Source organism: Coleofasciculus sp. E1-EBD-02, assembly GCF_040218245.1.
Lineage (GTDB): Bacteria > Cyanobacteriota > Cyanobacteriia > Cyanobacteriales > Coleofasciculaceae > Coleofasciculus.
Map to the genome: position 1 here is coordinate 1 of NZ_JAVJQN010000099.1, position 41,710 is coordinate 41,710.

Consider the following 41,710-nt stretch of genomic DNA (forward strand, 5'->3'; position numbering starts at 1 on the left):
CAAAGACATCGGTTCAGGACTCAACTTCAAAAGGAAAGGATTGCGTTCCCTACTGGACAGACTTCTTAGAGGGGATAAGCTCACAATTGTTGTTGCCTGTAAAGACCGATTGTGCCGATTTGGATTCGAGCTTATACAGTATCTGGTCGAGCAAAACGGTGGAAGCATCGTGGTTCTCGACCAGACTGTATACTGTCCGCAACACCTCGGCTTCGCTCGGTGTTGATCAGAGCTTACCCAGGATTTACTCTCCATTGTCCATGTCTTCTCTTGCCGAATGCAGGACTGGAGAAAGTACGGTAAGAAAATCAAAGAAGATCCGAATCTACCTAAATCCTGAGCAGAGAAACCTGGTCAAAAGATGGATGGGAGTATCAAGGTTTGTTTTTAACAGAACTGTTGAATATTTGCAGGAACCCGATACCAAGGCTAACTGGAGAGCCATCAAGGGAGAATTGTTAAACTCCTTGCCAGAGTGGTGTTCAAGCATTCCTTATCAAATTAAGTCAATAGCTATCAAGGATGCTTGTACAGCCGTAAGAGAAGCCAAGAAGAAATATAAGAAAACGGGGCAAGTCCAAAAAGTCAAGTTTCGTTCCCGTAAAGACAGAATTCAGTCAAGTTATATTCCTAAGTCAGCCGTAACCAAATTAGGAATATACCACACAATATTGGGTAAGATACGCTACACAGAACAGTTACCCGACAATATTGGGGATTGCCGATTAGTGTTCCATCATGGTCAACACTACATCTGCATTCCCCATGACGTGCCACGAATCAAGTCCGAGAACCAAGGGCGGGTCGTGGCGCTAGACCCTGGCGTTCGGTCGTTCCTGACTCTGTTCACTGAAGATAGTTTTGGCTGGATAGGGACGGGAGATATTGGACGCATCCAACGACTCTGTTACTACCTCGATGATTTAATTTCCCGTATAACTAAAGCCAAAGCCAAACAACGTCGGAGATTAAAAAAGGCGGCTGACCGATTAAGATTGAGGATTCGCCATTTAATTGATGAGATGCATCACAAGGTTGCTCGATTCTTAGTCGATAACTTTGATATCATTTTGCTTCCGACGTTTGACGTGTCTCAAATGGTGGTTAAGTCCACAAGAAAGCTCAGGTCTAAATCAGTTAGACAAATGCTGTCCTGGGCGCATTACCGCTTTGAGATGTTTCTGAAGCACAAAGCGTTTGAGACTGGCAAAGTCGTACTTGATTGTAACGAAGCCTACACCAGCAAAACCGTAAGCTGGACAGGTGAAATTATTTCTAATCTTGGTGGGAAAAAAGTCATTGTTGGTAGCGATGGATTTCGGATGGACAGGGACATTAATGGCGCTCGTGGGATTTTCCTACGAGCTTTGGGAGATATCCCCTCTCTGAGAGCTTGTCTTTTAGAGTGCATTGTTAGCAAATGTTAGCAAAATCATATCGGAAAATAGGTAATCTTCTACCAGAGAGGGAGTAATCTTATGGCGACAGCTATACAGCGCTTCGCGCTCTTATGGAGTACAGTATTAGCCCGCTATCCCTCAAACTGCTAGATTGATGTTGTACCTCATAGCAGAGGAAAGCGCTGTATCATCCTATTCACTATGATCCAACTGAAACGGAAGGGTAAGGCGACGCGCTTCGTTGTGCTGTTCACCCTTGCCATTCTGACGAGTATCGGCTTGTGCTGGAGCAAAGCGGGGATTAGGACTATCCCTGTTTTGTCAATTATGGGTTCCCAACCCGCCAGCGCCCAATTAATACGATCGCAGGATACTTGGCGTCAAGTTTATGAACAGTTGCCCGATTTTCCCAAAGAAAACCAGTATGTCACCAATGAAACGGGCGAAGTCAATTTAGAGAGTACATTGGTAAGTCGTCTGATTCGTTATCACCTGTATGAGAAAAGACGTCTTCCTAATTATCGGTTTGATTGGAAGTTGACACTGGCTGACTATCTTGGGGCGAATGAGTATATCAATGAATCTGAGTATCCTGGTAGTAACACATTAACGGAAAATCCGATGGCAGGCGATCGCGCGGTGATAGAAAAGCTGACTCGCCAGCAGCGAGAGGATTTGATTGACGTTTTGGTTAGTATTTATAATCCCAATTATGCTGATTCCCAAATGTCAACACCCAGCCCGCAGCCGTCGCCGCCTTCTACTCCGACTCGCCCATCTAACCCAGGATTACCTCAACCTGGGGATGCTGATTTACTAAAAATCAATTTTTGACATTACCGTTTAGCACCTGTTGAGCCGTTAGCGCCAGGTTGGGGAATAGAGAAGACTGAATGCGATCGCTCTCTCTATATTCTGTCGGGTCATACCATCCTTCGACCAAAGTGAGGCGGATAACTTTAGCCTCTAGAGGGTCAACGATTCTGTATTATTTGAGTAGTTGATGGGATGGGAATACCTATTTCTTCACGAATTGCTAAAGAGTGCTGATGGTATTCTTTTGCCCTTTGGTACTCTCCCAGGGAATCGTAAGCATTGCCCAAACCCATCAGAGAACTAGCTATCCCACTGCGATCATCAATTTCCTTGGCAATAGTCAGAGATTGCTGATGGTATTCAATTGCCCGTTGGTACTCCCCTTGGGAATTGTACACATTACCCAATTTATTTAGAGCATGAGCTATCCCACTGTGAGCGCCAATTTCCAGTGCAATCGTTAGAGACTGCTGATAGTAATCGATTGCCTTTTGGTATTCTTCCATGGAAACGTAAACATTGCCCAAATTATCTAGGGAGTTCCCTTCCCGATAGCGATCGCCAATTTCCAGTGCAATCGTTAGAGACTGCTGAAGGTAATCGATTGCCTTTTTGTACTCTCCCATGGAAGCGTAAACATTGCCCAAATTACCTAGGGAATTTCCTGAGCCTATGCGATCGCTAATTTTCCTTGCAATTGCCAGAGACTGTTGATAGTAATCGATTGCTTTTTGGTACTCTCCTAGGAAATCGTAAACCCTGCCCAAATTATTTAGAGAAGTTTTATAATAGGTGATCGCACGTTCTAAATTATCTGTTATGTCTCCCTGAATTCCGTCAGTGTAGGCATTACGAAAATTATTTTTAGCCATTGCCCAATCTCTGGAAAATTCTTCAATGGTAAGGACTTGCAAAGCAGCTTGAAAGGATGCGATGGCTAATTCTATATTTTTTGCCCTTTCTCCCCGGATGCGGTCAAGGTAGGCATTGCCCAGATTATTTTGCGTCATTGCCCAATCGATGGGAAAGGCTTTACGGGTGTAGACTTCTAGGGCAGCTTGATAGGATGCGATCGCACTTTCTATATTCTCTGCCTTTTCTCCCTCAGTTCTGTCACTGTAGACATTACCCAGATTGTTTTGAATTCCTGCCCACTCGCGAGGAAAAGCCTCACGGGTGTAGACTTGTAGGGCGGTTTGATAATAGGCGATCGCACGTTCTAAATTATCTGTTCTGTCTCCCTGAATTCTGTCAGTGTAGGCATTACCCAAATTATTTTGAGTCATTGCCCAATCTCTGGGAAATTCTTCAATGGTAAGGACTTGCAAAGCAGCTTGATAGGATGCGATCGCACGTTCTAAATTATCTGTTCTGTCTCCCCGAATTCTGTCACTGTAGGCATTACCCAGATTATTTTGAGTCATTGCCCAATTCCTGGGAAACGCCGCACGGGTGTAGACTTCTAAAGCAGCTTGATAAGAGGCGATCGCACGTTCTAAATTATCTGCCCTTTCTCCTTGAATTCTGTCACCGTAGGCAGTACCCAGGTTATTTTGAATTACTGCCCATTGGTTGGGAAACGCTGCACGGGTGTAGACTTCCAACGCCGCTTGAAAATGGGCGATCATACGTTCTAAATTATCTGCCTTTTCTCCCCGAAGTCTGTATAAGTAGGCATGACCCAAATTATTTTGAATCATTGCCCTATCCCTAAGAAATGCCTCACGAGTGTAGACTTCTAAGGCAGCTTGATAAGAGGCGATCGCTACTTCGAGATTCTCTGCCCTATCCCCACGAATTCTATTCATATAGGCATTTGCCAGATTATTTTGAGTCCTTGCCCAATCTCTGGGAAACCCTTCAATAGTAAAGACTTGCAGCGATGCTTGAAAATAGGCGATCGCCGTTTCTAGATTATCTGCCTTTTCTCCCTGGATTCTGTATAAGTAGGCATGACCCAAATTATTTTGAATCATTGCCCAATCTCTGGGAAACGCCTCACGGGTGTAGCCTTGCAAGGCTGCTTCATAAGAGGCAATCTCATTTTCTAAATTATTTATCCATTTTTCAATATATGTTTTTCTGCTATGATTTTGCAATTCTTCTTTGTCAGATTGAGTTATTTTTTTTACCTTCTCTTTTTGTTTAACACCAATATAATCAACTATATTTTTTCGAGTAACTATAGTAGTAATCTTTATATCATTCAGACATAGAACCTTGAGTGGAAAACCCCAACCATTAACTAGCGTTACCTTAATTTCCCCTTCCATTTCCTCCTGCGTCGCCGTCAGCAAAAACTGAGCCGCACCATAACTTCCTCCAAATCGGTGCAACACCACTGCTGGTTCTCCCACAGGTTTACTACTAAATAAAGGCGAAGTCTCTAACATACAATAAATAGGATATTCCTCATCCTCATAAAGCCACTCACTATCCCCAGACGGTTGTAAGTCAATTGTCATCAAGTACGTTTTACCCACCTGCGCCTCACGCGGGTAGCTAATCACTGGCTGAATCGATAGGGGTAGCTGTTGAGTGTCAGACACCATTCTGTCCTCCTGGAGGGGTAAGTCGGAGTACGGTCATGGGATTACCGTAGTAGACATACATAAAAGTATAAATAAAAGATTCCCACTGTTCCTTAGTTGGCTGATCAGGGAAATTTTTAATCATTTTAAACCGTAATTCTCGCAGCAACGCCGCTACTGATAGATTAGGCGATCGCAAAGATGCTTCAATCAGTTCACGGGCAAACTTAGCCGCATAAGCGTCACCCACAGCACCTAACGTACCAATCACACCTCGCGCCCCTTTTGCCAAAAAAAGCTCAATAAAACCTACGCAATAGCCACGAGGAATAAAGGTATGCGCTTCTTGGCGACCTGAATGACAAGCGTTAATAAAGACAATACTGCGAGAACCTTTGAACAGATTGAGCGAACACTGGCGTAAAGCCAGTAGTTTTAACTGTTGCTCTTTCTTATCGCGTGAACCAATAGCAATTTCATGTAGCTTTTGACTAAAAGTGCCGTGTGAAGAGATGTAGACAAGACCACAACTGGAATCATTCTGTTGCAAATGGGTCTGGAACTCTTTGATCTTATGCGTACTGCTACGGTATATAACTGCCTGTAATTTTTCCAAAATACTCAATTCTGATCCCACAGCATTGAGTTCTGTATCGAGTACATAGGCTATCGCACTACCACGGCATTCATCTCCATGAAAATTCAATACTAAATCCTCATCATCGTCATTTATAACTCTTCGCCAACGTACTGTTGTAATCATAGCTCCCAGATATTGATGCGGTAGCTTGTAGGGCGATAGTTCTACCATCTCCCAAGGAATTTCAAAGTCCGTGTGATCGGCGATCACCAAGCATAACTGCTCACTAAACTTTTGCCTCAATCCCTTCAACCAACTGCGAATCTCCCGATTCACATGGGAAAAAAGGCTTATCGTATTCCGAATATCTTCAGGAAAAACCTCTTCTCTAACTAAATTACCTAAAGACAAATCAGGCGGTTTATTTGGTTTGGTTGGCGGTAGTTCAGTCACCGCATTACCACCCCACACCGAATATTCATCTTCCCCATTCGAGTAGACGTGCAAAATAGCCACCTCTGGCGGTAGCTTCATTGTCATGTAAAGTTTGTTGGGTGGGAAAAGTTTTTCGTCAGTTTCTGTTTCTACATCCTCTGGTAAAGCGGGTGTGGTTGGTGTTGGCGCTGCTGCTTGTGTAGCTTCAAAGGGTAGCTGTTTGGTTCGCCCCAAACTTGTGGGTGAAGTGATTGCCCGTTGGGTGAGTGAACGCTTAAACTTATCAACCATCATTCCACCTCCATTTCCTGCAAAGGTGGAATCGAAACCACGGCGGCTCCCATAACATTTGCGAGTTCTAACGGCAAATCCTGATACTGTTTCGGCTGGGGATTGAGCAGAACTACTTTCACATTATCCAATCCCCGAATCCGTTCAGCAACCTGTAACGCATCTTCTACCCCTTTTCGTCCCACAGGTGGCGTAATCTCACCCAAACGACTGGCGGTGAGTGGCACATTCCCGCGCCCATCACTAATCACCACCAGCACCGCCTGCTGCACGGTACTGCGTCCATGTTGTAAAGCATGGCGTAACGTCTGCAAGGCTAAATCTAAACCATGAGCCAGAGGCGTCGCCTTTCCCCATCCTGCCTCAATTCCGGCACTAATGCGAGGAACTAAAATACTCTGCGCCATTATCTTCTGTGCGCGTAACTCATGGTGGGCATTCTCGGCTCCCACCTGAATCAAGCAAACACTCGCCCGTTCTACATACGCCCAACTCAGGTAGGGTAATAATTCATCCTGCCATTGGCAATCCCGTAAACAAGTGTGGTCAAGGAGTAACATGAGCATTTGCTCAGCTACAGGCGCTCGGCGGTAACTATGTAAATCTGTGGGTGATACGATTAACCCCTGATGACCATTCCCGGTAGACTGGTGGCGAATCCGCTGAAACTTTGCCGCTTCCAGTAATGTCCTCACCAAGGCTAAATCCTGTAACGTCTTTGCCTTCTCTACGCCAATAATTGCCCCATACGCCTTAGCCCTTGACCGGAAACGACGACTCGGTAACTGGAGTGAAGCGGCTTCCCGTTCAACTGGAGCCTCATCTTCTGGGTAAGGATTGACAGGAGCGGTATTAAAGAGTAAGCGTGTGGGCGGTAAGGGTTCGGCTTCATCCGACTCATACACCGATTCCCTCACTGTTGCAGGTTCAGACGGGTTTGAGTCAGAGGGTGTTGTGGTTGATTTGTCTTCCCCAGTTTCAGGCTGATCAAATTGTGGTGTGACAGGTTCAGCACTTTCCGTTGATACGTCTTCAGTCTTTTGAGGAATCGGTTTTAACCCCATCAGGTGAGCCGCTGCATCAACATCTTTTGCCCTCATTTCGGCTACACCCTCTAACCGTGCATTCGCCAGAGCGAGTCGCCCTAAAGCAATCTCCCGACGCGGACTAAACATTTCCAGGATTGACGTGTAATCCAGTATCCGGGCGGTGGCTTCGGCTGTAATCGTGGGATGCAGGCGGAGCGAGTTTTGCAGAGGTTGGCGCAGCCGCTCCAAACTAAAATCCGGCTCCCCTGTCCACCCCTCTCGTTCTCCCCTAACAGGGGAGAGGAGTAAGGAAGAGTTTTTATTGGTGGAGGGGCTGGGGGAGAGGTCAATCCATTCCAGAATCTCCGCCACTCTATCCCTCGTCTTTTCCACCTGTCCACTCAGCCGCAGGGCAAAACGGTCTAGCAAATGAGGCGAAACCATGCCCACTTGATCACTAGCACACCCTGCCAACCAACAGAGATTCGGTTGCCAAAATTCCTGCTGTCCGTGACGTTCCAGATGTGCCACATCTGCCCCCATCAGCGTTACACAAGCCCGTGCGCTTGCTAAACTCAACTTGGTCAAGTCCGGAATAATCACCAACCGCAGTTCTGACTGATTCTGTCCGGCGGTTAATAAACCCGGTTTCCAGTCAAAAGACTGTTCCCCCGAATCCCCCGATAATCCCAAACGTCCCCACAAGTCATCCTCCGCTTCCCACGTCGCCAACGTCACCGAGATAACCGGATGTCCCGTGACAATCGCCACCATCTGAGTCAGGATTTCAGCCGTCAGCCCTAAGACTTCAGGAGTCGTATCAAACAGCAGAATACTCCGCAGCCCTGGACTAATCGCCGCACAAGCGAGCGATCGCGTGAAGGAGTCCGTTAACGTAAGTTGATAGGATGGGGCAGAATCAGTCACCGCTCAAAATCTCTTGCACAAGCTGATTATCTGGCTCACGCCACGGCATTTGGTTACTTTGGAGGACTTCGGGACGACGATGTTGGAGTGCCAGCCGTGCCACTGTTGCTACATGATCAATCGTCACTTGTTTTTCACCCTTTAACGCCGCATAAGCACGAGCCGCCAATGCAATCATATAGTCCCCCCGATTCCCTTCTGCCCGAAAACCCGCCGCTAACCGCACACAGTTTTTAGCAACATCCACGGGAACTTCCACCTGATAAAAAGTCTGCCGTGCTTTCTCCAGTATCTTCCGGCGTTCTTGGTCTTTTTCCAGGGCATTATTAATATAGGTGGAGGATTCACCCGCTTTAATCTGAGATACCGCCTGATCAAATTCCAAAACAGTCTGCAAAATCTCAGTCCGTTTCGCTTCCTCTGTTTCAGCCGTGACACTAACCATCAACCCAAAACGGTCAATTAATTGGGGGCGCAATCCTCCTTCTTCGGGGTTCATCGTGCCAACTAAGGTAAACGAAACAGGCTTTTGCTGACTTTGCCCTTCTCGCTGCACCACCAGCACCCCAGTTGAAGTGACATCCAGAATAATATTGACAATATGGTCATCGAGCAAATTGACCTCATCAATATAAAGTAGTCCCCCATTCGCGTCTTCCAACAATCCAGCCTGGGGAACAGGCTTACTCTTCATCAACTCATCAATTTTCCAACCGCCCACCACTCGGTCTTCTGTGGCGTTAATTGGCAAAGTAACCGGGAGACACCCATACATCATTTGAGCAAACGCCCGGACTGCGGTAGATTTTCCCGTCCCGCGATGTCCACTCAGCAACACCCCACCAATGCGAGGGGCAATATACGCCAGTTCCAGCGCCAATTTAATCTGATGCTGACCGACAATCAGCGTGTAGGGCAATATCTGAATGGCTGATTTCTCAATCACGACGGTTTTTGGGGCGTTTCCTTCAATGTCCATTTCATTGTCACCTGCATCTGGGCTTCTCCGCCAAATTTCGTCAGTACCGCCCCCACTTCAGAATTCAATTTTATCGCCAGTTGTACTTCAAATTCATTGGGTTTGACCGCATCGCGCATTTGGTTGACACTGCGAACGACCTGTAAAGCGCATTTACGAGATAAAGCCAGACCATCTCCAAAAACGTTGTCTACAGCCTTTAGGGACTTTCTAGCAAGGCTTTCTCGTGTATCCTGATAGGGGCTTTCATCGTCAAGAGTGTCAGGGATTTCATCAACTTCAATGTAGATGTCAACTTGCTCCCCATCAACCTCACTCGTGCTTTTGATAATCGGCATGGTTATTATTTATTAGATTATAATCTCTTATATTTTGTAGCAAATTTTTGTTATTTTTAGCAATTTCATGCCTAAATTTAAGGAATTATATCGCCTTTTTTGTGTGAAATAATTAGAAAACGGTGCGTTACGCTACCCTACCCTACCCTACTCTTCGGGAACGCTGCGCGAACGGGAACGCTGCGCGAACGTTAACGCACCCTACCGTGACACAGCTAAATTTGTGGATTAGATTTGACCATTGAATCGGGCGCAAGTCTTTGCGCCCCTACGGTTTTGCGGCTAATGCTTAATTCATCAAATAAGGTGGGTCACGCCACTACCGTGACACAGCTAAAATGGTGGAAAAAATATTTTAAATCGGGCGCAAGCCTTGCGCCCCTACCGTTTCTTTTGCGTAATTCTAATCCATCCAATTAGGTGTGCCAAGTCATGACACCCTTTTTTGTTGGTTAATGCAAAAAGTGACGCATACCTGTAAGCACCATCACCAAACCCAATTCATTCGCCGCCTGAATCGAATCCTTATCGCGTAAACTTCCCCCAGGTTGTACGATCGCGTTTATTCCAGCATCAGCCGCCGTCCGTACTGAGTCATCAAAGGGGAAGAATCCATCACTGGCGAGAATACCCCCTTTCGCTTTTTCCCCAGCTTGTTCTAAGGCAATTTTCACCGCACCCACGCGATTCATTTGACCCGCACCAATTCCCAACGTGGTGCGATCGCCTGTGACGACAATGGCATTAGATTTAACGTGTTTACACACCTTCCAGGCAAATAATAATTCCTCTAATTGATCAGGTGTCGGTTGCTTTTCAGTCACAATTTGCCAGTCGTCGGGGCTATCTACCGCATCATCTGAGGCTTGTACCAGCAACCCGCCAGCAATAACCTTTACAGTTTGCTTGGGACCTTTTTGCAACTCAGGTAGCAGTAAAACTCTTAACTTCGATTTTTTCGCCAGAATCTCTTTGGCGTCGGGTTCGCACTCTGGCGCGACGACACATTCTAAGAAGGTTTGGGTTAACGCCCCGGCTGTCGATAGGTCAATCGGATGGTTCAAGGCGACAATACCGCCAAAGGCAGAAACGGGATCAGCATGTAAGGCTTTTTCGTAAGCTTCAAACAGCGTACCTGCCAACGCCACACCACAGGGATTGGTATGCTTAAGCACAGCAGCGGCGGGTAAATCCGTAAATTCAGTAATAATCCGCCGTGCGGCTTCTAAATCCACCAGGTTATTGTAACTGAGTTCTTTTCCTTGTACTTTAGTTGCAGCCGTCCAGCCTGTGGGAGTGGTTCCAGTTTGATACCAGGTTGCTGATTGATGAGGATTTTCCCCATAACGTAGGGATTGCAGTTGCTTTCCAGAGAGGACAAAATCCTGGGGAAGGGATGGGGCTTCCTGGGCTGCGTCGAGGGGTTCCTGGGTTCCGCCGAGGTAGGAAACGATCGCGCGATCGTAATCGCCTGTATGAGAAAATGCCTGTGTTGCACAAGATTGGCGGAATTCTAGAGACGGGTGATGCTCATGCTGGCGTAATTGTTCTAGATAGGTGTCATACTGACTGGGGTTACACAAAACGGTTAGATGGGCGTAATTCTTCGCTGACGCCCGTAGCATCGCCGGTCCACCAATATCGATATTCTCGATCGCCTCTGATAATGTCACATCGGGTTTCGCGATCGTCTCCTCAAAGGGATACAAGTTCACCACCACCAAATCAATGGGTAGAATCTGATGGGCTACCATTTGTTCCACATCCTCCGCCACATCGCGCCGTCCCAGAATACCACCATGAATCCGGGGATGCAGGGTTTTCACTCTACCCCCTAAAATTTCAGGAAATTCTGTATAATCAGATACTTTAGTTACAGGCAAGTCCGCCTCTTGCAGGGCTTTGGCGGTTCCCCCACTACTCATTAAGGCAAAGTCAAATTCTGTAACTAACTGACGGGCAAACTCAACCAGTCCAGTTTTATCCGATACACTCAGCAGGGCTAAACGTGCCATAACTCTTCTCAATCACAATCTTCTTTAGGATATCTGGGATTTGAGATGTTTCGTCATTGGTCATTGGTCATTGGTCATTGGTCATTGGTCATTGGTCATTGGTCATTGGTCATTGGTCATTGGTCATTGGTCATTGGTCATTGGTCATTGGTCATTGGTCATTGGTCATTGGTCATTCGTCATTCGTCATTTGTCATTCGTCATTTGCTCCCCCAGCTCCCCCAGCTCCCTCTGCTCCCCCAGCTCCCCCAGCTCCCTCTGCTCCCCCAGCTCCCCCAGCTCCCCCAGCTCCCCCAGCTCCCTCTGCTCACCCAGCTCCCCCAGCTCCCCCAGCTCCCCCAGCTCCCTCTGCTCCCCCAGCTCCCCCAGCTCCCCCAGCTCCCCCAGCTCCCCCAGCTCCCCCATCTTCCCCATCTTCCCCATCCCCCATCAAAAATCCCGTCCTCGCCAATTAGGGGGACGGGATTATTTTTGGGAAACTCAAAATTACGATGAAGCAATAGCGAGTTTTCCGGCTACAACTAATCCTTATAAGTCGGATTTTTGGATAGCTTGTGGTGGCAATTCTGTTGGGAGGATGTCACCAAATAACAATACCAACAATTTCTCTCCTCAATCTATATCCACCAGTCGGTTTAAGGCATCGGATGGAAAAGAAGATCCGGGAAAAAGCGGTTAAACTCAATCAAAATTCCGGCGGTAATGGTTAGCCAAACAGCAATTAACACCGGGGCTAAGGACAGATACTTGAGAAAATACTGCATCACACTTCTCCTGAACGTAATAGGTAAGGTAAGTCAATCAATTTGCCAATCTCTAGATTAGCGAGGGGATACGGGAACCTCATCCGCCTTGGCATATAATTTGCCAGAGAGGGCTTCTTGCACGGCGGCTAGGGGCCAAGCAAAACCAAAGAGCATTTTATTAATTGCCAAAGGCAGGTCGATGATAATTTCTTTTTCTTCGGGATTCTTTTCGCTTTGAATCGCTTGTAAATAGGCGCGACCAACCCAACCAATCCAGCCAGCCATGTACAAAAAGAGAATGCTAGGAATGAGAAAGTCGCCAGCTCGACTGAAGCGACCATCCGCAATCAAGTGGGGCAGTCCGTCATCACCGCAGAGGGCTTCGGAATAACGCTCAAAGCGTTTTTGCCCGGAATTGGGGTCATCGGTGGTTGCACGGGCGTTCTGCGCCCGTTGCTGAAACGCGGGTGATTCACTACAGGGTGTGAGTTGGTCAAAATCAGCCAAGGCTGGGGTGACAAAGCTAAACCAGAGGGTCACGGCGAAAAGTAGAGCCAACAATCGTCGCATAGAATTGTTTCCTTTTGTTACGAAATCAAAAGTTTTATGTACAAAACACAGAAACGATTTGTACACTCCAGCAATATTACTCTGAGAGGTTGAACCGAGTAAAGTTTATTTAATTAAAATGTAAATTGATTGTTTCAGGTGATGGGCGGATGGCTTGTGTTTTAGCCATAGAAACCAGTTGTGACGAAACCGCCGTGGCGGTGGTGCAGGATCGCATCTGTTGTAGTAATGTCGTGGCATCTCAGATTCCGGTGCATCAGCCTTATGGGGGGATTGTGCCGGAAGTGGCGTCGCGATCGCATCTGGAAATGATTAATAGGGCGATCGCGCAAGCCTTAACCGAAGCGAATCTGGGTTGGGAGGCGATTGATGGCATCGCGGCGACTTGTGCGCCCGGTTTGGTGGGTTCCCTGTTGATGGGGTTAACGGCGGCGAAAACCCTGGCGATGGTTCATGATAAGCCGTTTCTGGGAGTGCATCACTTAGAAGGGCATATTTATGCCACCTATCTGATTGAACCCGAACTCGAACCGCCGTTTTTATGTTTGCTGGTGTCTGGGGGTCATACCAGTTTAATTTATGTTAAGGATTGTGGCGTCTATGAAATGCTGGGTTCAACTCGTGATGATGCCGCAGGTGAGGCTTTTGATAAAGTAGCCCGATTGTTACACCTGGGTTATCCTGGAGGTCCGGCGATTGATCGGTTAGCCAAGGAAGGAAATCCTCACGCTTTTAAGTTACCGGAAGGAAGGGTATCTCGTCCCAGTGGCGGGTATCATCCTTATGATTCCAGTTTTAGTGGCTTGAAGACGGCTGTCTTACGGTTAGTGCAACAATTAGAACAAAAAGGGGATGAATTACCCGTTCCGGATATTGCGGCGTCGTTCCAGGAAACCGTGGCGCGATCGCTCACCAAACGGGCGGTGAATTGTGCGATCGATTATGGGTTAACCACAATTGCTGTCGGGGGTGGCGTGGCGGCAAATAGTGGCTTGAGACAGCACCTACAAGCGGCGGCGTCATCTCACAATTTGCGCGTTCTTTTCCCACCGATTAAATATTGTACCGATAACGCCGCCATGATTGGTTGTGCGGCGGCGGATCATCTGAATCGGGGACATACCTCTCCTTTAACCATTGGTGTGCAGTCACGGCTACCGATTACCAAGGTGATGGAATTGTATCCACAGTCAACAGGCGATTAGGACAAAGGAAGGTGCTGAAACCTTGACCAGTCAATGTTTCCGTTATTTTGTTCTGGGGGGAACTTCAGTTTAACTAACTGCGAAACCGTCGTACTGGCGAAGGAAAGGTGAATGGTAGGCTAGGACAATATCTGTTTTAGGAATGCCGGATTCAATAAGTTCATTAGCTACGCCGACTTCTGTACCATCATACTGAATCCAAAGTTTCTCTCCTTTAATATCAATATGAATCAGGGCGCCGTATACACGTTTTTTTTGAAGCCATCCAGTGCGTAAAACTTGATAATGATCTCGATCTTGATCGAACAAAACATCCATCTCGATTTCACCATAGGCAGGTTTGATTTGGCTATGGGCAATTAGGATGTCTTGAACAATCTGTCGATATTGGCTCACTTTATCCATTGCACAATCTTCGACTTTCTGTTCTTCAGTTATATTAAGAGTTGACGGATTTGATCTGCCAGGGTTTGGCTAGCGCTATCCGCTGTTACCAATTCGATTTGTTCAGCACTGCTAGCACCTAATCCTAGTTCTACGGCTCGTTGAATTTGCTCTAACTGCCAAATTGAACCACTAGAAACGGCGTCAGTTGTGCCAAGCGATCGCAAGATGGCAATGGCGACAGCATCAACCGCCACGCGATCGGTTCCCGCTAGCATTACCTCAGCTTTTACCTTCTTCCCAGAGGCGGGTCCACCATTGACAAAAGCGTCTACCCCATCTAATAGAATCAGCGCGGGTTTGTAGGCTTGGTTAATTTCAGCAATCATGACTCGTTGGTGAGGGGAAGAATGTAAATCCTGCATATAATTAAACGAATCCCCCGGCACATATTTGGCAACCATTCCCACGGAATTCTTCAGCGACAGGGTAAAATGACCGCCAAAACGATGAGTTTTCAAGCAACAGGTATTAATAATCGCCCCAGCATCTAAAATCGGACGAGCAAAGGCAAAGCCTTTTTGCCAGTGGGTTCCCTCGGCGGCAATATACTGCCATTGATCGGCATCCATCTCATCAAAAACAATCGTTTCCAAGCCATAGCGATCTGCCAATTGAAACACCTGTTTTTGTTCCATAGCTTGACGAGTATCTGCCATCCCAGAGCGATCGCCTATCGTAATTCCTTGGCTTCCAGCAGTCTGTAACTCTTGCACCAGCGCCTCTAGGAGTTGCTTATCTGTTGCGGCTGGGGCGGGATCTCCGGTGTTATAGTTGGGCTTAAGGAATATAGTGCGATCGGAAAGTCCTTCAGGTTGTAACAAATCCAGTGCTTTCTGAGTTCCTGCTACTCGGTCATCAGTACGCACCAGAACCACTTTACTCACATTACCGGATGGAGACTGAGCGATGGGGGCGGGTGTGGTGGTGGGAACGGTTGCATCAACGGCTGCATCAGGTGTTGACGAGGTGGAATTCCCGGTTTTGCAAGCTGAAGGTAGAATTGAGGTTCCCGCAGCGAGTGCGGCTAAACGCAGAACACGGCGTCGTTTGTATTTGCGAGTGGAGTGATTGGGTTGCATGGTGGCTTAAGTTTAAAAACAACAGTTCTGAATTAAATTGGCTCAGAGCTAAAACCTGTTGATATCTTGTACCATTTTAAATCAGTCCGCACATTCGCCAAGAACTCAAGTTCTTGGCTAACAGCTTAAGTCCACTAAAGTGGACTGAAACTTGTGTATCAGGTCTACCTAAACTATTATTAGTATCGTCTATTTTGCCATTTTTATACTTTACTTATTTCATCGATTTTTTACCCTCTGCTTTGCCTTCGCCACAATGTAATTATTCAACCGTACATGATATTTTACAGTCGTCTTTAGACGACTTTCGCTTTTAGTCTTGGGTTTTAATCCAAGGCAATTGGTGCGATCCTATACCCAATTTAAATGCGTGATAGCTTACCAGATTTGGCTTGCAGGATCAGTTTCAAAATGGTCTTGTACGAAATAGTTTCATTGTAATACTCGCATAATGATTTCCACAGGTTTGGATGTGGATTTGCCTGTGGGTGTTTAATCTGGACTTGCCGAAATGCAGCCAGCAAACTCAGATTTTCTTCTTCTTTTAAGGTAGCTACAGCAAATAAACTGGAACGACTGATTCCTGCACCACAGACAATTAGCACAGTTTTACTCTTGGCTTTTTCCTGGCGAACAAACTCAACACCTGCTTTTAGCTGTTCAAAAGCCAGCGGTTGACCATCTTCAATGGGAATATAATGGGATATAATGTTAGGCTGTTGTACCTCTTCAGCTAGGTGTAACATTGCACCAATTTGGTGATGCTGGAGCAAGTCATAATCTAGACTTTCTCTATAGTTGCCTATGTATAACCACGGTCTAATACAATACATTTTTTCTTTTAATTTAAACGATAGGTCTATTTTAATCTACCTATTGTAGATGTACAACATTGCCCATTGGCATCAATTTAAGTCATAAACCCCTCACCCCCAGCCCCTCTCCCACTCAGGGGAGAGGGGAGCAAGAAAGGTGTTACAGCAGATTGCAGGTAAATGAATTATACCTACATAGTGATACTAATTGATTAGGGAAAAATACTATAACTCACGAACTTACAACGAGGCTGTATATTTCAAATATAGCCAGCTACATCTTTTATCATTAATCGTTCCGGTTCCCCTTCTCCTGTGCAACAAAAGCGAAGCATCCTCTGTCCTCCCCCGTGCAAAAAACGCGAAGCATCCTCTGTCCTCCCCCCTCTTGTAGGGGGGAACGAGGGGGGTGAGAGAAGGGGTTAGGGGATGAGGGTGAAATACTTGCCAGCATTAGTTCTCACCTTAAATGAACACGGATGGACATTGTCGTGCCCTGACAGGTAGCGCCGTTGCCGCAAATTTACGTAAATTCTCAATCTAATGGTACGAAAAATCAGATCACAAATCGGGTTCAATACCTGCGGCTCGCAATTGTTCGGCTAATCGCTCTGCTTTTTTACGTTCCTGTTCGAGTTGTTCTTCTGCAACAATCGCCCGGTTTTGAGCAGCTTGTAACTGTCGCTGTACCTCTAGATAATCAGCAAACAGTTGACCGTCAGGGCGGTAAATCACTAATGTTTCTTCAGTGAGTTCAAAGCGAATTCCCAACCGAGGGGAAACCCAACCATTCATCTGCTCAATGACATCGAGCCACGATTCTGAGCGACTCCATCCCATTAAGCGGTTTTTATGGGGATCGTAGAGATAGTATTCTTCGACTCCATAGCGATCGTAAAATAACAACTTCCGGTTCATTTCCTTTCGCCTGTTTCCTGGAGAAAGAATTTCAAACACAACCTGGGGCGCAATATCATTTTCTTGCCACTGCTGATAAGATCCTCTATATCCTTTCGGTACGCCAAACACGACCATCACATCTGGAGCTTGGCGTAATTTGTTATTCCCTTCCTCTGGATACCAAAGTAAGTCTCCCGCCACAAAAACAGTATTATCTGAGGCAAATAGCCAAGCCAAGTTATAATAAATGACGGTAATCCAGCGGAATTGAATTGTATTATCTGCCATCGGTTTTCCGTCACTATCGGGATAAATGATTTCGTGATCGGTTTGGTATACCAGTTGTGTTGTCATAGTTGCTGTTAAATCAACTGTACTACTGTTTCTTTGATGGTTATTTTTCCATTATATTTTGTCTTACCTTCACCCCAATCTTAAAAAACCGACCCTTATTAGCTGGGGATGAGAAAGTTGTTCCCAAATGTGCCATCAGATTCGGGTAATTGAGTATGGTCAGGTAGGGTTTTGGTAAAGGTTGGTGGGTTAGCTGTGGAAGTCATCGGAACCTGGGGATAACAGCTCTAACTGTATCTTAGTCTTAATAGCTGAGTTTCTCACTAGAATATTGAACCTAGAAGCGATCCTAATCCAAGTCCTAACCAAGATGTTCCTAGTAAAATTAGAAAGGTGTGAAACTTGCTGAAGGATTCTCGTAACTTCTCCCTAGCCCAATCCCCAGCCCCAGCCATAGTCACAGTCATAGTCACAGCCCCAGCCAAACCCACATCCACACCCCCAACCGCCACACCCACACCCACAGCCCCAACCCAAGCCACAGCCCAAGCCGCAGCCCCAGCCACACCCCCAACCGCCACAGCCCCAGCCACAGTCACAGCCACAGCCGCAGCCGCAGCCCCAGCCATAGCCATAATCCAAGGTTCAGGCTCAACCTCAGCCTCAACCATAACCAAGAAAAAGCCTATCACTAGGTAGTATCCTGCTATTACCGTCAGCCTAACCCACGGAATAGTTTTGGCTTTTCGAGTGTTTGCTGTTCTAAAAGGTTGCCTAGAAGTCTGATTAGCTGAAGGATGAAAAAACTCTTGCTCGTGAACTGGAGGCGGAGTTAAAACTGTTGGAATTTCCAGCAACTTCAACCAAGCCGGCATTGACTGGGGACGCTTTTTTGGTTCTAATTCCATCCCTTTGAGAATTGCCCGATTCACCTGCTTACTAATCCCTGGAACAATTCGCCGAGGTTCAATCAAGGGTTCCTTATAAAGCTTGCGATCCAAACCCTTAGTAGGACGTTGACCTGTCAGTGTATAATACAGCGTTGCCGCTAAACAATAAACATCGACATTTGGCTCCCGACTTCCCCGGTGTACCTGCTCATAAGGCGCAAATCCCTCATTACCAACTGCTCCTGTTGAAGTGTATGTCGAGGGAACCAATTCCTTAGCAATACCAAAATCAATTAAAACCGCTTTGCCATTTTGCCGTAATATAATATTTCCTGGATGAGCATCTCGATGAGTCAATCCGGCTTGATGCACTACAGTTAAAGCTTCCCCAATTTGGCGAATATATCTCACCGCTTCCGCTTCAGGTATCGCTCCCCTGCGCCTGACTAACTCAAACAAATTTTCCCCCTCGACAAAATTCATCACCAAGCAGGAAATTATCCCTTCTTGAAACAAGTCATGCACTCCGACAATAGAGGGATGCGGATCTCTGGATAGTCGGGCTAATATCTGTGCTTCTTCTATAAATCGAGCCACATACTTGTGATAATCTGGCTCGTATTGAAGATACTCATTAGGCGTTTTAATGACAACATAATGATTGAGGGATACGTGCCGCGCCTTATAAGTGATTCCGAAACCACCTTGTCCCAGAACTTCTTGAATCACATATTTACCGCCTTGTAATTGTTGCCCTGTTGCCCAAACCATAGCTATTTTGAAATAATTCTAGAATTGTCTATGGCGAAATCGTCGATGATGGAGTAGGAGACGTGGGTGACTGAGGCTTTAATCGATCCATCCAGTCTGACAAGGGTCCAAAGAATGCCACAATTACACCTAGCATCGTTACAATCAACCCCGCGATCGCAAGTTTTTGCTCTAAGGTTAATCCTCTCTTCGCAGGCGGTGGTGTGGGTGCAGGGGGAGAGGCTTCACTGATCAACCCCAGAGAATCTAACCATTCTCGCATCGACTGGGGGCGCTGCTTCGGTTCTAACCCCATACCCTGGAGAATCAGCCGATTTGTGCGATCGCTAATCTGATCGTTATACTTTTTTGGTGGTTCTAACTGCTCACGGTCTAGCTTACGCTTAATCGCACTCACAGGTTTGTGTCCGGTTAACAGTTCATACAATGTCGCCGCTAAGGAATAAACATCTGTATATTCTCCCGGTTTCTCAGCCAGTCGGGAATACAGTTCCATTGGCGCAAACCCGTCTGAGGCTTCTTTTGTCCGTACTGAAGTTACCTCGCAGTCAAACTCCAGCGCTAAATCAAAATCAATTAAAACAGCTTCCGCTTTTCCATCACGAACATGGACAATAATATTGCCCGGTTTCACATCCCGATGAATCAAACCATCCCGATGCACCTCAATCAGCGCCTCACCAATTTGCTGAATATAATTGAGGGCTTCGGCTTCTGGGAGCATTTTCTGGGCGCGGTAGGCTAAACTCACCCCATCCACATAATCCATGACAATGCACCACCGTTTCCCCTGTTTAAAAAGTTCTCGGACTTTGACAATATGAGGATGATTACAACCTCTGAGTTTTACCGCTTCCTGACAAAACTTAGTTTCTAGTCGATTTTGTTCTTGTGGGGTGAGGGAATTGAGGAGTGCATCATTTAAGGTTTTGATTACCCAGCGACAATCGTCTCCATCCTTTACCAGATAGGTAATCCCCAAACGCCCTTGTCCCAGTTGTCTCTCTAAGATGTACTTACCGTTATAAAGCGCATCCCCTGTCGCCCAAACCATGGTGTGCCATTCTCAAAACTTAGGTTAATTTTGACACAGTATATCGGAGACTGTAGGGGCGCACCGACGTGCAACTTAAGCTCAATCCCTCACCCACGCCAGCCCTCACCCCCAGCCCCTCTCCATCCCCCCTAACCCCCCTTTGAAAGGGGGGAATTGGGAGAGGGGAGCAAGAGGGGAGCAAGAGGGGAGCAAGAGAATCCGGTTCCCCTTCTCCCGTGCAACAAAAGCGAAGCATCCTCTGTCCTCCCCCCTCTTGTCGTGTGAGCATCTTGCTCACAATCTAAAACACCACTGAAACCCGAAAACATAAAGGTGTCGAGAACGATTAAAGGTTCAGTGCAAGATTTCAGTCAGCTATTCAGTGATATTAGAAATGATTACGATTTGCTTGATTCTACTCCTCTAAAATCTCAACCAAATCCTCAATCATCACATCAAACGTGCGAGCTAACTTATAGAGGGCAGTATAATCGACCATTGACATTCCAGGACGACGGGCATAACTTCTCACCGTACTGTAAATTACACCAGAACGGTCGGACACTTCCTTCAACGTCCATCCCTTCTCTTGTGCAAGTTCTCGAATCTTTAGCCTAACTAACCCCATCCTTGACAAATGATGCAGTTGCATCGTTTAATGAGAGAACCTGAAAAAGCGATCGCTCTTTCTGTCTCGCAAACTTAAGAGCGATCGCACCAATGCCCCATTAAATGGGAAGTATCTTCTATGTTATCAACACATACCACAAAAACGCCCACCTTTGAAGCATCAAAACTAAATTACAAATCCTCCACCCGTCACCCCCTGGCACGATTTGTCACTGTAGAGACAGTTTCCTTGCTGTTTAACCGCTCTCCCGACGAGATTTATCGCATCGAATGCTGGCAAAATATTGTTTATGTTCACGGTAAAGGGTTGAGCCGATTCGTCAGCTACGCAGACTTTCCACCCATCCTGGAAGCCGAACCTCCCACCCCTCAAGATATGGTGCGTTGGCGCAAGCGCTGGAAATCTCCAATTGCCCCAGAATTTTGGACAACATTCTATAGATATCAGTTCAACCGAGCAACGAGTGAATCGCAGTTGCTAGCGTGGGGACAATTCGTTGGCATTGTCAAAGGGTTGCTATCAACAGCCGCCTTGCAACACCTGCGCCAAGTCTACCAGCTAGAACAATATTGGTGGCGTCACTTTTGACGGCTGAATCTGGCTCAACTTAAGGAGAACAAAACTATGATAGATCAACGTGCGATCGCGTCAACCTTAACCCTTCCCCCCCTGGAAAATGGCGATAAACTCACCCGCATTGAATTTGAGCGCCGCTACCATGCTATGCCCCAGGTAAAAAAAGCGGAATTAATCGAAGGAATCGTTTATATGGCATCACCGTTACGCCTCAGAAAACATGGAGAACCCCATGCTCGAAGCATGACATGGTTGGGTAATTACTGGGCAGCAACTCCCGGAGTCGGATTAGCAGACAATACAACGGTACGCCTGGATACTGATAACGAACCCCAACCCGATGCGTTATTAAGAATTGAGAGAGGAGGACAATCCTACATCAGCGATGACGATTATGTCGAAGGTGCGCCAGAATTGATTGTAGAAATTGCCGCCAGTACCGCCTCCATCGATTTACATGACAAACTTAATGTTTACCGCCGTAATCAGGTACAAGAGTATTTAGTGTGGCGAGTGTACGATCAGCAATTCGATTGGTTTAGGTTACAAGAGGGTGACTATATCCAGCTAGAACCCAATGAAAATGGTATTATTTGTAGTGAAATCTTTCCTGGCTTGTGGTTAAAACAATCTGCCTTACTCGCTGGAGATTTAGCCAAGGTATTGGAGATTGTCCAACAAGGCATAGCCACAACAGAACATCAGATGTTTGTTAAGTCCTTATCGAGGGAGTAATCATGGGACGAAAAGCGAAACTAAAACAACTTCGACGCCAAAGCCAAGCACAAAAACAGTCGTCAACGTCAACACAACCGGACGACTTTGAGTCAACCCAATTCGTGCAACAACTTCAAGGTGAAGGCTATAAGCTTGATCAAGCGCAGCATTCTCCAGACGTGCCATTGCCAAAGCCGTTAAAAAAACCCAATCCCCAGTTATAACTATTTACAGCCAAACTGTAGGGTGCGTTAGCAAAGCGTAACGCACCAATCAATCCTTAACATAGCCGTACCAAGACTATTTACAGCCAAACTGTAGGGTGCGTTAGCAAAGCGTAACGCACCAATCAATACTTAACATAGTAGTACCAAGACAGGTTAAAATCTCAAGAGGACTTACAGAGGAAGCTGTGCTGTTTCCAACCAATCAAAAATTCGGTCTAATTGCTCTAATGAAATGAGTCCATATTGCCACAACGTCATTGGTAATAAATTAGGACTCTCTTCCTGATGGCGTAAGGCTAAAGAAATAGCTGACGATGGAATCGCCAAATCCTCTCGTAAAAAGTGAATAAACTTGTCAAGTGCTGCGGATTTCATGGTTCTGGGTATGGGATACTGGAGATGGTTAGTAGTAAGGTACACTTAACGGGGATCAAAAAACCTCACCCATTAGAGTTATTCTAGTGCCGCATGATAGTACCGTAGTATGGGCATTACTCACTAACCTTAAGTCAGTACCATTGCCTTAACTTCCATACAACCGTTCACCCGTTCCCGGCAGAAGTGTCAGCATTCTCGGATTAATACGCTCTCCCACAGTGACTTCAATATCACCATCCCATTCCTCAATCGAGAGAACCTGATTATTGGCTCCTTCATAATCAAAATAGCGACAACGTTCTGCTGTGCGGTGCAACGTTGTTCCTGTGCGCGTCATGTCCGCCACACCAGATTCTACACAGCGATAGATGTTACCGTCAAAGGTTAGCTGCTTAGGCGGTTCTCCACTCATCTCTAACTGCTGCGTTGGCTCTAACAATGCCACTTCTACTCGGTCATCTTCATCTACAGAAAGCCAACAAATACGCTCTCCATCTTGCAGTAAATACTCGTACCAAGCATAGTCGCCAACATTGTAAGTCAGTTTTCCCTCCACTACCCAATCTGTCCCCATGTACTGGACAATATCACCAACTTCCAGAGTAAAAACGGTACGTTCTTCTAGGGGTAAACGCCCACGTTCACCTAGTCCTGATAACTGTCCCCGTTGCTGAAGGACTAGCAAAACAACAGCCGTAGCAATAATTACAATAATTCCAATCCAAACAAATACCATTAGCTAACTTATGACTGACTACTTATGGAGAAGGGCGGGTTTTGTTGAACAGTTATTTCATCAATAGCTGACTGTAGTTCCTAAACCCGCCCCTACACGACAAAGGGCAGGTTTTGTTGAACCGTTATCGGTTAGCTAGGGCGGGTTTTGTGGAACAGTTATTTCACCAATAGCTGACTGTAGTTCCTAAACCCGCCCCTACAATTGTGGCTGAACCCGCCCCTACAATTGACTAATGATTAATAGGCTGTCCAACGAGGGTCAGATTGATACCGCACAATCACGGGATGAGAGAGGCGATTTACCTCCACATTGCCTAATTGGACATCCCCAGGCAACTCAAATAAATGATGCAAAATCGGCTCAGTCAGATAGCGCGTTGACACCGATAAGGTCAGCCTATCTGCTTGAATCGATTGCCGCGACGCCAAGACAAAACCCCAAGGTCCGAAGCTGGGAACGTTCGCCACATAAGGATGAGTTGATAATCCCACATCCGATAGGGTTGCCACAATACAGCTTAGAACATCTGGGGCAAAAAAAGGACTCGAGGCTTGGGTGACAAAAACGCCATTCTCTGCCAGTCGCGGTAACAAACGCTGGTAAAACCCTTCTGCATACAGCTTGGCAAGCACTTCTCGGTCAGGGTCAGGAAAATCGGCGATAATTACATCAAAGGTGTCATTTAAGGCGGGTGCTGTAACAAAAGCATCGGCGTTAATCACCTGAACACGCGAATCAGTTAATGCTCCCCCATTTAACCGCACCAACTGAGGATGAGACTGGGCTAACTTGACTACTTCGGCATCTAACTCAATCAGCACCACTTGTTCCACGTCTTGCCACTTCAGCACTTCCCGCACCGCCATCCCATCTCCTGCACCCATGACTAGCACATGACGCCTGTTCTGACTGGCACTCATCGCCGGATGTACCAAGGCTTCATGGTAGCGGTATTCATCCAGGGTAGATAGTTGCAAATCCCCATCCAAGAACAATCGCAAATCTTGTCCCCGGCGCGTCAAGACAATCCGTTGATAGGGGGATTGAATCCGGGTAATCACAGGAGCTTGATACAAGGTATTTTCCAGCCGATTACTGATGGGAATTGCGGCGGGTGCGGATAATGTCAGAATAACGCCTAAACTTAAGCCCAGATATCCCCAACGGCGCAGCCGAGGAAACTGCTGTCCAATAGCAAACACCATAAAGGCGGGTAATGCGCCCAGCACAAAAGCGGCGGGAAATAAGCCAATTAACGGTAATAGCAATACGGGAAACAGCAACGAACCCAACAACGCCCCGACATAATCCAGCGCCAAAACCCCAGCCAGCGCCTCCCGCACGCCCTCCTCCAATTCCAGCACTCGCGTCAGTAGGGGAACTTCTAAACCCGCTAAAATGCCCAGTAATATAGTGACCAGGAATAATCCCAACCAGAGGAAACCATTGACGACAAATAGGGCAAATAGTCCTAAGGGTAATAATGCCGTCAGGGGAGCCATTAGCAGTTCAACTTGAAGAAATGCCACCAGAAGTTGGCGTTGTTGGAGCCAAGGAGGGGACTTTGGCGCGATAAATTGACTTAAGTAAGAGCCAATTCCCATGGCTGCCAAAAAGCCGCCGATAGCTACTCCAAAAGACAGCGCTTGATTGCCCACTAAATAGCTAGCCAGGGTTCCTAGCAACAGTTCAACCGCCAGCCCACAGCTAGAGGAAACCGCCGCCGCCGCCAAAAGTAGCCGACGTTGCAGCCGATTTAATGATGAAACCGGGGGTTGAGTGACGGGTTCAACATTGGAGTTGTCTGTTGAGACTCCCTGATGTGCCATGAATTTTTAGTTATGAGCAGTTATCAGTTATCAGTTATCAGGAGATGGGGGAGATGAGGGAGATGGGGGAGAGATTTCCCAATAAACGAATGACGAATGACAAATGACGAATGACGAATGACGAATGACGAATGACAAATGACAAATGACAAATGACGAATGACAAATGACGAATCCCTATTTTCCTGCACTCGGACCGCCGCCACGAAATCCGCCATAAGACGACCGATTGGGTAAAAGAATCCAGGTTCCTCCCCGATATTGACCCGATAATCCTGTTCCATGTCGGGGCCAATAGTTGTCCTGTTTATCGGCTCGTAGGACAAGGGCAGAACGCTGGGTATATCCGGCTGTAATTGTCAAGAGGGCAATTATAAGCGCAGCCCCGGCAAAAATTTTAGTTAACATGGGTTAAACTCCTAGGATGAACAGAGTTTTGAGTTCTCTACTCAGACAATGAACGAGTGCTTGATTAGGGGTGTTTATCTTGGGGATAATCCGATAAAGGAGATGGGCTAATGTGGACAACCTCCACGGGAACCAGAGTGCGGTTGCGATCGCGCACCGTCAGTTTGGTCTGATCCACGGGTGCATCTGGTATCACATCCACATGAAACCCGTAGGAACTGCGAGGATCTAAGATGAAAAAACATTGGAGTTGATGCCTCTTGGTATCTTCTGTTCCCAAGATGAAATGCATAGGTAAAGTATTGGCATAGACTTGCTCCCCATAGGAATCATTAATCACCAGACGGGCGTTTAGCTGTCGGGGTGAGGTTTCGTCAGCTTTAACATTGATCTTGACCCGCACGAGTTGATCAGCCCCTCCCACCGTAGCGCGTCCACTGGGATCGCTATCTTGAATTGTTTTCGCGATCGCGGTTTTCCCTGAGACGGGTGTGGCAAGAATGGCGATAATCCCCAAAATTGTCGAACCGATTAAACCTGACCACAAATAGCGGGTATCAACAACCCCATTTTCCACCGTCACCTTAAATTCCACGGGTTGTTGGAGTTCTTGTCCAGAGGTGTTACCATACTCCAACATGGCAATTGCCACGGTTATTTGCTCATTTTTCTTTGCCTGAACGTCGAGTCCTCCCTGCAAATCCGATTCCGACCAACTTCCTGACTCTCCATCCTCGTACCACGTCCCCGACTCACTCCAGGCTTCCTTCATCGCAGAGGCGATCACGTCTCCATTTTGGTCAAGAATTTGAATTTCGTAGATCACCCAGGTATTGCTTGGCAGTAATGCTCTCACATCAATCCGCAACGCACCAATAAGTTGAGGTTCGAGTTGAGTCGATTCCAGTTGCACCGATTCCTCTGGTTCAACGGATACTGTTTCTGATGTCAGCCTTTTATAGAAGAACTGAGACCCCATTAATGCCAGTAGCACTAATCCTGCTGCTCCCAAAGCGATGTAAGACCAGGGATCGATAAAACGACTCGTTTGCTGAGTTTTGGTAGTAACTGGCATTGGCTTGAAGTTCAAATTCAATCTTTTCGGTAACTGAAACACATCGTCTCAGTCCATTGCTGCTTCTGTTTAATCCGAGAAATTAGCTAGTAAGTACCTGGATATAAAGTGTGTTGGGCTGAGTTAAGAATTGTAAAAAACCTCAATTCCTTGTTCCTGTTCCCTGCTCGTGAGTTTCCTGATCTCAACCGTTAACGTTAATGAAAATCCGACTACTTAGTACAATTTTATCGTTAGGACTGATTACCGAACCCGAATCCGGATTCCCGAAGAGCGATTAATCACATTTGAGCCTCGGATGCGGACTCTACCTGACCGAACTCGGCGTCTGGTAGACCGGGGTGTATCAATAATCACAGGATCAACCAGGACAGAATCGGAAATAGTGGAATCGATAATCGTGGGGTTAATTAGTGTAGAATCACGAATGGTTCCCCGAATCGGCTCTTTATATCGATAATCGTCGCGATCGCGATAATTGCGATAGGATGAACCCCCAGAGGAGAAGGCACAAGGTCGCCCTGTGACCGGATTAACTGGCACCGGTGCTGGGATGGGGCTACCATAAATTACCGAAGAACAGCGCGATGATTGAATTGGTCTAGCGTCTACAGCGCTATCCCCCACTATCATCCAAACCACTCCCACAGTTAAAGGCGTGAGCATGATGTTCAGCCAATGGCGTTGCAGGAGAGAAAATTTCAGCATCGTTTCACCTCAAAATATGTTACGTAGCAAGTCAGCGATTTAGTGAAGCGCAAAATTTGATCCCTTATCCGGCGATCCTTTCCTCTTATCAGTGTACCTATTTAAATGAATACGGTTGTCAGTCCCACCCTTGAAGGGAATATCAGGCTGACCCCTTAGTTCCTTAGCGCTTTAATTCCGGCGGATTTTCGTGTACTTTCAAGATACAAGCCTAAAGTCAGCTCCAACTTCACCCAATGGCACTAACTTAGTGTCTCGATAATGATGTCAAGTTTTTGACCAATGACCAATGACCAATGACAAAGAACAGTTCCGCGTCGAATACCAAGCCGGAAAAGCTACCTTTGAGCGGGGTGACTATCGCGCTGCGGTGAAGCATCTCGAAAAAGCCTGCGCCCTGATCAACCGCAATTCTCGCGTCGGGGGAGAGGCGCAAATGTGGCTAGTTACAGCCTATGAAGCCGCCGGACAACAAACGGAAGCGATCGCCCTCGGTCAGCAATTGACGAAGCATCCTGACTTGGAGATTCGCAAACAGTCCACAGGCTTACTTTACATCCTCCAAGCCCCCCAACTCAAGCGACCTGAAGAATGGATGACCAAGATTCCCGATTTAGGTGCTATTTCTGAAAGTGATCCTAGAGATCGCCGGGGTAGTGGGGTGACAAGAAGCAATCCCAGTTGGAAAAAGTCAATTGAACCGGAGGCGATCGATCTGAGTACGGTTAATACCAAAGATAATCAATTTATCTGGGTGGCTCTGGTTGTTATTGCTGCATTAGTGGGTGGACTTATCTGGTGGGGAGTGTGACATCCCTGAAGGGATGACAAGGGACTTGAAGGATAGGTAGGGTGTGGGGTGTAGGGGATAGGGTGTCGGGAAGATAAACGATTCAATCGCCTCCTCTTGCTTTCTTGCTCCCCTCTCCCTTGGTGGGAGAGGGGCTGGGGGTGAGGGGGTTTTGGCTTAAGTTGACACGGATGGATTGCTCCTGGGGGGTTAGATTTGCCCAATTCGCTCACCAAGGACTACCAATCATCGTAAACGCTGACCAAAAATAGGGATGAGATAAGTCTTTATCCCCTATTTCTGCTAACTCTGGGGGTAACGTAATACTCTCCCCACTCCCCAATAATTTCCCCTCTTCTAACCGCACTTCTCCCCGAATCATCGCCAGTTGCGCCTGTCGCAGCGCTTCTGATTTAATCGGTGCTGTCTCTAACTGACGGTAAAATTCAGTCATTAATCCCAATGTCGCTTCATCACTGACATACCAGAGACTTCCCAGCGCCGATTTTACCCCAGCCTGTACCGCTAACCCGGCAAAGCCTAATTCAGCTTCCTCATCCCCCACGGCGGTGCGACAAGCACTCAGAACTAATAATTCTACTGTGGGTTCATACAACTTTAACTCACGCAGTTGATCAAGGCGTAGTTTAGTATCCCATAGCTGAATATAAGAGTTTTCCGGGCGTCCCGATTTAAATTCACCATGAGTGGCTAAGTGGACAATCCCAAAGGGTTGTAGTTGACGTTGGGTTTTTAGGTTCTCCAGGGTAAACTCTTGGTTAAGAAAAGATTCTCCTTGCCATATTTCTTGAGTAATCGCGGCTAATTCAACCGGGACAGCTTTTAAGGGGTTGGCGTCGGTAAATTCGGAGGCTCCCATTGCCAAAACCTCGAAGTCGTTAATATCGCGATAGCGAGTATCGGTTAAGCTGATACTGGGCATTAAACCCGCACTGTATTTTTCAATCAGGAATTGTTCGCCATCGTGGAGAGCTAATAAGGGAATGGAACGCAATCCTCCATCCATGATAAAGCTGAGATTTTGGATGCCTTGGGTTTGTAATTGGTCTTCAATTGGGGCAATTATCCATTGATACAGTTGTTGGGCTGGGGATAAATAACTATCGGTATTACGGGTAATTGGATTAGTAATCGCACGGCGTAATTTCTGGGCTTGTGCTAGAACATTAGCGCGAGTTGCACCGGGAATGGGCATAAAAATAGGTTCCCCGGTTGGTGTGACGACAACTAATTGCAGTTGGTCATTATCTTGGGGAATGGGATTAGTTAAAGAACCGGAGTCTGGAGTGAGTCGGGTGGGGTAAAAGACGGTATAAATCAGGGCGGGTTTTTGACCTGTGGCGGATTCAATATTGCTCAAGGTTATCCGAATTTGCCCTAGTGTGTTAATGGACGGATTAAAAAATCCTAGATATTCCTCAAATTCACGGGTAAATAATTCTTCTAAGGGAAAACCACGACTATTCAGTGTGACGGTTAGGGATGAAGGAGGATCAGCTTGGGGTAATAAGTCTTGGAATTGTTGCAGAAAGTCGAGAGCGGTAATAATTGAAATAGTGCCTTGGGTATAGGGACCCGGAAAGGATTGGAAGGGTAAGATTGAGTTATTAGCGCTGGTTGTTAAGGCTCCCGCCGTACCGTTTATCGTAGCATCACCGACATCAAAAGAAATTCCTCTGGCTCCACCATCGTGGCGAATAGTAATCGTTCCTTCACCCGCACCACCCGCCGTAGAAATGCTGGCAATGATGTTATTTTGGTCGGTAAATGTGCCAGTAGCTTGGAAGAATTGTTCTGTGGTAATGTCAACGGTTCCGCCTATTCCCTCTGTACCCCCTTGGGCGTTAATTAGGGTAACTTGAATCCCATTTTCGGGGTCTAACTTGACAGTTCCGCCATTTCCTGATATTGAACTGGTATCAATTTCTTGGGTAATGATGCGATCGCGTGCTGTAACGGTAACGTCTCCACCCCCTGTTTCTCCCGTCGCGATTAAGTCGCCGCTTTCCACTGCACCTGTTTGACTTTCCAGGCTAATATTACCGCCACTACTCGTGGTACTTGCAGCGTCGAGGGTTCCCGTCAATAGGTTATTCTCCGCCATCAGGGAAATATTACCGCCTGCGCCAATGGTGGAAGAGGAATCTAGAGTGGCTGCGATCGCGTCGATGGTATTTCCGGTTATAGTAATCGTACCGCCATCGGTATCTATGGGAGATTGGAGTGCGATCGCGCCCGCTCGTAGTTGCGCTTTAGCGCCGGTCACGCTCAAATCACCGCCTCTAGTGGAGATAGCGTTATTTAAGCTGAAACCCTCTGCGAAGGTAAGAGAAAGACTTCCTCCCTCGGTGTTGATACTCTCATCTGAGGAGAAAACCAAATTACTCAGAGGATTAATATTTCCCGCGACAATATCCGCACCGCCGATAGAAAGGGTTTCGGGGAGGGTAATTTCTCCCGAAGTATTCAGAGTTAGACTATCGCCACCCTTGTCAGTCGAACCGAATCGTATCGCGTCACTAATTGTGATCTGATTTCCAGCCGAGAGGTCAATTTTGCCACCACTCCCATTAGTGGAACTCGAATCAATTTCACTGGCGTTAATCTCGTCAGCCGCGTCAAGAACTATCGCGCCACTTGTGCCATTTTCCGAGGATGAGTTAAGGGTTCCGGCGCTAGTATCAATACTTCCATTACTGCTGGTAATTGTAATATCCCCCCCAAACCCTTCGCCAAAGCTTACACCTGCAAAGATACCTGCTTCGGCGATAATATCTCCACCTGCTTTAAAGGTAATATTTCCGCCACTCCCTGTACCTGTGTCAGTTGCGGCTAAACCTATGATACTTCCTGTTGCTTCTATCTTGAGAGAAGCTCCGGTGTAATCCCCGAATTCCACATCTCCATTAGCACTAATAATTGGGTCATTGATACTTCTAAACGTTCCAGGTTCTCCAGCTAAATTAAGTATTGAAAAGCCACCCCCACTAGCAAAGTGAGCATCGCCAGAAATAATTCCATCACTGACTAGACTCAGATTTCCCCCACTCACAAACGGGGTGTCTGGATGATTCAGCGCCAGAATATCAATTCCATTATTCCCCTGAATATAAAGATTTCCTCCGGCTTGGGCTAAAAAAGGACTGGTTTGGTTATCCCTTACCAATACCGTATCCTTCGCCAATAGATTTAAATCCCCGGTTGTTACCAAAGAGGGTGCAACACCTTCCCCAACCGGAACTAAGGTTATATCCCCTTCAGCCGATAACGTTGCTGTGTATGCTGTTACCTGATTAACTACAATATCTCCAGCTTCTGCTTCCACATCCACCGCCGTGATTCCCGTCGCTTCAACCACACCGCCATTCGTCAACAATTCAGCTAACATTAACGGTTCAATCGCCAACAAATTCCCCTGATTATCCGTCGGTAATTCAACCTCCAAACTCAGCAGTTGTCCCTCCTGAGTCAACCGTACCCGACTCGTTCCCGGTACTGTCGTTACCGAAATATTACCCTCTGGTGCTGTCAAACTCCCTGTACTCAGCACCCCACCACCAATTAGCGAAAGATTCTGTCCCTCGGATACCTCTAAATCACCCGCATTAATAATCGCTCCGGGCTGCAACGTCTCAAACTTAAATCCATTCGGATTCCCGACTAAAGTGCTGTAACTATTGCTACCAAACGCCTCAAACCATCCCCCCTCAAAACCAATCCCCGTCGCTGTGGTTGCGGTAAAATCACCCGTAACATTCAGCCGAGCATTTTCACCAAAAATAATCCCCGCCGGATTCATTAAAAATAGATTTGATTGTCCCCCTGTTACCTGAATCAACCCATTAATCAGCGACGGTTCACCATTCACCACCCGCCCTAAAATATTCTGAATCTCTGGATTGGACAAAAAGTTAGCAATTTGGTTTGTATCGAGTCCAAACTGCTCAAAACTATGAAACAGATTCACCCCATCTCCGGAAACTGTACCCCCTTGGATATCGTAGCGGTTTCCCTCAGAAGTAACGGTGGTTTCTGTACCATCGGCGGCGGGGGTAATGGGTTGGGAGTAAGCAGGTTTTACAGCAGCAAACGTAACGGTTAATGCTAATCCTGCCAACAGCCGCCCCTGTCCTTGAGTGAAAATATTCATGGGGTATAGCAGATGCATATCTAAGAGTATTTAACCATAAATACTTCGTGGCTGTAAATAGATTGCGCCTTTTCACCGTAGGTTGGGTTTCGACTTCGCAAGGGCCCAACAGTCTAACCCCTTGGTGGTCTTACTTTGAAAACCTCTCTCCTGCAAGGAGAGAGGCTTTGAATTCTCCCCCTTCCGTGAAAAAAAAGCTTCGTCCTTTGCCATCTCCCGTGCAATAAAAGCGAAGCATCCTCTGTCCCACACCAGCCCTCACCCCCAGCCCCTCTCCCAAGCTTGGGAGAGGGGAGCAAGAGGGGAGCAAGAGGGGAGCAAGAGCATCCGATCCCCCTTCTCCCGTGCAACAAAAGCGAAGCATCCTCTGTCCTCCCCCCTCTTGTAGGGGGGAACGAGGGGGGTTGGGAGAAGGGGTTAGGGGATGAGGGGGAAATGTTGAGGAGTAGATAGACAAATCTCTACAGAGTTTTTGCAATTTGCAAGGGAAAGGGGATGGCGTTTCCCGGATTTTGTATTACACCCAGAAACTGTAGGGGCGCAAGGCTTGCGCCCTAAAGCGTGAACATCTGTTGTGTTCATTTGTCTATTGGACAAACCTCAAAAGCTAACTCATGGCGATAAAAACACACATTAAATTCCGCCAAAAAGTTTGTATGTCCCAGGATTACAGGCGCATCTCTTGATTGAGTCCAAGCAAATGCCAATAAGACAGGCGAAAACGGCACAACGATACCCGAGACCACCAAGCCTCGTGCTTCGTGATCAGCTAAATTTCCACTTAACTGAATCGGAACAGTTTGCTCTTCCCAGACTGCCCCTAACTGTACACCAATTTCGTAAGGTAGAACATTGACACTTGCACCCGTATCTACAAGTGCCATTACCTCGACAGTGCAGCTTCCATTGACAAGAGTGATAGGCAAATATGGCATGACACTCGAAAGTCCAAGGCTATTTATGCGCTCAATGAACGGGAATCGTTGACCATTAAGCATTAGTTTCTCTCCGTGCCGCCACCAAAAGATCCGACAAGGCTTGAACACTTGCCTGATCTGCTTGAGGAGACCAGACAACGGCTTCTGTTGATGCCAATTGATTCAAAAGTGCATTAGCTGAATCACTATTGCCTACAGGTTCTAGGCTGCATCCTTCCTCTTTAGCAACGGCAAGAAGCAGAAAGTGGATAAGTCGAAGTTTATCTTGATGAGAGAGTTGACTAACAGTGGGTAAAAGTTCGCTAAGAGACATATTGCTTATCTGAGAGGTTCAATACAGTTCTAGTCTAGTTGAAAGTAACCAAAGAGCGATATTGACATATCTTAGTTTGATATACCGTAGGGTGGGCATTGCCCACCAATCTTAAGCTGAATGTCGCTGACTTAAGCTGGGTTCGTAGTAGGCACGAAGCGTGCCAGAAGTGAAGACAGCACTTACTACAAACTCTAAAGTGCCATTTGTCTTAAGCTGTCACGCATTTAAATTGGGAATGGGTAGCGAGCAAGATGCTCGCACTACAAAGATTTTGCCATTCTTGACATTATGGTTTAAATGCCGAACAGCTTAATTCAATGCCATTCTTATGAGGTTGGAATTTCCCCTTCAAACGTCAGAAATCGCATCGGCTGGCGACACTCCACTCTTGACAGCGATGATACCAGGGAGGTATTCATCCATCATTTTCACATTGGTGTAAACCAACTGTTTGATGGTGTCTGAATCAAGAGAGTGATTTTTGACATTCGTGCTAGTCTTGTAACGAATCTCGCCATCATCGAAATTCAACTCAAAATTGCCGATAATCATGCCATAGTTGGCTCTCGATAGAAACTCTCCTACAGCTCGGCGCTTAGATTTGGGAATTTTAGTCGGGCATAAGCAGTAGAAGATAAACTGCTGCTGTGCTTCTATCGCTTGGGCATAACAGTTGTATTGGTCATTTTTGCCCTTAAACGCTAGGCGTAAGGCTGATTGTTTTTCTAGGTGGACATAGTGCCAATTGTCTTCTGTGAAGAAATTGACGATGGCGGCAAAAATGGGTTGTGTTGAGGGAATGTCTTCAGGTGTCACATTGGGAGTTTTCCTGTTATCGTATCGCCAAAGGATTAATACAAGGGTTGATGGATTGCCAATTTACTTAGTTTACAAGTAATCCTTAAGGCTGCTCATGGTTTTCTTTGAAGTTAACAATTTCTTCCGGGGCTGAATGAATTATTTTTATCACCTCCAAAGCCACATCAACCATTTCTTTAGCGCGAGGATCTGGCATTAATTTTAGCTCAATTAACTCATTGAGTAGTTTAGCAGCTTGAATACCAGATTTTAACAAGGCTTCTTGATATTCTTGTTGTAAGGTTTTAGAGGGAGTGGGGGTTGGGTTTTGGTCGGTTTTATTTTCCATGCTTATTATAATAATAAATCATTTGATTTTGATCATTCATCCTTGAGATAAGAATCACTTAAGACATCTTCTCCATTAAGAATTCTTCTAAATAAATGAGTAATATCTTGAGCTAAGTACATAGAACGTTCTACACTGCACGATCCCATGCTAACGCCATATACAGCCCAATTTCCGTGTCCTAAGCGGTTTTTAGGATCAAAATAATATAAATAATCACCTTGATCATCACCAAAGAAAACCATTCCAGGCAAACCCGTTGACCACACTGGATGTGGATTTAACTCACGTAAGTAGTCAGAATCAAAAAGATTGATAAACGCTTCACCAATTTCGAGTTCTCCGCCATCTGAATAGAGTAGCAATTTTCTATAAAGATCTGGAAAGTTAAGCTGAAGTTTATTTTCTACTGCCACTATTGCTTCTTCAGAAGTCGGTCTAGCAGGAGTCCATCCTTGATTTTCGTAAGGCATTAACAAATTCACTAATACGTTATCATTATTCATTAAACAATTTCTCCATAAATTTAGTCGTTTAACTTAAATTAGATTGATGAGAAAGCATTTTTTATTGCCAACCTAAAACTTGTTGGCAATCTCCAAATATACTTGCACGAGTATTAGTATCAGTTATTTTATCCCATATTCCTTTATAATATTCGTCAATTTGTTTAAGGACATCACTAATAACATTTTCAGGGACTCCTGCTAATCTTAAGTCTTCTATCATAAGTTCACGTTCTTGAAGAAAAGTACGTTGGTCTACTGTTGATCCTCTAGAAACTTGTCGATTAGTAATAATTTGATGTGGACTATCAGCAAAACTGTCACGCAATACAATTGACGGCGGATCATTTGAATTGTAAAGACTACCTAAACGTTCTCTGCCCCAGTCATCTTGTAATGGATGATGAGCTTGGAAAAAGTTATCCGCACCTCTTGTTGGCTTGCCGCGCTTATAGGGAGCAATGGTATATTCTACTATTGTTCTTCCATCATTTACATTAGTCACAACCCAACGATTTTGGGAATCTAGACTAGCCTGTATGGTTTTACCTGTTTTTGTAGTTTTAGTCCAAATTTTTGTTGCTTCATCATATTCAAAACCATGTCTATCTAGTAAGGCTTTATTATCAACGTCAATAGCCTCTACAACTTCATCTTTTACTTTCCTTGTTCTAACATCCTGTAACTGTCGTTCAAGCTTTTGAATTTCATCAGCAACTCCTTCAGGATCAACTTTAGCTCTTTCTTCCAAATCCTTTAACTTGTCTAAAAGATGACGATTTTTAGGATCAGCTAATTCTTCAGCAAATTCTGTAGCAAGTTCACCACAAGTTGAACAACGTACTATTTTACCACTTGCCAGCACTTTCAATGTATGACCATCGGGAGTAATCCGTTTAGCCATTACCCCTTGTAATAACATTTCGATGCCATCATCACCATATTTCGCTATGACATCATCCGCATTTTTAATAAATAGTTCAGCAACTTCTGGATTTTTAATAATGGTTTCTATAATTTCAGGACTATTTTTAATTAATGGTAAAACGTCATCACCGTATTTAACCAATATCTCTATGGCGTCATCACCGTATTTAGTAAATAGTTCTACTGCATCATCACCATATTTAGCAAATATCTGGATTACATCATCACCGTATTTAGTGGCTAGTCTGACAATATCATCTACATACTTCAGACCCTTCCCAAGATACTTACCACCTTTAGCAAAGTAACCTACATAGGGAATAATGGCGAGAGCTGATAACCCAGCATTAACCCAGTCCCCTTCGGCTGCATACCAAATCGTATTGAGAAGATCCGCTACAGCAGATACAATCCATCCGTATACTGGGATTAAATCTGCCACGAGTCCGACAACATCTAAAATACCATGTCCCCAAGCACTAATTGCTGGATAGGTTTCGTTCCACCATTTAACAACCATCTCAGCTTTTTGTTGCAGATACTTAGTAAAGACAGTGCTATATTCTTGGAAGACTTTCCAACAACGAGTTAAACCCGGAAAAGTAGATTCCATCCAACCTTGAAGCTTACCCCATTGTTTCTGTACAAAACCAGCAGCAGGCTGAATAACATTCTCATCAACCTTTCCAGCTACCCAATCAACTTGATTTTTTGACCAATCCGCTACTTGACCTGCTTTTTCCTTAGACCATTCCCATCCAGCTTGAATCCCTTCACCCGCTTGGTTAAGGAGTTTTTCCCCTTCTTGTTTAGGATTCTTGATAAAATCAATCGCGTAAGTTCCGGCGGTATCTACGACATCAACGGCTTTATGTCCATAGTTGTCTACGAATTCAGATGCTTTGTTTCCTTTCTCTTCAATAAAGGTAGACGCACCGCTACTCTTGTCATCTATAAACGTTGCTGCACCATTTCCTTTCTCTTCAACCAAGTTAGACGCGCTACTACTCTTGTCATCTATAAAGGTTGCTGTGTTATTACCCGCCGTTTCGACAAGATTAGCCGCCGTACTATTTTTATCCTCTAACCAGTTGGCAACATCGCTACTCTTCTCATCTATAAATGTGGCGGTTTGGTTTCCTTTGTCTTCAATAAAGTTAGAAACATGAGTGCTTCCCTCATTTATCAAATCTGCCGCACTGTTTCCTTTCTCTTCAACAAAAGTGGCAACACTACTACTCTTTTGCTCCAACCATTGTGAGCTATTATCAACTTCATTCCGTAAACCAGAGACGGCGGAATCTTTAGCTCGTTCCAAGCCAGAGATAGTTGAATTAACTTTTCCAGAAAACCATTCTAAAATGGCACTTCCTTTTTCACGAACACTTGATGCAAACGCCTGACCTTTTTCCTTGACAGATGATAAGAAAGCATTGCCTTTATCCGCCAACCAATTAACCGCAGGCGTTACATTTGCACCGACCCAGGCTTTTGCACCATCAACCTTTTCACCGACCCAGGCTTTCGCACCATCAACCTTTTCACCAACGAACGCCTTAGCGCCATCAACCTTCTCACCAACCCAGGCTTTCGCACTATCAACCTTTTCACCAACAAATGCCTTAGCGCCATCAACCTTCTCACCAACCCAGGCTTTCGCACTATCAACCTTTTCACCAACAAACGCCTTAGCGCCATCAACCTTCTCACCAACCCAGACTTTCGCACCATCAACCTTTTCACCAACAAACGCCTTAGCGCCATCAACCTTCTCACCAACCCACGCCCTTGCACCTGCGGTCTTCTCGTCAACCCAATTCCAAGCCGTTTCCGCTTTACCACCTATCCATTCACGCGCCGAATTCACCTTGTCAGCCACAAACTCTTGGGCTTGACCCGCTTTATCTTGAATAAAGTTCCAGCCTTCCTTGGCTTTACCACTTAAAACCGACCATTTTTCATTAACCCATTGACCAACTGCACCGACTTGTTCTTGTACCCATTGCGTAGCTGTGCCAATCTTTTGAGTCAGAGGATTCCAAACATCCTCCTGCACCCAATTACTAAATTGATTCCATTTTTCGCTAACTACCTTAATTACCGGGTTAGCCTTGAGCATGAAATTAAGCCATGCTTCCTGTGCTTCTTGTTTCAGGCTTTCCCAAGCTTGACCTAATTGTTTAGCCGCATTACTAGGGAAATTGTCAAGATTGTTGACAAACGCTTGGGCTTTACCTTGGTAGCGAGCGCATAATTCTCCAGCTTCACCATCTAAAGAAGATATCGTGTCTTTGGCATCCTTCTCTAATTTTGACCAACCTTGTTCAACTTCACCCGCCGAATCCGTGGCTTGCGCTTGAATCCCTTGTACTTCTTGACTAACTTGATTCTCTAGAGTTTCTTGTTCGGCAATTGTTTCATCTTGCAGACTGGCTTCATCCGTTTGTAATCCTTGGACGGTGTTTTGAGTCTCAGCTTGCAGTTCATCGCCCTTAGTTTTGCTTTCAGAGGTTAACTCGTCTCCCTTGGTTTTGCCGTCAGCAGTTAACTCATCGCCCTTGGTTTTACTCTCAGAGGTTAACTCGTCTCCCTTGGTTTTACTGTCCGAGGTTAATTCATCACCCTTAGTCTTACTCTCAGACGTTAACTCATCGCCCTTAGTTTTGCTTTCAGAGGTTAACTCGTCTCCCTTAGTTTTCCCGTCAGCAGTTAACTCATCCCCCTTAGCTTTACTCTCAGACGTTACCTCATCGCCTTTAGTCTTACTCTCAGCGTTTAACTCATCCCCCTTAGCTTTACTCTCAGAGTTTAATTCATCCCCCTTAGCTTTACTCTCAGCGTTTAACTCATCGCCTTTAGCTTTACTCTCAGAATTTAACTCATCTCCCTTGGTTTTACCGTCAGCAGTTAACTCGTTCCCTTTATTTCTTGCTTCGTTATCAACGTCTGACTTTTTACCCTCAGACTCCGCTTGTAAATCACCCTTCTTACTATTAGCCTCCCCTTCAAGGGAATCTAAAAGCCCTTTTGCCCAATCAAGGGAATCTCCAGCTACATCGCCAATGGCATTACCAACATCCTGAATAACATTTCTTTGAACAACTTGACCGGATTTAACTTGCTGTTCATCAACTGGCTTAACGGATGCATTACCTTCAGCATCTTTTACCACCACAGATTCTTCCGCAGGTGCAACGTCTTCCTTAACGTTTGGTTCTACCGCTTTTTTCTCGACTTCAGAAGGTTTAGTGTCTTTAGCTTTCGGTTCAGGCGTTTCCTTAACCTCTGGTTCAGATGGAGGTTTAGTTTCAGGCGGTGCTTTCTCCTCTGGTTGTACTTGGGGTTTTTCCGGTTCCGCTGGTTCCGGTGCTTCAGTCGTAGGCTCAGGCGTTGCGTCTTGTTTAGGTTCAGCCGGAGCGACATCTGCTGGTTTGTCTTCTACTTGAGGCGTTTGTGTCGCACCCTCTTTAATGTCGGGAGTTGCTGTAACTTGAGGAGTTTCTGTCGCCGGAGGAGTTTCTTTGGCGGGTTTGTTAATTTGCTCAACTTGCGGTTTAGGTAAAGGTTCAGAGGTGGGACTATCTTTACCCGATGGGGGAGTCGCCGCAAATTTTTGTTTAGCTTGTTGTAGGGCTTGTTGTAAAGCCGCTTGAGGTTCCTGACTCGGATCAACAGTTTGAGCAACATTTTGATCAGTATTATCCATCTGATCCTGCTGCTGTTGCCACATAGCCGTTAAAGATGTTCCCTGATTGGCTTGACTTAAATCAGGGGTTTGGATACCTCCAGCACCTGTATTGGCTGTTTTTGTATTAGCTGGAGTTTCAGCCGCTTTTCGGTGGGGTTGGGTTTTCCCTTCAGTATCAGTCTGTGCAGATTCAGCTTCGGGTTGAGGCGCAGTACCTTCTGTCTCTGGTTTAGGTTCTTTTGTGGGTGCTGAGGTAGCTGGAGATTCAGTTGAACTATCTTGTGCTTTGGATTTAGCTTCGGGTTTGGATGCTGGCGCAACTTCGGGTTTATTTGTACCCCCTTGTGCTTCGGGTTGGGTTTCTGTGGAGGGTGCTGGGGTGGCTGGGGATTCAGTTGAATTATCTTGTGCTTTGGATTTAGCTTCAGGTTTGGGTGCTGGCGCAACTTCGGGTTGAGTTTCAGTATCTTGTGCTTCCGATTTCGCCTCTGTCGTGGGTGCGGCTTGAGGAGGTGGCTCGATTTTCCCTTGGGGTTGATTAGACGATTGAGGTTGAGCCGGAGCAGGTTTTTGTACCGCTTGAGTCTCTGTCTCTGTGACTAACGGCTTATCCACCTTAGCTTCTGCAACATCCGGTGAAGTTTCCGTTGGCTGAGATTCTGCACCTGTGGCTGTTTGAGCATTAGGCGGTGGAAGTTCTTTAGCCGGAAGTGGCGGGGAATTCTTATCTACAGATATTTTATACGGATTTTTGTTGGATGTAGCTGGAGACTCTTGCTCCTCAATCGTCTTAGCTTGTAGCGTCGGAGTGAGGTTATCTCCCTGTAACGATAATGGGTTTTTATTCAAACCCCTAGCACCCGCTATATCAGCTTTCGCCTGAATGGTTCCTGTGTGCGTTTCCTCTTCCTTCTCTTTTTGTTCCTGCTCACAGGCGGAACATGAGCGCTGAACCGTTTCTGACTGACTCGATTGCTGAACATTAAACCGATTCAACCCATTGAAGACAGAATAAGTTCTCTGTTCTATTTTGGGGTGATACTGTTCTAACTCATTCTGAAACACATTCCTCTGCACCGGAGGAAACTCTTTGCGCTGAACCGTTTCCTCTTCCTGACTCTCTGTCGCTTCCGCTTCTGAAACCTCTGGCTGTTGAGCGTTATCTTCTAACCCTGCATCAGTGGACTTCTCCTGTACAGGTTGCGGGGGTGGGGTTTGAGGGACATTAACCGGGACATTAAGACCGTTATAGCCGACAAAGGCGGACTGATCCAGTTTCTGTTGTAAAAACGCCCTCTGTTCCTCCGGTGAGCGTCGCACCACAGGTTTCTGGGGTTTCGGAACTTTGAAACGGCGTCGCTGCAACGGATTCAGCTCGGACTTCCGACTCAAAGGTGAGAAATTTGGTTTGCGGATGGGTTCTCGGAAAGACATGACCAGAAGTTACCGCTTCTAAAAACCTAGACAAACCTACCCACAAGTAATTCTGTCTTGGTATAAGTCCACGGTGTAACTTTTGGTCGATGACCGTTAACGCTTGCGCTTGGCTGATACCCGGCGTTGTTGCTCGATATCAGCCTTAACCAACGGCTCCCAGTTAGAGACACAGTAGTAATCGTGTCTACGATTGACTACAGGGCATCGACCAATAAAATTATTAAATTGATATAGAGCACTCCATACGTGCTTTCTCGGATTCACTCCGAGATAGGCGGACACAGAGCGCGGCAATCTCTCACTATACTTCATTCCTCTTCTGGCAATTGCCAGAGCCGCTACCACATCAGATGATAGTCCATACATCCGACTATATTTAACCAATCCAATCAAACTCGTGTAAGCTGGA

General features: G+C 46.1%; 37 protein-coding genes and 2 pseudogenes. 8 read left to right on the plus strand and 31 right to left on the minus strand.

Features of this window, described 5'->3' with window-relative positions; translation table 11 throughout:
* The 3 genes from RIC07_RS16085 to RIC07_RS16095 all read left to right on the plus strand — a co-directional run.
* Window positions 1–226: recombinase family protein (locus RIC07_RS16085; RefSeq protein WP_446395417.1), on the plus strand; the 226-nt coding region annotated here is incomplete at its 5' end.
* A gap of 34 nt (window positions 227–260) precedes the next feature.
* Window positions 261–1,427 carry an RNA-guided endonuclease InsQ/TnpB family protein gene (locus RIC07_RS16090; protein ID WP_446395418.1) on the plus strand — a complete coding sequence of 389 codons (1,167 nt, stop codon included), beginning with the start codon at window positions 261–263 and terminating at the stop codon, window positions 1,425–1,427.
* A gap of 174 nt (window positions 1,428–1,601) precedes the next feature.
* Window positions 1,602–2,234: a hypothetical protein gene (locus RIC07_RS16095; RefSeq protein WP_446395419.1), complete on the plus strand. Its 633-nt coding sequence runs from the start codon at window positions 1,602–1,604 to the stop codon at window positions 2,232–2,234.
* A 140-nt stretch (window positions 2,235–2,374) separates the two neighbouring features.
* Here the strand turns inward: RIC07_RS16095 and RIC07_RS16100 are convergent, their stop codons facing one another.
* From RIC07_RS16100 to RIC07_RS16140, 9 genes are all read right to left on the minus strand, one after another.
* On the minus strand, window positions 2,375–4,768 hold the full coding sequence (locus RIC07_RS16100; protein WP_446395420.1) for a tetratricopeptide repeat protein: 2,394 nt from the start codon (window positions 4,766–4,768) through the stop codon (window positions 2,375–2,377).
* Window positions 4,758–6,053, minus strand: coding sequence for a CHAT domain-containing protein (locus RIC07_RS16105; protein ID WP_446395421.1), 1,296 nt, complete (start codon window positions 6,051–6,053; stop codon window positions 4,758–4,760). The genes RIC07_RS16100 and RIC07_RS16105 overlap by 11 nt, the downstream gene beginning before the upstream one ends.
* Window positions 6,053–8,008, minus strand: a complete 1,956-nt coding sequence (locus RIC07_RS16110; RefSeq protein WP_446395422.1) for a hypothetical protein — start codon at window positions 8,006–8,008, stop codon at window positions 6,053–6,055. Before RIC07_RS16110 ends, RIC07_RS16105 begins: the two co-directional genes overlap by 1 nt.
* The gene (locus RIC07_RS16115; RefSeq protein WP_446395423.1) at window positions 8,001–8,987 is read right to left on the minus strand and encodes an AAA family ATPase; all 987 of its coding nucleotides are present in this window, start codon (window positions 8,985–8,987) and stop codon (window positions 8,001–8,003) included. Before RIC07_RS16115 ends, RIC07_RS16110 begins: the two co-directional genes overlap by 8 nt.
* Complete coding sequence (locus tag RIC07_RS16120) at window positions 8,951–9,325, minus strand: CU044_2847 family protein (protein WP_446395424.1); 375 nt, start codon at window positions 9,323–9,325, stop codon at window positions 8,951–8,953. The genes RIC07_RS16115 and RIC07_RS16120 overlap by 37 nt, the downstream gene beginning before the upstream one ends.
* Window positions 9,326–9,777: 452 nt before the next feature.
* Entirely contained in the window at window positions 9,778–11,340 is a 1,563-nt protein-coding gene (purH, locus tag RIC07_RS16125) for a bifunctional phosphoribosylaminoimidazolecarboxamide formyltransferase/IMP cyclohydrolase (RefSeq protein WP_446395425.1), read from the minus strand.
* Window positions 11,341–11,647: 307 nt separating this feature from the next.
* The gene (locus RIC07_RS16130; RefSeq protein ID WP_446395426.1) at window positions 11,648–11,770 is read right to left on the minus strand and encodes a hypothetical protein; all 123 of its coding nucleotides are present in this window, start codon (window positions 11,768–11,770) and stop codon (window positions 11,648–11,650) included.
* A 205-nt stretch (window positions 11,771–11,975) separates the two neighbouring features.
* Complete coding sequence (psaJ, locus tag RIC07_RS16135; protein ID WP_006099310.1) at window positions 11,976–12,104, minus strand: photosystem I reaction center subunit IX; 129 nt, start codon at window positions 12,102–12,104, stop codon at window positions 11,976–11,978.
* Window positions 12,105–12,161: 57 nt separating this feature from the next.
* Complete coding sequence (locus RIC07_RS16140) at window positions 12,162–12,656, minus strand: Photosystem I reaction center subunit III (RefSeq protein WP_446395427.1); 495 nt, start codon at window positions 12,654–12,656, stop codon at window positions 12,162–12,164.
* A gap of 149 nt (window positions 12,657–12,805) precedes the next feature.
* Here RIC07_RS16140 and tsaD point away from each other — a divergent pair, with 149 nt between their 5' ends.
* The gene (gene tsaD / locus RIC07_RS16145) at window positions 12,806–13,861 is read left to right on the plus strand and encodes a tRNA (adenosine(37)-N6)-threonylcarbamoyltransferase complex transferase subunit TsaD (RefSeq protein WP_446395448.1); all 1,056 of its coding nucleotides are present in this window, start codon (window positions 12,806–12,808) and stop codon (window positions 13,859–13,861) included.
* 69 nt (window positions 13,862–13,930) lie between these two features.
* Here the strand turns inward: tsaD and RIC07_RS16150 are convergent, their stop codons facing one another.
* The 8 genes and pseudogenes from RIC07_RS16150 to RIC07_RS16185 all read right to left on the minus strand — a co-directional run bounded on the left by RIC07_RS16150 (window position 13,931) and on the right by RIC07_RS16185 (window position 20,721).
* Window positions 13,931–14,266 carry an element excision factor XisI family protein gene (locus tag RIC07_RS16150; RefSeq protein WP_446395428.1) on the minus strand — a complete coding sequence of 112 codons (336 nt, stop codon included), beginning with the start codon at window positions 14,264–14,266 and terminating at the stop codon, window positions 13,931–13,933.
* Between the two features lie 29 nt (window positions 14,267–14,295).
* The gene (locus tag RIC07_RS16155) at window positions 14,296–15,387 is read right to left on the minus strand and encodes a DUF362 domain-containing protein (RefSeq protein ID WP_446395429.1); all 1,092 of its coding nucleotides are present in this window, start codon (window positions 15,385–15,387) and stop codon (window positions 14,296–14,298) included.
* A gap of 362 nt (window positions 15,388–15,749) precedes the next feature.
* Window positions 15,750–16,220 (minus strand): dual specificity protein phosphatase family protein, encoded by a 471-nt coding sequence (locus RIC07_RS16160; protein ID WP_446395430.1) that lies wholly within the window; start codon window positions 16,218–16,220, stop codon window positions 15,750–15,752.
* A gap of 543 nt (window positions 16,221–16,763) precedes the next feature.
* Window positions 16,764–17,456: a Uma2 family endonuclease gene (locus RIC07_RS16165; RefSeq protein WP_446395431.1), complete on the minus strand. Its 693-nt coding sequence runs from the start codon at window positions 17,454–17,456 to the stop codon at window positions 16,764–16,766.
* 113 nt (window positions 17,457–17,569) lie between these two features.
* Window positions 17,570–17,662: pseudogene (locus tag RIC07_RS16170) on the minus strand (Uma2 family endonuclease); the annotation flags it as partial.
* A gap of 57 nt (window positions 17,663–17,719) precedes the next feature.
* Window positions 17,720–19,057, minus strand: coding sequence for a serine/threonine protein kinase (locus tag RIC07_RS16175; RefSeq protein WP_446395432.1), 1,338 nt, complete (start codon window positions 19,055–19,057; stop codon window positions 17,720–17,722).
* Window positions 19,058–19,085: 28 nt separating this feature from the next.
* Window positions 19,086–20,111, minus strand: coding sequence for a serine/threonine protein kinase (locus RIC07_RS16180; RefSeq protein ID WP_446395433.1), 1,026 nt, complete (start codon window positions 20,109–20,111; stop codon window positions 19,086–19,088).
* Window positions 20,112–20,508: 397 nt separating this feature from the next.
* Entirely contained in the window at window positions 20,509–20,721 is a 213-nt protein-coding gene (locus RIC07_RS16185; protein WP_446340786.1) for a helix-turn-helix domain-containing protein, read from the minus strand.
* A gap of 120 nt (window positions 20,722–20,841) precedes the next feature.
* Between RIC07_RS16185 and RIC07_RS16190 the strand changes: the two genes are divergently transcribed.
* From RIC07_RS16190 to RIC07_RS16200, 3 genes are read left to right on the plus strand one after another with little or no spacing between them, the layout of a single operon-like run.
* On the plus strand, window positions 20,842–21,312 hold the full coding sequence (locus RIC07_RS16190; protein WP_446383426.1) for a hypothetical protein: 471 nt from the start codon (window positions 20,842–20,844) through the stop codon (window positions 21,310–21,312).
* A gap of 36 nt (window positions 21,313–21,348) precedes the next feature.
* Window positions 21,349–22,035, plus strand: coding sequence for a Uma2 family endonuclease (locus RIC07_RS16195; RefSeq protein WP_446395434.1), 687 nt, complete (start codon window positions 21,349–21,351; stop codon window positions 22,033–22,035).
* 2 nt (window positions 22,036–22,037) lie between these two features.
* A complete protein-coding gene (locus RIC07_RS16200) occupies window positions 22,038–22,241 on the plus strand; it encodes a hypothetical protein (RefSeq protein ID WP_446395435.1) in 204 nt (67 codons plus the stop codon).
* Window positions 22,242–22,415: 174 nt separating this feature from the next.
* On the opposite strand, the gene RIC07_RS16205 is transcribed toward RIC07_RS16200, so the two are convergent.
* The 6 genes from RIC07_RS16205 to RIC07_RS16230 form a co-directional block, all read right to left on the minus strand.
* Window positions 22,416–22,619 (minus strand): DUF2949 domain-containing protein, encoded by a 204-nt coding sequence (locus RIC07_RS16205; RefSeq protein WP_446395436.1) that lies wholly within the window; start codon window positions 22,617–22,619, stop codon window positions 22,416–22,418.
* 148 nt (window positions 22,620–22,767) lie between these two features.
* Window positions 22,768–23,358 (minus strand): DUF4178 domain-containing protein, encoded by a 591-nt coding sequence (locus RIC07_RS16210; protein WP_446395437.1) that lies wholly within the window; start codon window positions 23,356–23,358, stop codon window positions 22,768–22,770.
* 239 nt (window positions 23,359–23,597) lie between these two features.
* Entirely contained in the window at window positions 23,598–25,190 is a 1,593-nt protein-coding gene (locus tag RIC07_RS16215) for a polyamine aminopropyltransferase (protein ID WP_446395438.1), read from the minus strand.
* 177 nt (window positions 25,191–25,367) lie between these two features.
* Window positions 25,368–25,598: a hypothetical protein gene (locus RIC07_RS16220; protein ID WP_446395439.1), complete on the minus strand. Its 231-nt coding sequence runs from the start codon at window positions 25,596–25,598 to the stop codon at window positions 25,368–25,370.
* 64 nt (window positions 25,599–25,662) lie between these two features.
* Window positions 25,663–26,673 carry a hypothetical protein gene (locus RIC07_RS16225; RefSeq protein ID WP_446395440.1) on the minus strand — a complete coding sequence of 337 codons (1,011 nt, stop codon included), beginning with the start codon at window positions 26,671–26,673 and terminating at the stop codon, window positions 25,663–25,665.
* A gap of 243 nt (window positions 26,674–26,916) precedes the next feature.
* Complete coding sequence (locus tag RIC07_RS16230; protein WP_446395441.1) at window positions 26,917–27,381, minus strand: hypothetical protein; 465 nt, start codon at window positions 27,379–27,381, stop codon at window positions 26,917–26,919.
* 289 nt (window positions 27,382–27,670) lie between these two features.
* On the opposite strand from RIC07_RS16230, the gene RIC07_RS16235 reads away from it, so the two are divergent.
* Window positions 27,671–28,192: a hypothetical protein gene (locus tag RIC07_RS16235; protein WP_446395442.1), complete on the plus strand. Its 522-nt coding sequence runs from the start codon at window positions 27,671–27,673 to the stop codon at window positions 28,190–28,192.
* Between the two features lie 208 nt (window positions 28,193–28,400).
* Here RIC07_RS16235 and RIC07_RS16240 read toward each other — a convergent pair whose 3' ends face one another.
* From RIC07_RS16240 to RIC07_RS16275, 8 genes and pseudogenes are all read right to left on the minus strand, one after another.
* Entirely contained in the window at window positions 28,401–32,342 is a 3,942-nt protein-coding gene (locus RIC07_RS16240) for a CHAT domain-containing protein (protein WP_446395443.1), read from the minus strand.
* 578 nt (window positions 32,343–32,920) lie between these two features.
* Window positions 32,921–33,340: a hypothetical protein gene (locus tag RIC07_RS16245; RefSeq protein ID WP_446339679.1), complete on the minus strand. Its 420-nt coding sequence runs from the start codon at window positions 33,338–33,340 to the stop codon at window positions 32,921–32,923.
* Entirely contained in the window at window positions 33,333–33,593 is a 261-nt protein-coding gene (locus RIC07_RS16250; RefSeq protein WP_446339680.1) for a hypothetical protein, read from the minus strand. The genes RIC07_RS16245 and RIC07_RS16250 overlap by 8 nt, the downstream gene beginning before the upstream one ends.
* Window positions 33,594–33,944: 351 nt before the next feature.
* On the minus strand, window positions 33,945–34,412 hold the full coding sequence (locus tag RIC07_RS16255; RefSeq protein ID WP_446395444.1) for a YbjN domain-containing protein: 468 nt from the start codon (window positions 34,410–34,412) through the stop codon (window positions 33,945–33,947).
* A gap of 85 nt (window positions 34,413–34,497) precedes the next feature.
* Window positions 34,498–34,743: a hypothetical protein gene (locus RIC07_RS16260; protein ID WP_446395445.1), complete on the minus strand. Its 246-nt coding sequence runs from the start codon at window positions 34,741–34,743 to the stop codon at window positions 34,498–34,500.
* Between the two features lie 32 nt (window positions 34,744–34,775).
* On the minus strand, window positions 34,776–35,249 hold the full coding sequence (locus RIC07_RS16265) for an SMI1/KNR4 family protein (RefSeq protein WP_446395446.1): 474 nt from the start codon (window positions 35,247–35,249) through the stop codon (window positions 34,776–34,778).
* A gap of 61 nt (window positions 35,250–35,310) precedes the next feature.
* Window positions 35,311–41,298, minus strand: coding sequence for a hypothetical protein (locus RIC07_RS16270; RefSeq protein WP_446395447.1), 5,988 nt, complete (start codon window positions 41,296–41,298; stop codon window positions 35,311–35,313).
* A gap of 96 nt (window positions 41,299–41,394) precedes the next feature.
* A pseudogene (locus RIC07_RS16275) lies at window positions 41,395–41,710 on the minus strand (hypothetical protein); the annotation flags it as partial.

Excerpts from the sequence above, each read along its gene's own strand:
- RIC07_RS16220 (WP_446395439.1), bottom strand. The coding sequence starts at position 25,598 with ATGTTAACTAAAATTTTTGCCGGGGCTGCGCTTATAATTGCCCTCTTG.
- RIC07_RS16120 (WP_446395424.1), bottom strand. The coding sequence starts at position 9,325 with ATGCCGATTATCAAAAGCACGAGTGAGGTTGATGGGGAGCAAGTTGAC.
- RIC07_RS16270 (WP_446395447.1), bottom strand. The coding sequence starts at position 41,298 with ATGTCTTTCCGAGAACCCATCCGCAAACCAAATTTCTCACCTTTGAGT.
- RIC07_RS16105 (WP_446395421.1), bottom strand. The coding sequence starts at position 6,053 with ATGGTTGATAAGTTTAAGCGTTCACTCACCCAACGGGCAATCACTTCA.
- tsaD (WP_446395448.1), top strand. The coding sequence starts at position 12,806 with ATGGCTTGTGTTTTAGCCATAGAAACCAGTTGTGACGAAACCGCCGTG.
- RIC07_RS16205 (WP_446395436.1), bottom strand. The coding sequence starts at position 22,619 with ATGAAATCCGCAGCACTTGACAAGTTTATTCACTTTTTACGAGAGGAT.
- RIC07_RS16245 (WP_446339679.1), bottom strand. The coding sequence starts at position 33,340 with ATGCTTAATGGTCAACGATTCCCGTTCATTGAGCGCATAAATAGCCTT.
- RIC07_RS16115 (WP_446395423.1), bottom strand. The coding sequence starts at position 8,987 with ATGGACATTGAAGGAAACGCCCCAAAAACCGTCGTGATTGAGAAATCA.
- RIC07_RS16175 (WP_446395432.1), bottom strand. The coding sequence starts at position 19,057 with ATGGTTTGGGCAACAGGGCAACAATTACAAGGCGGTAAATATGTGATT.
- RIC07_RS16210 (WP_446395437.1), bottom strand. The coding sequence starts at position 23,358 with ATGGTATTTGTTTGGATTGGAATTATTGTAATTATTGCTACGGCTGTT.
- RIC07_RS16165 (WP_446395431.1), bottom strand. The coding sequence starts at position 17,456 with ATGACAACACAACTGGTATACCAAACCGATCACGAAATCATTTATCCC.
- RIC07_RS16090 (WP_446395418.1), top strand. The coding sequence starts at position 261 with ATGTCTTCTCTTGCCGAATGCAGGACTGGAGAAAGTACGGTAAGAAAA.
- RIC07_RS16235 (WP_446395442.1), top strand. The coding sequence starts at position 27,671 with ATGACCAATGACAAAGAACAGTTCCGCGTCGAATACCAAGCCGGAAAA.
- RIC07_RS16200 (WP_446395435.1), top strand. The coding sequence starts at position 22,038 with ATGGGACGAAAAGCGAAACTAAAACAACTTCGACGCCAAAGCCAAGCA.
- RIC07_RS16195 (WP_446395434.1), top strand. The coding sequence starts at position 21,349 with ATGATAGATCAACGTGCGATCGCGTCAACCTTAACCCTTCCCCCCCTG.
- RIC07_RS16190 (WP_446383426.1), top strand. The coding sequence starts at position 20,842 with ATGTTATCAACACATACCACAAAAACGCCCACCTTTGAAGCATCAAAA.
- purH (WP_446395425.1), bottom strand. The coding sequence starts at position 11,340 with ATGGCACGTTTAGCCCTGCTGAGTGTATCGGATAAAACTGGACTGGTT.
- RIC07_RS16160 (WP_446395430.1), bottom strand. The coding sequence starts at position 16,220 with ATGTATTGTATTAGACCGTGGTTATACATAGGCAACTATAGAGAAAGT.
- RIC07_RS16095 (WP_446395419.1), top strand. The coding sequence starts at position 1,602 with ATGATCCAACTGAAACGGAAGGGTAAGGCGACGCGCTTCGTTGTGCTG.
- RIC07_RS16155 (WP_446395429.1), bottom strand. The coding sequence starts at position 15,387 with ATGCAACCCAATCACTCCACTCGCAAATACAAACGACGCCGTGTTCTG.
- RIC07_RS16250 (WP_446339680.1), bottom strand. The coding sequence starts at position 33,593 with ATGTCTCTTAGCGAACTTTTACCCACTGTTAGTCAACTCTCTCATCAA.
- RIC07_RS16140 (WP_446395427.1), bottom strand. The coding sequence starts at position 12,656 with ATGCGACGATTGTTGGCTCTACTTTTCGCCGTGACCCTCTGGTTTAGC.
- RIC07_RS16150 (WP_446395428.1), bottom strand. The coding sequence starts at position 14,266 with ATGGATAAAGTGAGCCAATATCGACAGATTGTTCAAGACATCCTAATT.
- RIC07_RS16240 (WP_446395443.1), bottom strand. The coding sequence starts at position 32,342 with ATGAATATTTTCACTCAAGGACAGGGGCGGCTGTTGGCAGGATTAGCA.
- RIC07_RS16225 (WP_446395440.1), bottom strand. The coding sequence starts at position 26,673 with ATGCCAGTTACTACCAAAACTCAGCAAACGAGTCGTTTTATCGATCCC.
- psaJ (WP_006099310.1), bottom strand. The coding sequence starts at position 12,104 with ATGCAGTATTTTCTCAAGTATCTGTCCTTAGCCCCGGTGTTAATTGCT.
- RIC07_RS16215 (WP_446395438.1), bottom strand. The coding sequence starts at position 25,190 with ATGGCACATCAGGGAGTCTCAACAGACAACTCCAATGTTGAACCCGTC.
- RIC07_RS16260 (WP_446395445.1), bottom strand. The coding sequence starts at position 34,743 with ATGGAAAATAAAACCGACCAAAACCCAACCCCCACTCCCTCTAAAACC.
- RIC07_RS16100 (WP_446395420.1), bottom strand. The coding sequence starts at position 4,768 with ATGGTGTCTGACACTCAACAGCTACCCCTATCGATTCAGCCAGTGATT.
- RIC07_RS16185 (WP_446340786.1), bottom strand. The coding sequence starts at position 20,721 with ATGGGGTTAGTTAGGCTAAAGATTCGAGAACTTGCACAAGAGAAGGGA.
- RIC07_RS16130 (WP_446395426.1), bottom strand. The coding sequence starts at position 11,770 with ATGGGGGATGGGGAAGATGGGGAAGATGGGGGAGCTGGGGGAGCTGGG.
- RIC07_RS16265 (WP_446395446.1), bottom strand. The coding sequence starts at position 35,249 with ATGAATAATGATAACGTATTAGTGAATTTGTTAATGCCTTACGAAAAT.
- RIC07_RS16230 (WP_446395441.1), bottom strand. The coding sequence starts at position 27,381 with ATGCTGAAATTTTCTCTCCTGCAACGCCATTGGCTGAACATCATGCTC.
- RIC07_RS16180 (WP_446395433.1), bottom strand. The coding sequence starts at position 20,111 with ATGGTTTGGGCGACAGGGGATGCGCTTTATAACGGTAAGTACATCTTA.